The 41,871-nt window shown below is 71.1% G+C and carries 41 protein-coding genes and 1 tRNA gene; 24 read left to right on the top strand and 18 right to left on the bottom strand.

Translation table 11 applies throughout. The features are described from left to right. Positions 1-465, top strand: a 465-nt coding sequence (locus ABD207_RS29945; protein WP_344016403.1) for a hypothetical protein, incomplete at its 5' end; no start/stop codon positions are given. A 103-nt stretch (positions 466-568) separates the two neighbouring features. Here the strand turns inward: ABD207_RS29945 and ABD207_RS29940 are convergent. Beyond that, positions 569-1,000, bottom strand: coding sequence for a MarR family winged helix-turn-helix transcriptional regulator (locus ABD207_RS29940; protein WP_343999237.1), 432 nt, complete (start codon positions 998-1,000; stop codon positions 569-571). Between the two features lie 98 nt (positions 1,001-1,098). On the opposite strand from ABD207_RS29940, the gene ABD207_RS29935 reads away from it, so the two are divergent. Then, positions 1,099-2,121 (top strand): NADP-dependent oxidoreductase, encoded by a 1,023-nt coding sequence (locus ABD207_RS29935; RefSeq protein ID WP_344016402.1) that lies wholly within the window; start codon positions 1,099-1,101, stop codon positions 2,119-2,121. A gap of 93 nt (positions 2,122-2,214) precedes the next feature. Further along, complete coding sequence (locus ABD207_RS29930; protein ID WP_344016401.1) at positions 2,215-2,634, top strand: organic hydroperoxide resistance protein; 420 nt, start codon at positions 2,215-2,217, stop codon at positions 2,632-2,634. A gap of 98 nt (positions 2,635-2,732) precedes the next feature. Here ABD207_RS29930 and ABD207_RS29925 read toward each other — a convergent pair whose 3' ends face one another. Next, a complete protein-coding gene (locus ABD207_RS29925) occupies positions 2,733-3,902 on the bottom strand; it encodes a serine hydrolase domain-containing protein (RefSeq protein ID WP_344016400.1) in 1,170 nt (389 codons plus the stop codon). Positions 3,903-3,973: 71 nt separating this feature from the next. Between ABD207_RS29925 and ABD207_RS29920 the strand changes: the two genes are divergently transcribed. Next, complete coding sequence (locus ABD207_RS29920; protein WP_344016399.1) at positions 3,974-4,771, top strand: EI24 domain-containing protein; 798 nt, start codon at positions 3,974-3,976, stop codon at positions 4,769-4,771. Continuing rightward, a complete protein-coding gene (locus ABD207_RS29915) occupies positions 4,768-5,382 on the top strand; it encodes a LysE family translocator (RefSeq protein ID WP_344016397.1) in 615 nt (204 codons plus the stop codon). The genes ABD207_RS29920 and ABD207_RS29915 overlap by 4 nt, the downstream gene beginning before the upstream one ends. On the opposite strand, the gene ABD207_RS29910 is transcribed toward ABD207_RS29915, so the two are convergent. Further along, entirely contained in the window at positions 5,354-6,613 is a 1,260-nt protein-coding gene (locus tag ABD207_RS29910) for a pyroglutamyl-peptidase I (RefSeq protein WP_344016396.1), read from the bottom strand. The two genes, ABD207_RS29915 and ABD207_RS29910, sit on opposite strands and share 29 nt — an antisense overlap. Before the next feature lie 349 nt (positions 6,614-6,962). Continuing rightward, positions 6,963-7,826 (bottom strand): SGNH/GDSL hydrolase family protein, encoded by an 864-nt coding sequence (locus ABD207_RS29905; protein ID WP_344016395.1) that lies wholly within the window; start codon positions 7,824-7,826, stop codon positions 6,963-6,965. A 305-nt stretch (positions 7,827-8,131) separates the two neighbouring features. Between ABD207_RS29905 and ABD207_RS29900 the strand changes: the two genes are divergently transcribed. Further along, positions 8,132-8,626: a DUF3145 domain-containing protein gene (locus ABD207_RS29900; protein WP_344016394.1), complete on the top strand. Its 495-nt coding sequence runs from the start codon at positions 8,132-8,134 to the stop codon at positions 8,624-8,626. Positions 8,627-8,813: 187 nt separating this feature from the next. Here ABD207_RS29900 and fabF read toward each other — a convergent pair whose 3' ends face one another. From fabF to fasR, 5 genes are all read right to left on the bottom strand, one after another. Then, complete coding sequence (gene fabF / locus ABD207_RS29895) at positions 8,814-10,085, bottom strand: beta-ketoacyl-ACP synthase II (RefSeq protein WP_344016392.1); 1,272 nt, start codon at positions 10,083-10,085, stop codon at positions 8,814-8,816. Positions 10,086-10,219: 134 nt separating this feature from the next. Further along, complete coding sequence (locus tag ABD207_RS29890; protein WP_004988657.1) at positions 10,220-10,468, bottom strand: acyl carrier protein; 249 nt, start codon at positions 10,466-10,468, stop codon at positions 10,220-10,222. 78 nt (positions 10,469-10,546) lie between these two features. Beyond that, a complete protein-coding gene (locus ABD207_RS29885; protein ID WP_344016390.1) occupies positions 10,547-11,548 on the bottom strand; it encodes a ketoacyl-ACP synthase III in 1,002 nt (333 codons plus the stop codon). A 21-nt stretch (positions 11,549-11,569) separates the two neighbouring features. Next, the gene (locus ABD207_RS29880; protein WP_344016388.1) at positions 11,570-12,484 is read right to left on the bottom strand and encodes an ACP S-malonyltransferase; all 915 of its coding nucleotides are present in this window, start codon (positions 12,482-12,484) and stop codon (positions 11,570-11,572) included. A gap of 89 nt (positions 12,485-12,573) precedes the next feature. Beyond that, the gene (fasR, locus tag ABD207_RS29875) at positions 12,574-13,779 is read right to left on the bottom strand and encodes a fatty acid biosynthesis transcriptional regulator FasR (RefSeq protein ID WP_344016387.1); all 1,206 of its coding nucleotides are present in this window, start codon (positions 13,777-13,779) and stop codon (positions 12,574-12,576) included. Positions 13,780-13,965: 186 nt separating this feature from the next. On the opposite strand from fasR, the gene ABD207_RS29870 reads away from it, so the two are divergent. Then, positions 13,966-14,634 (top strand): pirin family protein, encoded by a 669-nt coding sequence (locus ABD207_RS29870; RefSeq protein ID WP_344016414.1) that lies wholly within the window; start codon positions 13,966-13,968, stop codon positions 14,632-14,634. On the opposite strand, the gene ABD207_RS29865 is transcribed toward ABD207_RS29870, so the two are convergent. Then, a complete protein-coding gene (locus ABD207_RS29865; RefSeq protein ID WP_344016386.1) occupies positions 14,635-15,459 on the bottom strand; it encodes a serine hydrolase domain-containing protein in 825 nt (274 codons plus the stop codon). It abuts the gene before it with no gap. 123 nt (positions 15,460-15,582) lie between these two features. On the opposite strand from ABD207_RS29865, the gene ABD207_RS29860 reads away from it, so the two are divergent. Next, the gene (locus ABD207_RS29860) at positions 15,583-16,050 is read left to right on the top strand and encodes a MerR family transcriptional regulator (protein WP_344016385.1); all 468 of its coding nucleotides are present in this window, start codon (positions 15,583-15,585) and stop codon (positions 16,048-16,050) included. Then, positions 16,047-17,063: an aldo/keto reductase gene (locus tag ABD207_RS29855; protein ID WP_344016383.1), complete on the top strand. Its 1,017-nt coding sequence runs from the start codon at positions 16,047-16,049 to the stop codon at positions 17,061-17,063. The genes ABD207_RS29860 and ABD207_RS29855 overlap by 4 nt, the downstream gene beginning before the upstream one ends. A gap of 112 nt (positions 17,064-17,175) precedes the next feature. On the opposite strand, the gene ABD207_RS29850 is transcribed toward ABD207_RS29855, so the two are convergent. The 3 genes from ABD207_RS29850 to ABD207_RS29840 all read right to left on the bottom strand — a co-directional run bounded on the left by ABD207_RS29850 (position 17,176) and on the right by ABD207_RS29840 (position 20,141). Beyond that, positions 17,176-18,024: a DUF4429 domain-containing protein gene (locus ABD207_RS29850; protein ID WP_344016382.1), complete on the bottom strand. Its 849-nt coding sequence runs from the start codon at positions 18,022-18,024 to the stop codon at positions 17,176-17,178. A 66-nt stretch (positions 18,025-18,090) separates the two neighbouring features. Beyond that, positions 18,091-19,308: an alpha/beta hydrolase gene (locus ABD207_RS29845; protein WP_344016381.1), complete on the bottom strand. Its 1,218-nt coding sequence runs from the start codon at positions 19,306-19,308 to the stop codon at positions 18,091-18,093. A gap of 173 nt (positions 19,309-19,481) precedes the next feature. Next, positions 19,482-20,141, bottom strand: a complete 660-nt coding sequence (locus ABD207_RS29840) for a TetR family transcriptional regulator (RefSeq protein WP_344016380.1) — start codon at positions 20,139-20,141, stop codon at positions 19,482-19,484. Positions 20,142-20,253: 112 nt separating this feature from the next. On the opposite strand from ABD207_RS29840, the gene ABD207_RS29835 reads away from it, so the two are divergent. Then, entirely contained in the window at positions 20,254-21,873 is a 1,620-nt protein-coding gene (locus ABD207_RS29835) for an MFS transporter (RefSeq protein ID WP_344016379.1), read from the top strand. Positions 21,874-22,150: 277 nt separating this feature from the next. Continuing rightward, positions 22,151-22,459, top strand: coding sequence for a small hydrophobic protein (locus tag ABD207_RS29830; protein WP_344016378.1), 309 nt, complete (start codon positions 22,151-22,153; stop codon positions 22,457-22,459). Between the two features lie 102 nt (positions 22,460-22,561). Here the strand turns inward: ABD207_RS29830 and aceE are convergent, their stop codons facing one another. Beyond that, entirely contained in the window at positions 22,562-25,309 is a 2,748-nt protein-coding gene (gene aceE / locus ABD207_RS29825) for a pyruvate dehydrogenase (acetyl-transferring), homodimeric type (protein ID WP_344016377.1), read from the bottom strand. Positions 25,310-25,719: 410 nt separating this feature from the next. On the opposite strand from aceE, the gene ABD207_RS29820 reads away from it, so the two are divergent. The 6 genes from ABD207_RS29820 to ABD207_RS29795 all read left to right on the top strand — a co-directional run bounded on the left by ABD207_RS29820 (position 25,720) and on the right by ABD207_RS29795 (position 30,214). Further along, on the top strand, positions 25,720-26,157 hold the full coding sequence (locus ABD207_RS29820) for a DUF3052 domain-containing protein (RefSeq protein ID WP_344016376.1): 438 nt from the start codon (positions 25,720-25,722) through the stop codon (positions 26,155-26,157). A gap of 198 nt (positions 26,158-26,355) precedes the next feature. Continuing rightward, on the top strand, positions 26,356-26,814 hold the full coding sequence (locus ABD207_RS29815; protein ID WP_344016413.1) for a peroxiredoxin: 459 nt from the start codon (positions 26,356-26,358) through the stop codon (positions 26,812-26,814). 114 nt (positions 26,815-26,928) lie between these two features. Next, positions 26,929-27,504: a calcium homeostasis/redox stress adaptation protein gene (locus ABD207_RS29810; protein WP_344016375.1), complete on the top strand. Its 576-nt coding sequence runs from the start codon at positions 26,929-26,931 to the stop codon at positions 27,502-27,504. Between the two features lie 97 nt (positions 27,505-27,601). Next, positions 27,602-28,177 carry a TerD family protein gene (locus ABD207_RS29805; RefSeq protein ID WP_167997164.1) on the top strand — a complete coding sequence of 192 codons (576 nt, stop codon included), beginning with the start codon at positions 27,602-27,604 and terminating at the stop codon, positions 28,175-28,177. 50 nt (positions 28,178-28,227) lie between these two features. Next, positions 28,228-29,367: a DUF475 domain-containing protein gene (locus tag ABD207_RS29800; RefSeq protein WP_344016374.1), complete on the top strand. Its 1,140-nt coding sequence runs from the start codon at positions 28,228-28,230 to the stop codon at positions 29,365-29,367. A 109-nt stretch (positions 29,368-29,476) separates the two neighbouring features. Further along, positions 29,477-30,214: a TerD family protein gene (locus ABD207_RS29795; protein WP_344016373.1), complete on the top strand. Its 738-nt coding sequence runs from the start codon at positions 29,477-29,479 to the stop codon at positions 30,212-30,214. Positions 30,215-30,535: 321 nt separating this feature from the next. Here ABD207_RS29795 and ABD207_RS29790 read toward each other — a convergent pair whose 3' ends face one another. After that, positions 30,536-31,405 (bottom strand): TerD family protein, encoded by an 870-nt coding sequence (locus ABD207_RS29790; RefSeq protein ID WP_344016372.1) that lies wholly within the window; start codon positions 31,403-31,405, stop codon positions 30,536-30,538. A 155-nt stretch (positions 31,406-31,560) separates the two neighbouring features. Between ABD207_RS29790 and ABD207_RS29785 the strand changes: the two genes are divergently transcribed. The 3 genes from ABD207_RS29785 (at position 31,561) to ABD207_RS29775 (ending at position 36,139) form a co-directional block, all read left to right on the top strand. Continuing rightward, the gene (locus tag ABD207_RS29785) at positions 31,561-32,727 is read left to right on the top strand and encodes an HpcH/HpaI aldolase/citrate lyase family protein (protein ID WP_344016370.1); all 1,167 of its coding nucleotides are present in this window, start codon (positions 31,561-31,563) and stop codon (positions 32,725-32,727) included. A gap of 74 nt (positions 32,728-32,801) precedes the next feature. After that, entirely contained in the window at positions 32,802-35,327 is a 2,526-nt protein-coding gene (locus tag ABD207_RS29780; protein WP_344016369.1) for a phosphoribosyltransferase, read from the top strand. After that, positions 35,327-36,139, top strand: coding sequence for an HAD family hydrolase (locus ABD207_RS29775; RefSeq protein ID WP_344016368.1), 813 nt, complete (start codon positions 35,327-35,329; stop codon positions 36,137-36,139). Before ABD207_RS29780 ends, ABD207_RS29775 begins: the two co-directional genes overlap by 1 nt. 791 nt (positions 36,140-36,930) lie before the next feature. On the opposite strand, the gene ABD207_RS29770 is transcribed toward ABD207_RS29775, so the two are convergent. From ABD207_RS29770 to ABD207_RS29760, 3 genes are all read right to left on the bottom strand, one after another. After that, on the bottom strand, positions 36,931-37,152 hold the full coding sequence (locus ABD207_RS29770; protein ID WP_344006569.1) for an FmdB family zinc ribbon protein: 222 nt from the start codon (positions 37,150-37,152) through the stop codon (positions 36,931-36,933). A gap of 18 nt (positions 37,153-37,170) precedes the next feature. Next, positions 37,171-38,568: a hypothetical protein gene (locus ABD207_RS29765; RefSeq protein ID WP_344016367.1), complete on the bottom strand. Its 1,398-nt coding sequence runs from the start codon at positions 38,566-38,568 to the stop codon at positions 37,171-37,173. 74 nt (positions 38,569-38,642) lie between these two features. Next, complete coding sequence (locus ABD207_RS29760; protein WP_344016366.1) at positions 38,643-39,464, bottom strand: DUF4097 family beta strand repeat-containing protein; 822 nt, start codon at positions 39,462-39,464, stop codon at positions 38,643-38,645. Between the two features lie 211 nt (positions 39,465-39,675). On the opposite strand from ABD207_RS29760, the gene ABD207_RS29755 reads away from it, so the two are divergent. From ABD207_RS29755 to ABD207_RS29740, 4 genes are all read left to right on the top strand, one after another. Further along, positions 39,676-39,747, top strand: a tRNA-Val gene (locus tag ABD207_RS29755). 131 nt (positions 39,748-39,878) lie between these two features. Continuing rightward, positions 39,879-40,694, top strand: a complete 816-nt coding sequence (locus ABD207_RS29750; RefSeq protein ID WP_344016365.1) for a tyrosine-type recombinase/integrase — start codon at positions 39,879-39,881, stop codon at positions 40,692-40,694. A gap of 113 nt (positions 40,695-40,807) precedes the next feature. After that, complete coding sequence (locus tag ABD207_RS29745; RefSeq protein ID WP_344016364.1) at positions 40,808-41,209, top strand: hypothetical protein; 402 nt, start codon at positions 40,808-40,810, stop codon at positions 41,207-41,209. A gap of 144 nt (positions 41,210-41,353) precedes the next feature. Then, a complete protein-coding gene (locus tag ABD207_RS29740) occupies positions 41,354-41,791 on the top strand; it encodes a hypothetical protein (RefSeq protein ID WP_344016363.1) in 438 nt (145 codons plus the stop codon). The last annotated feature ends 80 nt before the right edge of the window (positions 41,792-41,871 follow it).

Below are 41,871 nucleotides of genomic sequence, written 5' to 3'. Positions count from 1 at the left end.
CGCCGCCGCCGGCGGACGCTGCTGGTGGCCGCCGGATTCGTGCTGGCCGCGGGCGGACTGAGCCTGGCGGAGCTGGGCATCGACGCGCCCGGGTCCACGCCGACCCCCGCTGCGGCGGGGGACACCTCGGCGGACGGTGGCGCCACCGAGGTGGAGCCGGACGAGTCGCCCAAGGCCTCGCGCCCGGCCGGGGGTGCGGCGACCGCCCCGTCGTCGAGCACCTCGGGGTCGCCCTCGGCGTCGAAGTCGCCGAAGGAGAAGGAGTCCGAGAAGCCGGAGAAGGACCAGCAGTCCGAGGCGCCGGACCCCGGCCCGGAACCCGCTCCCGCGACGACGCCCCCGGCCCAGCCGCAGCCGACCAGGGAGGCCCCGGAGCCCCCGGAGCCGGACCCCACGACGAAGCAGCCGGACCCGGAGCCGACCCCCACCCGCAGCTGCGACCGCTTCCTGTGGTGGTGCGTGTAGGACCGCTGTCCTGAGGGGAGCCCCGCTTTTCCCGACTGTCCTGAGGGGACCCCGCCTTCCTGAGGGCCGCCCCGCTCAGGCGCCTTCCTGAGGGGCGCCCCGCTCAGGACTCCGCCAGCATCCTCCTGAGCGCGTCCCGCAGCGCGATCCGCTCCGGCTCGGACAGTCCCGCCAGCGGCTCACGGGCGAACCGCAGCGAGTCCTGGAGGCTGCGCGCCACCCGGCGCCCCTCCTCCGTGGCCACCGCCAGCTTCACCCGCCGGTCCGCGGGGTCGGGCCGGCGCTCCACCAGGCCCCGCGCCTCCAGGCGGTCCACGATCCCGGTGACGTTCGACGGCTCGCACTTCAGCCGCTGTGCCAGCCTGCGCATGGGCAGCGGCTCCAGCGACAGCAGGCTGAGCAGCCTCGCCTGCGCCCCGGTCAGCGCGTGTCCGGCCGCCGCCGACTCGTACTCCTCGTGATAGCGGGCCACGACCGAGCCGATGAGGTCGACGACCTCCAGGGTCAGCGGATCGGGGGTGCGAGGTGTGGGCATGGTCTTCAGGGTACCCGTTTGCTTGACAGCCTGAAATATTCAGACGCATGGTTGTTTCAGGTAGTGAAGTATTTGAGACATCCCGAGGAAGGCACCCCATGACCGACGCCCCCGCACTCCCCGCCACCGGCCGTGAATGGCATCTGCTGAGCCGGCCCGTCGGCTGGCCGAAGCCCGAGAACTTCGCCTTGGTCGAGGCCGAGGTCCCCGCCCCCGGCGAGGGCCAGGTGCTGGTGCGGAACGAGTACCTCTCGGTCGATCCCTATATGCGCGGCCGCATGAGTGCGGCCAAGTCCTATGTGGCCCCCTTCGAGCTGGGCAAGGTCATGCAGGGCGGGGCCGTCGGCGAGGTCATCGCCTCCAACGCGGAGGGGATAGCGGTCGGCGATCATGTGCTGCACTTCTTCGGCTGGCGCGAGTATGCCGTCCTGGCCGCCGAGAACGCCGTCAAGGTGGACCCGGAGGCCGCGCCCCTGTCCACGTACCTGGGCGTGCTCGGCATGACCGGGCTCACCGCCTACGCGGGCCTGCTGCGCACCGCCGCCTTCAAGGAGGGCGACGCGGTCTTCGTCTCCGGGGCCGCGGGCGCCGTCGGCAGCCAGGTGGGCCAGATCGCGAAGCTCAAGGGTGCCTCCCGGGTGATCGGGTCGGCCGGGTCCGACGAGAAGGTCAAGCTCCTGACCGAGGAGTACGGCTTCGACGCGGCCTTCAACTACAAGAACGGCCCGGTGTCCGAGCAGCTGCGGGCCGCCGCCCCGGACGGCATCGATGTGTACTTCGACAACGTGGGCGGCGAGCACCTGGAGGCCGCCATCGGCGCGCTCAACGAGGGCGGCCGTATCGCGGTGTGCGGAATGATCTCCGTCTACAACGACACCGAGCCCGCGCCCGGCCCGCGCAACCTCGCCCGGCTCATCCAGACCCGCGGCCGCATCGAGGGCTTCCTCGTCGGCGACCACTACGACCTGCAGCCGCAGTTCGTCGAGGAGGTCGGCGCCTGGGTGCGCAGCGGCGAGCTGAAGTACCGGGAGACCGTGGTCGAGGGCATCGAGAACAACCTGGAGGCGTTCCTCGGCGTCCTGCGCGGGGACAACACCGGAAAGATGATCGTCAAGCTCTGAGCGTTCCCGGGGTTTTCGTCATGCGGTAAATTCTTTCCGAAACTGTCGTGATCGTGGGCGCGAGTCACGCCGGACCCAGGAGGAACGCACCGTATGCCCATTCAGCAGTCCGACGTTCTCTACACGGCCGTCGCCACCGCGCACGGTGGCCGGGACGGGCGGGTCGCCACCGACGACGGCAGGCTCGACGTGATCGTCAGTCCGCCGAAGGAGATGGGCGGCAGCGGCACCGGCACCAACCCGGAGCAGCTGTTCGCCGCCGGGTACAGCGCCTGCTTCCAGGGCGCCCTCGGCGTGGTCGCCCGCCAGGAGGGCGCCGACGTCTCCGGCTCGACCGTCACCGCCCGGGTCGGCATCGGCAAGAACGACGAGGGCTTCGGGATCATCGTCGAGATCGAGGCGGACATCCCGAACATGGACGCCGCCGAGGCCCGCGCACTGATCGAGAAGGCGCACCAGGTGTGCCCGTACTCCAAGGCCACACGCGGCAACATCAACGTGACGCTGCGCTGAACGCACGTCCCGTCCGGCCATGAGGGCCGCTCCCGGTGTCCCCGGGTGCGGCCCTCATGCATGAGCCGGGGCTTGCCTTCCCGCGCGTGCTGTGGGGCCTACGCGTGCGCCGCAGACGCCTCCGCCGCCAGGGCGGCCTGGTGGACCGCCCGCACCAGGCGCTCGTTCTCCGGGGCCGGGCCGGACGGGTAGGCGCAGCGGCGCCTGGTGTAGCCGTAGGCCAGACCGGTGCGCGGGTCCGCGAACGCCTGGGAGCCCGCCGTCCCGCTGTGCCCGAACGACCCGGCGCCCAGGCACGGGTACCAGGTCTCGGCGGTCGCCTCGAAGCCGAGCGCGTAGGCGCGGTGCGTGCCGGACACCAGGTCGTGGCCGGCCGCGTGCAGCTGGCCCAGCTCGGCGATGGTGTCCGGCTTCAGCAGCGCCTCGCGCTCACCGGTGTGGCCGATCGCCGCCGCGTACAGCTCGGCCAGCCCGCGCGCCGAGGCGACCCCGCCCACCGACGCCGGGCCGCGGGAGCGGATCAGCGGGTCGTTCGGCAGCATCGCCACGTCGGTGGGTGCGGGCGCGTTGCGGTTGTGGGCGATCGCCTTCAGGCTGCCGGGGCCGTCCAGGGCCGCCTCGAGTTCGATCCGCTGGGTGGGGGTGGGCTCCAGGGGGCGGGTCGGGCGGAAGCGGGGCTCGTGCGCGGCGGGCAGGCCCAGGAACATGTCCAGGGCGTAAGGGGATCGGATGCGGTCCTCGTAGACCAGCTGCAGCGAGTGGCCCGTGGCGCGGCGCACCACCTCGGCGGCGAGGGCGCCGATGACCAGCTCGTGATGGCCGAAGGCGGTGCCGGGGCGCCAGAACGGACGCTGGTCGGCCAGGCGCTCGGCCAGGGCGCGGTCGTCGGCCAGCTCGGCCCGGGTGAAGCCGCCGTCGGTGCCGACCACGCCCGCGCGGTGGGTGAGCAGGTCCCGCAGGGTCAGCCCGCCCTTGCCCTCGGCCGCGAACTCCGGCCAGTAGTAGGTCACTTTGCGGTCCAGCTCGAGGGTGCCGTCCTGCACCAGCACCGCCACCGTGAGGAAGGCGGCACCCTTGGTCGAACCGTGCACGGCGTAGAGGGTGTCGGGGCCGCTGCCGGCCGACCACAGGTCGACCACCCTCCGGCCGCCCACCCAGACGCACAACTGACCCTCGTAGTCGGGGCGTTCCGCCGCCGCGAGCGCCGCGAACTCCTCCCGTACCGCCTCGAAGCCGTCGGCCACGGTGCCATGGATCTCCTGCGTCATCCGCCACCTCCTGGGCTCTGTACACAGCGGTACGCAGGCGACAGGGCGTTCGACTCACATATGGTTTCCCCATGCGCGATCTTGGGGTGGGTCTCCGGTTCCTGCTGAGGGGCCAGCGGTGGGTGGTCCGGCACGCCAAGCAGTTCGGATTCGGGCTGCTGCCGGGGCTCATCACCCTCGTCCTGTACGCGGCGGCGCTGGTCGCGCTCGCCCTGTGGGGCGAGGACCTCGTCACCTGGGCGACGCCCTTCGCCGACGACTGGCCGAGCCCCTGGGCGGGCCTGTTCCGCGGCTTCCTCACCGTGGTGCTGTTCGCCCTGGGCCTGCTGCTGTCGGTGCTCACCTTCACCGCGGTGACACTGCTCATCGGGCAGCCCTTCTACGAGAACCTGTCGGAGAAGGTCGACGAGGACGTCTCGCCCGACGGGCATGCGCCCGAGTCGGGCCTGCCGCTGTGGCGGGAGCTGTGGATCTCCGCCCGGGACAGCCTGCGGATCGTGCTGCGGGCGCTGGTGTGGGCCGTGCTGCTCTTCGCGCTCGGCTTCATCCCCGTCGCGGGCCAGACCGTCGTCCCGGTGATCGGCTTCTTCGTCACCGGCTTCTTCCTCACCGAGGAACTCACCGCCATCGCCCTGCAGCGCCGCCGCGTCGAACTGCGCGACCGGCTGGCCCTGCTGCGGTCCCGCAAGACGCTGGTGTGGGGCTTCGGCACCCCGCTGGGGCTGGCGTTCCTCGTCCCGTTCGTCGCCGTCTTCCTGATGCCGGGCGCGGTCGCCGGGGCCACCCTGATGGCGCGCGAGCTGCTGGGTGAGGAGATCGCCGAGGAGGACGACACGGAGGGGGCGGAGGAGGAAGGGGTCTCCCCGTGACCGAGGTGCTCGCCGTCGCCGTCATCACCGTCCTCGCCGTGGTCGCGCCCGGCGCCGACTTCGCCATGATCGTGCGCAACAGCTACCTCTACGGCCGCCGGACCGGGCTGCTCGGCGCGGCCGGGGTCGCCGCCGGAGTGCTGGTGCACGTCACCTACACGATGCTCGGCGTCGGCCTGCTGATCGCCTCCTCCGCCTTCCTGTTCACGATCATCAAGCTCACCGGCGCCGCCTACCTCGTCTACATCGGCGTCCGCACCTTCCGCACCCGGGGCGAGGTCACCGTGGACCTGGAGCGGAGGGGCGGGCTCACCCCGTTCGCCGCGCTGCGCACCGGCTTCCTGACCAACGTGCTCAATCCCAAGACGACCCTCTTCGTCGTCTCCACGTTCGCCCAGGTCGTCGGCCCGGACACACCGGTCGTGCAGCAGGTGGGCTACGGGCTGTTCATGTCGCTGGCCCACCTGCTGTGGTTCGGCGTCGTCGCGGTGTTCTTCTCCCACGACCGGATGCGCACCTTGATGCTGCGCGGCCAGAAGGTCCTCAACAGGCTCATCGGATCCGCCCTGGCCGGCCTGGGCGTCAGCCTCGCGTTCGCGCCTTCCCACTAGCCGACGCGGCCACGCCCACGATCGCGCGCACCTGGGCGATGATGTCCAGCCGGTTGCGCACGAACTCCGGGTCGGTCACCTCGGTGGTGTTGCCGGCGCCGAACTCCAGCACGGGCGTGTGCACATGGCCGCCGGGCAGCTTCTCGTGCAGGCCGAGACGGTCGCGCAGCAGCGTGGCCCGGTAGGCGATCTCGTTGGACAGGTAGTTCCCGCCCCCGCCGGCGCGGGCCGTGGAGCCGGGCGTGGGCCCGTCGGGGCGGACCACCGGCCCGGTGCCGCCGGCCGGGATCTCCGTCACGCTGGTGTTGTCGTACACCGGGAAACGCCCCGTGTCCGCGGCGACGATGTCCGCGTACGGCAGCGTGGTCGTCGTCCACTGGGGCTGTGTGGCCGGGTCGGCGACCGGGACGGTCTCGGTGCGGGAGACGTTCTCGTTGTCCGGGAAGCCGCCCCGCCAGGCCCCGTTGGTGCGCTCCACGTCGAAGCGGCCCGGCCGGCCCTGGCTGACCGTGGTGAACAGGTCGATCCGCGGCAGATGCGGCTTCAGGGCCCGCTCCACCGTCTGCTCGGTGAAGTCCCGCCAGCGCACCGGGAACACGGCCGTCTCGATGCGCGCCGGACCGTCGGCGGTCTCGATCACGGTGCCGTCCAGGGCGAGCGCGGTGGCCCCCGACGGGTTGGAGATCCGGATGTCGCGGTCCAGGGTGAACGGGTCGAACCCGGTGACCAGAATCCGCCGCAGCTTGCCGCCGTGCGGGTAGCGGATCGTGGTCTGACCGCGGGAGGTGCGCTCCAGCTCCTCCAGAAGCCGCGCACGCTCGGCGTCGGCGAGCCGGAAGGACGGCTCCCAGGTCCGCAGCTCGCGCGTCATGCTCAGCCGCGCCCAGTACAGCGGCCGGTCGTCGTCCCGGCTGAGGTCGCCGCCCGCCGGACCCCGCCCCTGCGCCCGCGCCACCGCCCTCCGCCACAGCGCCGTGCCCTCCTGCCCGACGATCCGCCGGGCCCGCTCGTAGGACGTCGCCCGGTGCAGCCGCCGGGTGAAGTCCGCAGCCACCGCGTCGAATCCCGAGCGGCGCAGAATCTCCTGCGGGGCGGCCCGGTCGAGGCGCTGCTCCTCCACGGTGGGGGAGGGGGCGGCGGCGTCTGCGGCGGCGCTCGCGGTCACCGGCGCGGTGAGCGAGGTGAGCAGGGCCAGACCGAGAGCGCCGGCACCAACGCGTACAGATATCAAGGCGGTTGGACCTTCCGTCGTCGTGGGGTACGTGCCGGAGGCCGCAGTATGTCAGCCGCCCGCACGGCCCGGCAGAGGTCCGCAGGACGACCTCCGGACGACCTCAGGACGACGTCAGGACGACGTCAGGACGACGTCAGGACGACGTCAGGACGACCTCCGGACGCCCGGGCGACGACAAAGGTGCGCTTCTTCGGTCATGCGTGTGAAAACTTCGTACGAATTCCGGCCAGGGACCCGATCGCGGGGCACGGGCCCGGCGGGACGGTTAACGTCGGTGGCCGGGGGCACCCAGGAGCAGCCCCGGTCCGGGACCCTGACCTCGGGCCGGGGCTCAGGCCTTCTTCGCTCAGGGCTTCTTCGCCGTGACCGTCCGGTAGGCGATCTCCGCGAGCCTCGCCTGCCCGTCGATGCTCGGATGGAACCAGTCCCAGCGGCTCAGCTGCGCCGTCCCGAAGCGGTACGCGTGCACCGCGCCGCCGTCGAACCGGCACCGCCGGTCCTCGGCGCACACCTCCGCCAGCGCCTCGTTGTAGTCCTCCACCCGCCGGCTCACCGCCTCCCGCCGCTCGACGGCCGCCGCGTCCAGCGCGTCCGGGTCGCCCAGCATCGACGGGCAGATGCCGAGCTTCCACACCTGCTTGCCCAGCGCGCTGGTCCGCCCCGTCGACCACAGCCGCTTCAGGTCCGGCACGCTCGCCACATACACCTGCGCCTTCGGCAGCGCCGCGCGCAGGGTGCGCATCGCCTCCTCGAAGCCGGCGCGGAACTCCTCCACCGGGGTCATCTTCGAGGTGCTGGACCGGCAGGCGTCATTGGCCCCGGCCATCACCGCCACCAGCTGGGGCTTGCGCCGCACCGCACGGGCCATCTGACCGGGCAGATCCGCCATCCGCGCCCCGGTCACCGCGTAGTTCCAGCTGCGTTCGGCCGCGCCCGCCTTCCCCAGCAGCCGCACGGCCAGACTGTTCACCCGCTCGCTGCTGCCCGTCGCCCAGGACACCTCGGGGCAGTCCGTGAGCACCGCGCAGGCGTCGAAACCCGTGGTGATGGAGTCCCCCACCGCCGCGATCGAGGACGGGCTGGTGTCCCACACCGGAGGCTTCGGCTTCGGCGACGGCCTCCCCAGCTTCGCCTCCGTGCCCGAGGGGGCCGGCGCGTCGCCGCCGGCCGCGTCGCACCCCGCCACGCCCAGCAGACCGGCCGTCAGCACGGCTGCGACAGCACGTGCGCCGCGCCTGCGCCTGCCCTGGTGCACTTCGGTCGCCTCCCCGCGCGTCGTGACAAACACCGTCCCCCACCCATTAACAACGCACGCGGGTTCCCGCTCGACCGGAGGGAACGTCCGGCCCCCGTACAAGCGTCCTGCCGGGTGAATGGTGAAAGTTTCCCGGCACTGGGACCGACGGTACGTCACACTCCTTGCGCCGTCGCAGGGTAGCCTCGCCATCAACGTGGCCCGCCCGGCCACCGCCGCCAGCCCGTTGTCAAGATGTCCCGCTCAGCCCGGAGGTTCCGGTGACGACACGTGGAGTTCTGTACGTGCACTCCGCTCCGCGCGCGCTGTGCCCGCACGTCGAGTGGGCCGTCGCCGGTGTGCTCGGCACGCGCGTCAGCCTGGACTGGATCCGCCAGCCGGCCGCCCCCGGCACCTGGCGCTCGGAGTTCTCCTGGCAGGGCCAGCCCGGCACCGCCTCCAAGCTCGCCTCTGCCCTGCGCGGCTGGCAGCTGCTGCGCTTCGAGGTCACCGCCGAGCCGTCGCCCAGCGCCGAGGGCGAGCGCTACAGCTGCACCCCCGACCTGGGCATCTTCCACGCCGTCACCGGCATCCACGGCGACATCCTCATCCCCGAGGACCGGCTGCGCGCCGCCCTGCAGCGGGCCAGGGCCGAGGAGACCGACCTGGAGGCGGAGATCGCCAAGCTCCTCGGCAAGCCCTGGGACGACGAGCTGGAGCCGTTCCGCTACGCCGGCGAGGGCGCCCCGGTCCGCTGGCTGCACCAGGTCGTCTGACGGCCCGTGCGGCGCAGCCGGGGGCAGCCTGTCACCGGCCCCGCATTCGCGCCCTCGTGGGCCCGCACCCCCCGCCCGCTCCCCGGCCTCCGAACGGCCCGCTCCCCGGCTCCCGAACAGCACATGGCCCGGCCTCCGCACGGAGACCGGGCCATGATCAGTCGGGTGGGCCGTCACACGGCCGTGCTCACACGGTACGGAACGCCAGCACCACGTTGTGGCCGCCGAATCCGAACGAGTCGTTGAGCGCGGCGATCCGCCCGTCGACCGGCAGCTTGCGCGCCTCGCCCCGCACGACGTCCGCGTTCGCCTCGGCCTCGGGGTCGATGTTCTCCACGTTGATGGTCGGCGGGGCCACCCGGTGGTACAGCGCCAGCACGGTGGCGACCGTCTCGACACCGCCGGCGCCACCGAGCAGGTGACCGGTCATCGACTTGGTCGCGGAGACCGCGATGTGGTCGGTGTCGTCGCCGAACACCTTCCGCAGCGCCTTCAGCTCGGCGATGTCACCGGCCGGCGTGGAGGTGGCGTGCGCGTTGACGTGCACGATCTCCGCCGGGTCCAGGTCCGTGCGCTCCAGCAGGTTCTGCAGCGCGTGCGAGATGCCCCGGCCCTCGGGCTCCGGCTGCACGATGTCATGGCTGTCGGCGGAGATGCCCTGCCCGACCGCCTCCGCGTACACCCGGGCGCCGCGCCGGGCGGCGTGCTCGGCGGACTCCAGGACGACCACACCGGCACCCTCGCCGAGGACGAAGCCGTCACGGGCCACGTCGTAGGGGCGGGAGGCGCCCTGCGGGTCGTCGTTGTTCTTGGACATCGCCATCATGTTGCCGAACGCGGCGATCGGCAGCGGGTGGATCGCCGCCTCCGTGCCGCCCGCGACGACGACGTCGGCGCGGCCGGTGCGGATCATCTCGATGGCGTAGCCGATGGCCTCCGCGCCCGACGCGCACGCCGAGACCGGCGTGTGCACGCCCGCGCGGGCGCCCACGAACAGGCCCACGTTGGCGGAGGGGCTGTTCGGCATCAGCATGGGCACGGTGTGCGGGGAGACGCGGCGGACGCCCTTCTCCTTCAGCACGTCGTACTGGTCCAGCAGGGTCGTCACACCGCCGATGCCGGAGGCGATGACCGCGCCCAGCCGGTCGGGGTCGACGTCGGCGCCCTCGCCGGCCTTCGCCTCGAAACCGGCGTCGGCCCACGCCTCCTTCGCCGCGACCAGCGCGAACTGCGCCGAGCGGTCCAGGCGGCGGGCCTGCGGCCGGGGGATGACCTCGGTGGGCTCCACGGCCACGGGGGCCGCGATACGGACCGCCTGCTCGGCGGCCCACTCCTGCGTCAGGGGCTTGACACCGGAACGTCCGGCGACCAGGCCCTCCCAGGTAGAGGCTGCGTCGCCACCCAGCGGTGTGGTTGCGCCGATACCGGTGACGACCACGGTGCGATTGGTCGAGCTCACGGGAATTCTTTCTCCAACGGATACGAGGATTCGTACGGCGCCACCGCCGGGTGGCGGGGCCGGGGCTCCCGGCCGCCTCGGGCCTTGCCGCGCGGATCCGCGCGGACCCGGGCGGACGGAAGGCCCGGCAGGGCTCAGGCCTGGTGCTTGAGGATGTATTCGGTCGCGTCGCCGACGGTCTTGAGGTTCTTGACGTCGTCGTCCGGGATCTTGACGTCGAAGCGCTCTTCGGCAGCGACGACGACCTCGACCATGGACAGCGAGTCGACGTCCAGGTCGTCGGTGAAGGACTTGTCCAGCTGGACGTCCTCAACCGGGATGCCGGCGATCTCGTTCACGATCTCCGCGAGACCGGCGACGATCTCTTCCTGAGTGGCGGCCATGGTGGCGCTCCTTCGTTGTGATTCCAGAGGGTGTGGCGTTGATGTCCGTCCCGGACCGGATGATCCGGCACGGAGTGCCTAGGGGAGGGTAACGACAGTCGCGGCGTAGACGAGACCCGCCCCGAAGCCGATGACGAGCGCGGTGTCGCCGCTCTTCGCCTCGCCGGTCGCCAGGAGCCGCTCCATCGCGAGCGGGATCGAGGCGGCCGAGGTGTTGCCGGTGGTGCGGATGTCACGGGCGACCGTGACATGCTCCGGCAGCTTGAGGGTCTTCACCATCGAGTCGATGATCCGCACATTTGCCTGGTGCGGGATGAAGACGTCCAGGTCGTCCGGGGCGATACCGGCCGCGTCCAGCGCCTGCTGCGCGACCTTCGCCATCTCGAACACGGCCCAGCGGAACACCGCCTGGCCCTCCTGCGTGATCGCAGGGAACTTGTCCACCGTGCCGTCGCGGTAGTCCGTCCACGGCACGGTCTGCTTGATGGTGTCGGACTTGTCGCCCTCGGAGCCCCACACCGTCGGGCCGATCGCCGGCTCCTCGGAGGGGCCGACCACGACCGCGCCCGCACCGTCGCCGAACAGGAAGGCCGTGGCCCGGTCCTCCAGGTCCGTCAGGTCGCTGAGGCGCTCCACGCCGATGACGAGGACGTACTCCGCGGAACCCTCGGCGATCATGCCCTTGGCGAGGGTGAGGCCGTAGCCGAAGCCGGCGCAGCCGGCGGAGATGTCGAAGGCGGCGGCCTTGTCGGTGCCCAGCTTGTCGGCGATCTCGGTGGCGACCGCGGGGGTCTGCCTGAAGTGCGAGACCGTGGAGACGATCACGCCGCCGATCTGCTCGGCGGAGATGCCCGCGTCGGCGAGTGCCTTGCCGGACGCCTCCAGCGACATCGCGGTGACGGTCTCCTCGGGACCGGCCCAGTGCCGGGTCTCGATGCCGGAGCGGGAGCGGATCCACTCGTCGGAGGAGTCGATCCTCTCCAGGATCACCTCGTTCGGCACGACCCGGGTGGGCCGGTAGCCGCCCACGCCGAGGATGCGCGCGTACGGGGCGCCCTTGCTGGGCTTGATCTTCGCCATGCGGGGGCTCCTTAAGGGCGATCAGGCGGTGTGCTCGGCGATGAGCTCGCGGGCCGCGTCGAGGTCGGCGGGGGTCTTCAGGGCCAGCGTCCTGACGCCGGGCAGCGCACGCTTGGCGAGACCGGTCAGGGTGCCACCGGGGCAGACCTCGAGCAGCGCGGTGACGCCGAGCTCCTTGAAGGTCTCCATGCACAGGTCCCAGCGCACCGGGTTCGCCACCTGGCCGACCAGACGCTCGAGCACCTCCGTGCCGGACGCGACGGCCTTGCCGTCCTTGTTCGACACGTAGGTGACCCTCGGGTCGGCCGGGGTGAGGTCCGCGGCGGCCTTCGCCAGGGTGTCGACCGCGGGGGCCATGTGGTGCGTGTGGAACGCGCCGGCGACCTTCAGGGCGACGACCTTGCGCACGCCCTCGGGCTTGTCCGCCTCCAGGGCGGCCAGCTGCTCCTTGGTGCCGGCGGCCACGATCTGGCCCGCGCCGTTGATGTTGGCCGGGGTCAGGCCCAGCTTCTCCAGGTGCGGCACGGTCACCTCGGGGTCGCCGCCGAGCAGCGCCGCCATGCCGGTCTCGGTGATCGCGGCGGCGTCGGCCATCGCCAGACCCCGCTTGCGGACCAGGCCGAGCGCGGCCTTGTCGTCGAGGACACCGGCGAAGGCGGCGGCCGTGATCTCACCGACGCTGTGACCGGCGACCGCGCCCGGGGTGATGTCACCGAGTGCCGCGGCGGACAGCAGTCCGGCGGCGACCAGCAGCGGCTGGGCGACGGCCGTGTCGCGGATCGCGTCCGCGTCGGCCTTCGTGCCGTAGTGGGCGAGGTCGAGGCCGATGGCGTCGGACCAGGCGGCCACACGGTCGGCGGCGCCGGGAAGGTCGAGCCATTCAGTCAGGAAGCCGGGCGTCTGGGCGCCCTGGCCGGGAGCGACGAGTACGAGCACTCTCACACTCTCTCTTGGGGACGGCCGAAGCCGCCCGTGAGGACAAGGACGAAGAACACGAAGGGGTTTTGTGGAGCCCCGACAAAAGACTAGAGCTGGAGATCACTATCGGCCAGACGCCCCAGGATCAGGGCGATTCGCAGCGTGAACGCGGAACGCACGTCGGAGGGCGACCAGCCGGTGACGTCAGTCACACGTCGGAGCCGGTAGCGCACGGTGTTGGGGTGCACGAACAGCATCCGCGCGGCGCCCTCGAGACTGCTCGCCTGCTCCAGGAAGACGCTCAGCGTCTCAAGGAGGGCGGCCCCGGCCTCCTCCAGCGGTCTGTAGATCTCCTCCACCAGTTGCTCGCGGGCGCTCGGGTCTCCGGCGATCGCGCGCTCCGGCAGCAGATCGTCCGCCAGCACCGGACGCGGGGCGTCCTGCCAGGCGGAACACGCCTTCAGACCGGCCGCGGCGGCCTGCGCCGACCTGGTCGCGGCCTGCAGATCCGGCACCACCGGACCCGCCACCACCGGCCCCGGCGCGAACGGGCCGATCAGCGACTTCGCCACGGCCAGCGGGTTGTCGCTGCCGCCCGCGATCACCACCAGACGGTCGCCGAGCACCCCGGTGAGCACCTGGAGCTTGGCGTGCCGGGCGGCCCGCCGGATCGCCTCCACGGTCAGCTCGGAGTCGCCGTCGGGCGCGGTGCCCAGCACCACGCAGACGTGCTCGGGCGAGTTCCAGCCGAGCGCGGCGGCCCGCGAGACGGCACCCTCGTCGGCCTCCCCGCTGAGCACGGCGTTGACGACCAGCGACTCCAGGCGCGCGTCCCAGGCACCCCGTGCCTCGGCGGCCTGCGCGTACACCTGCGCGGTGGCGAAGGCGATCTCCCGCGCGTACACCAGCAGCGCCTCGCGCAGCACGCTCTCGTCGCCGGGCGCCGCCACCTCGTCGATGGCGGACTCCATCACCTCGATGGTGGTCCGCACCATCTCCACGGTCTGCCGCAGCGTGATCGCCCGGGTCAGCTCGCGCGGGGCGGTGCCGAAGACGTCGGTGGAGATCGCCTGCGGTGCGTCCGGGTGCCGGAACCACTCGGTGAACGCGGCGATACCGGCCTGCGCGACCAGTCCGATCCAGGAACGGTTCTCCGGTGGCATCGCCCGGTACCAGGGCAGCGTCTCGTCCATCCGCGCGATCGCCTGCGCGGCGAGCGAGCCGGACGACTTCTCCAGCCGCTTCAGCGTCGCGGCGTGCGGATGAGCGGACCGTGCGGCGGAATGGGGCTTGCTGGTCTCTGGTTCGGGCACGGGACAAGACTGCCTTATCAGGACGGGTGCGTGCTGTGCCGGGGTTGAAGAAGGGCCGGAGGAGGGCCGGAGGAGGGTGGGAGAAGGCGGTGCCGCAGGCCGCCCGCCCGCCCCGGCGGGACCGGCGGGCCCTTGCCGAGGGCCGGTCCGGGCCGGGCGCCGGCGGGGGTTACCGTGGGGCGTGTGATGGACGTACGGCGGGCCGGTGAGCGCTACCGGGGCGGGGACCCCGGGGCCGGGATAGAGAGCCTGCACGCCTTCTCCTTCGGACCCCACTACGACCCGGACAACCTGCGCTTCGGGGCCGTGATCGCCTGCAACGAGGAGCGGCTCGCCCCCGGGGCCGGGTTCGACGAGCACCCGCACAGCCACACCGAGATCGTGACCTGGGTGGTGGAGGGCGAACTGACCCACCGGGACTCCGCGGGCAACGAGAGCGTGGTGCGCCCCGGGGACGTGCAGCGGCTGAGCGCCGCCTCCGGGGTGCGGCACGTGGAGCGCAACGACGGAACCGGGCCGCTGACCTTCCTGCAGATGTGGCTGGCCCCGCTGGAGCCCGGCGGGGAGCCGTTCTACGAGGTCGTCCACGGCATCGCCGACGCCACCCCCTACGCCGTTCCGGAGGCGGGCGCCATGCTGCATGTGCGGCGCCTCGCGGCCGGCGAGCGCACCGCCGTCCCGGACGCCGCCCACGTGTACGCCCACGTGGTGCGCGGCGAGGTGACCCTCGGCGGCGAGAGGCTCGGCGCCGGCGACGCCGCGCGCATCACGGACGCGGACGGCATCGAGGCGGTCGCGGCGGGTGCCCCCGCCGAACTGCTGCTGTGGGAGATGCAGGCCCCTGCGAGTCGCTGACTAGGCCCCTCGCAGCTCCGCCAGCACCGCGTCGGTGAACGGCGGCCAGGCCTCGATCGCCCAGGGCCCGAAGGCCCGGTCGGTGAGCGCCACACAGGCCGCGCCCGCGTCCGGGTCGATCCACAGGAACGTGCCCGACTGCCCGAAGTGGCCGAAGGTGCGGGCGGAGGACGAAGCGCCCGTCCAGTGCGGGGACTTGGCGTCGCGGATCTCGAAGCCCAGACCCCAGTCGTTGGGGTTCTGGTGGCCATAGCCCGGGAGCACGCCCTTGGTGCCCGGGTACTGCACCGTCATCGCCTCGGCGACCGTGCGCGGGTCGAGCAGCCGCGGCGCCTGCACCTCCGCCGCGAACCGCAGCAGATCCCCGACCGTCGACACACCGTCCTTCGCGGGCGAGCCCTCCAGCGACGTCGACGTCATCCCCAGGGGCTCCAGCACCGCCTGCCGCAGATACTCGGCGAACGGGATCTCTGTCGCCTTCGCCACATGGTCGCCCAGCTGCTCGAACCCGGCGTTGGAGTACAGCCGCCGCTCCCCGGGCGCCGAGGTGACCCGGTGCTCGTCGAAGGCCAGACCCGAGGTGTGCGCCAGCAGATGCCGCACCGTCGAGCCCTGCGGACCGGCCGGCTCGTCCAGCTCGATCGCGCCCTCCTCGTACGCCACCAGCACCGCGTACGCCGCCAGCGGCTTGGTGACCGAGGCCAGCGGGAAGGGCCGGTCGGCCGGGCCGTGGGTGCCCAGGACGGTACCGTCCGCCCGTACGACACCCGCCGCAGCGGTGGGAACCGGCCAGTTCTCGATCGACGCGAGGCTCTTCAACGACATGGCGTCGAGCCTAAGCGCTCCCGGCGCGGACTCCGGCAACGGGGCGACCGGACACCTCCCGGGGCCGATTTCCCACCGATCTCGCTTGCTTTGAGTGCACTCCAGGGTTCTAGCGTTGAGCCCATGACGGTGACGGAGACCACGGGCACCACGACCGACATCTGCGCCGGACCACCGGAACACGGTGACCGGCGGCCGGACGGGGCGGACAGGTACACCATCAGCGAGGTCGCCGCCCTCACCGGGCTCTCGGCCCACACCCTGCGCTGGTACGAGCGCATCGGACTGATGCCGCACGTCGACCGCTCCCACACCGGCCAGCGCCGCTACACCAACCGCGACCTGGACTGGCTCGCCCTCGTCGGCAAGCTCCGGCTGACCGGGATGCCGGTGGCCGACATGGTGCGCTACGCCGAACTGGTGCGCGCCGGCGACCACACCTACCGGGAGCGCTTCGAACTGCTCAAGGCGACCCGCGAGGACGTCCTCGCCCGGATCGCCGAACTCCAGGGCACGCTCGCCGTGCTCGACCGGAAGATCAGCTTCTACGCGGACGCCGGACAGTCACCGGCGCCGGAGAGGACCCGATGACCCCCGCACGGATCGGCACGGCACCCCTCGGCACGAACGGCCCGCAGGCGGGCGTCCAGGGTCTCGGCTGCATGGGCATGAGCTTCGCCTACGGCCCCGCCGACGCAAACGCCTCCCGCGCCACCCTGGAACGCGCCCTCGAACTCGGCGTCACCCTCTACGACACCGCCGACATGTACGGCTCGGGGGAGAACGAGCGCTTCCTGGCGCCCTTCTTCAAGGCCCACCGCGACGAACTGCTCGTCGCCACCAAGTTCGCCCTGGCCCTCGACCCCGAGGACCCCACCCGCCGGATCATCCGCAACGACGGGCCCTACATCCGCCAGGCCGTCGAGGCGAGCCTGAAGCGCCTCGGCGTCGACGTCATCGACCTCTCCTACATGCACCGGCGCGATCTGAACGTGCCGATCGAGGAGACCGTCGGCGTGATGGCCGAGCTGGTGCAGGAGGGCAAGGTCAAGCAGCTGGGCCTCAGCGAGGTCACCGCCGACGAGCTGCGCCGCGCCCACGCCGTGCACCCCATCGCGGCGGTGCAGTCGGAGTGGTCGCTGTTCAGCCGCGACATCGAGGCCAGGGTCGTCCCCGCGGCCCGCGAACTGGGCGTCACCCTCGTCCCGTACTCGCCCCTCGGCCGCGGCTTCCTCACCGGCTCCTTCGCCGACGCCGACAAGGACCTGACCCCGGACGACTTCCGCCGTCAACTGCCCCGCTACACCGGCGAGAACGCCGCCGCCAACCGGGCGCTCCTCGCCCCCCTGCGCACCGTCGCCGAGGCCCACGGCGCCACCCCCGCCCAGATCGCCCTCGCCTGGGTCCACCAGCAGTCCCACGTCCACGACGTCCCCGTCATCCCGATCCCCGGCACCCGCAAACCGGAACGCGTCGAGGAGAACACAGCAGCAACCCGCATCCACCTCACCCAGGAAGAGCTGAACCTCCTGGCCCCCATCGCCGACCAGGTCGCAGGCACCCGCTACGCCGACATGTCGTTCACCTCCGCAGGCAGGGAGTAGAACAACGTCCCTGAAGGGGCGCGGGGCTCTGCCGATATGCGGCTCCGCCGCGTGGGCGCGACCAGCCACAACGCACCCGCAGAGCACAACGCACCGCACCCGGCGGACGCCCCTAAAGCTCCGCCAGCAACTCCGCCTTCTTCGAAGCGAACTCCTCGTCCGTCACCAACCCCGCCTGATGAAGCTCCCCCAGGTGACGAATCCGCTCAGCAATATCCGCGGGATCGCGCCGGGCCGCCGGCGCGATCCCCGCCGGCACCGGCTCACACGTCCGCACAGCCGCCAGCACCGCCGCAGCGAACGGCAGTGACTCGTGCACCGGCCCGTACCCGAGCCCGAACACCACCGCCGCCGGGTCCTGGTCCGGCTGCGCCGGACTCGGCCCCGCGTCCCTGCGCAGCAGCCGCAGATGCCCCTCGAACACCTCCGGCGACCGCCACTCCACCCCGCTCAGCTCGCCCACCGGGAAGCGCTGGTCGCCGGCCTTCCACTTCGCCGACGAGGCGCCGGTCCAGAACCACCGGAAGGAGACGGCCGAGCCGTCGAACGAGGCCTTCCCGTCGTACGCCTTGAAGCTCAGCGGCGGCTTGGGCGCGTCCACCAGGTGGCGTTCCGCGGGGCCCGACTCGGTCAGCGCGCAGCGCAACTCGTCGGCGTAGTACTCCGCGAGCGTCTCGCGCTCGGCGGGCAGCACCAGACGGTACGGGTCGCTGCTCTCCTTCAGCTGCCCGGCCGCCGCCTCCATCAGCGGATCCGCGCCGGGCCGTGGCTCCATCCGCAGGACCACCGTGCCGCGCTTGCCCGGAGTGAGAGTCACTCCTTCGACCGCTTCCAGCGGCACCCGCCGCTCCCCGAGCGCCTGGAACAGCTTGGGTGTTCGAATCCCCCGTTCGTAGCGGATGAGCACGGAGTCGGACTCGAACTCCCAGGCGGCATGAAATCCGGCCAGTACGTCACCCATGCGGCTCATCGTATGCGGCACGTGCTTCTTCGTCCCCTCCCCGCGCAGACCGCAGTTTCTCCGTCGCTACGCGCGTCCGGATGCCGTCGTGGTGGACAAATTCGCCCGGCAGCCCCCGCTTTCGTCGGCGCAGTCCACCGAGCGGTACGCGCCAACTCCGATTTCGGCGAAATTGCGCAGACTGTCCGTATTCGGCTCGAAATACCCGCCGTGTCCCTTGGCTTGACGGGCCGACAGCACCCGCGCCCCGAAGGCGGGGGACACCGGATCGGCGCCGTGGCCCAGACCGCCGACCTCCAGGTACGGCACGTCCTGCACCCAGTCGTCGGCGTCCCGCATCGCCCACACCTGGGCGGAGGTGCGCAGCTGGGAGGCGCGCTGCACGCGCATGCCGGGGCTGCCGGCCACCGCGATGTCGGCGACCCGCGAGGGCAGCTCGGGGGCGGCGAGTCCGCACACGACGGAGCCGTAGCTGTGGCAGAACAGCGAGACGGGGGACGCGCCGGGCAGTCCGCGCAGCATCGCGTTCAGGCGCACCGCGCCGTCCTGTGCCCGCATCGCCGTGGCGGCGTCCATGCCCAGGCCGCTGGGCGCGGTGTAGTCGGCCCAGGCGATGACGGCGGTACGGGTGCCCGGGTCGGCGTCGCGCTGGGCGGCGTAGAGGGACCTGGCCATGCCGACGGGGGCCGAGTACTCGCGGTACGTGCGCTGGAAGGTGAGCAGATCGGTGTCGACGCCGGGGACGACCACCGAGACGCGTTCCGCCTTGCGGAGGTTGCCGATGACTTCTGCGACCCGGCCGGAGCCGGAGGGGTCGAAGGCGAGGATGTGGCGGCCGGGGCGCATCAGCGCCTCCAGGCGGCCGAGCCTGCGGGCGGCCTGGCGCTTGCCCTCGGGCGTCAGGCGCTCGTCGTGCATGCGTTCGCGCTCGACCTCGCGGGCCTTGTCCAGGGCGATGCGGTTGGCGCGGTAGCGCAGATCGACGGGGGCGCCGTTCATGTTGCCCACGGCGAGCGGGTAGCGGCGGGCGAGGGCGGCGTGCTGTCCGTCGGTGAGCGAGGCGAAGAAGCGGGCCAGCCGGGACGGCGCCGAGTCCGGGTCCGGCAGCTGCCGCCCCGCTATCCGGCCGCGCTCCCAGGCGTGCAGCGATTTCTCCAGCTCCGTGGCCTCGCGATGGTGGCGCATGACGGTCCAGCCGGTGGTCGTCAGCATCACGAACACGACGGCTAGCGCCAGCAGCGCGCGCCAGAAGTTGAGTTGCGGGGTGGTGTCGAAAGAAGTCACTGGGAGGACACACTAGGAGAACGAGACGGTCTCTCGTCAATCAAGTGACTGGTATCACGTTTCAGTGTGTCGATACGGGGATCAATGCGGGGCTCACCACGGAATCGACCCGTACGCCCGTCCCTGGTCAGCCCGTACGCGCGTCCCCGGTCAGCTCGTACGCGCGTCCCCGGTCAGCTCGTACGCCAGTCCCCCGCGAGGGCAGGGCCCACCTGGTCCAGGTAAGTCGCCATCAGATCGCGCATGGCGGCGAGGCTCAGGTCCGCTCCTGCGGACCACAGCCGTTCAGTGACCCGGATCACGCCGCCGAACGCGGCGACCAGGATGCGCGGCCGGGGGTCGGCGTCCACATCGAGTCCCTCGCGCCCGGCGATGATGCGGGCCAGCTCCTCCTCCAGCTCCGCCGAGCGGCGCAGATGGGCGGCGAACAGCGCCGGCGTCGACTCGATGACCCGGTAGACCCGCAGATGCAGCTCCAGCGGGACGACCTGCTCGACGGCGGCGTTGATCTCGTCCCAGCTGTCCAGCACGGACCGCCGCAGCGCCTCCAGGGGCGGCTCGGCGGGCGGGCGTGCCCGCAGCGCCTCCACGACCCGGGACTCGGCGAGCCGCGGGACGAAGAACGCCACCTCCTCCTTGCTGGCGAAGTAGCGGAAGAAGGTGCGCTGCGAGACGTCCACGGCGGCGACGATGTCGTCGACCGTCGTGCCCTCCCAGCCGCGGGTGGCGAACAGCTCGAGGGCGGCCCGCACCAGGGCGTCCCGGGTGCGCTGCTTCTTGCGCTCCCGCAGACCGGGCCGCGGTACCGCTTCGACGGCCCCGACCGTCTCCATGAGTTCCTCCTCGAACTGTTTTCCCAGTTCAGGCTAATCGGATGTGGCGTGTCAGTTACCGACAGCTGAATTGGTTTGTCAACTGTCAGTCGCTGACATTAGCCTCTTTCGCATGACGAGTCAGACGACCATCGACAAAGCGGGGCCGGGGGACGGAGCACCGGCGGCCCCGTCGGACGCGAAGCCGGACAAGGGGCTGCGCGGCCACCCCTGGTTCACGCTGATAACCGTCGCCGTGGGGGTCATGATGGTGGCCCTCGACGGCACCATCGTGGCCATCGCGAACCCGGCGATCGGCAAGGACCTGGGCGCCAGCCTGGCCCAGCTCCAGTGGATCACCAACGCGTACTTCCTCGCCCTCGCGGTCACCCTGATCACCGCGGGCAAGCTCGGTGACCGGTTCGGTCACCGCCAGACCTTCCTCATCGGCGTCGCCGGCTTCGCCGCCGCCTCGGCCGCGATCGGCCTGTCCGGCAGCATCGCGCTGGTCGTCACCTTCCGTGTCTTCCAGGGACTGTTCGGCGCGCTGCTGATGCCGGCCGCGCTCGGTCTGCTGCGGGCCACGTTCCCGGCCGAGAAGCTCAACATGGCGATCGGCATCTGGGGCATGGTCATCGGCGCCTCCACGGCGGGCGGCCCGATCCTCGGCGGCGTCCTCGTCGAGCACGTGAACTGGCAGTCGGTGTTCTTCATCAATGTGCCGGTCGGCATCCTCGCCGTGCTGCTCGGCGTGTGGATCCTGCTCGACCACCGCGCCGAGAACGCGCCCCGCTCCTTCGACGTGCTCGGCATCGCCCTGCTGTCGGGGGCCATGTTCTGCCTGGTGTGGGCCCTGATCAAGGCTCCCGAGTGGGGCTGGGGCGACGGCGAGACCTGGCTCTACATCGTCGCCTCGGTCGCCGGCTTCCTCCTGTTCGCCCTCTGGGAGACGAGGGTCAAGGAGCCGCTGATCCCGCTGACCCTGTTCCGCTCCGTGCCGCTGTCCGCCGGTGTGGTCCTGATGGTCCTGATGGCCATCGCGTTCATGGGCGGGCTGTTCTTCGTCACCTTCTATCTGCAGAACGTCCACGGCATGGGACCGGTCGACGCCGGTCTGCACCTGCTGCCGCTCACCGGCATGATGATCGTCGCCTCGCCGCTCGCCGGCGCACTGATCACCAAGGTGGGCCCGCGCATCCCGCTGGCCGGCGGCATGGCCTGCACCGCGATCGCCATGTTCGGCATGTCGACGCTGGAGAAGGACACCGGCAGCGGTCCGATGTCGCTCTGGTTCGCCGTGCTCGGCCTCGGCCTCGCCCCGGTCATGGTCGGCGCCACCGAGGTCATCGTGGGCAACGCGCCCATGGAGCTCTCCGGTGTCGCCGGCGGTCTCCAGCAGGCCGCCATGCAGATCGGCGGCAGCCTCGGCACCGCCGTCCTCGGTGCGGTGATGGCCTCCAAGGTCGACTCCGACCTCGAGGGCAACTGGACCAAGGTTGGGCTCCCGCCGCTCACCCCGGAGCAGTCGGGCCAGGCGGCCGAGGCCGTCCAGGTCGGTGTGGCGCCGGTGCCGAAGGGCACACCCGAGGCGATCGCCGCGAAGATCACGGACGTCGCCCACGACACCTTCATCTCCGGCATGCACCTGGCCTCCCTGGTCGCCGCCGGGGTCGCCGTGGTGGCGGTGCTGGTCGCGTTCCTCACCAAGCGGGGGGCGAACGCGGAGGCCGGCGCAGGGGTCGGCCACATCTGACGGGCCCTCGGGACCGAGTTCGCTCATCCGGGTGAACGCACGCGGTGATCCCTCCTCGGGAGGGCCCGCAGGTCACAGTGGGTCAAGTCCTCCGCAAAGCCGGAGGACGACGGCTGCGGCGCGCTGCTGGAGGGGGGCAGCGCGCCAGGCAGCGTCCCGTCCGCCGTCTCCCGTGCTCCCGGCGGGCATTCCCACGGGCATTCACCGCCCGGACCGGGGCACCCGCCATGTCAACACCGCGACATTCCAACTGATCACGGAAATCAGGGAGTTGACGATGGCGAGCTTCGGTGGCGGCACCCGCAGGCATCCCCGCTCACGCGGCCGTACCTGGTCACGGAGGGCTGGGCCGGACCGGGCGGCGCTCGGCATCGCCGGAGTCGTCTGCGCCGTCGCCGGATTCTTCGCCCTCGGCATCGTGCTCGGCCCCGTCGCCATGCTCTGCGGCTGGCTCGCCATGGGCCGCAGCTGGGCGGGCTCCCGCCCGGTGGCCGCGCTGGTCGCCCTCGTCCTGGGCGCCATCGACACCCTGCTGGCGCTCCTCTGGCTCGCCGGCACCGCCCCGCCGGGCGGCGGACTGCTCTGACCGCCGGCGGACAGCAGACATCAGGAGCAGACACCGACAGGGGCGGGCCCCGGCCCACTGCCGGGCCCGCCCCTCGTCCGTTGCTGTCTCCGCCCCGCAGGGTCAGGCGTCGCCGCCCGCCACCCCCGGGTCGGCCGCGGAGACGTCGAGCAGCTGGTAGCGGTCGATGGCCTGCTTGAGCACCGACCGGTCGACCTTGCCCTCACGGGCCAGCTCGGTCAGCACCGCCACCACGATCGACTGCGCGTCGATGTGGAAGAACCGCCGGGCCGCACCCCGCGTGTCGGCGAAGCCGAAGCCGTCCGCCCCCAGCGACTGGTACGTCCCCGGCACCCAGCGCGCGATCTGGTCCGGCACCGACCGCATCCAGTCGGACACCGCGACCACCGGGCCCTGCGCCCCGCTCAGCTTCCGCGTCACATAGGGCACCCGCTGCTCCTCCTCCGGGTGCAGCAGGTTGTGCTCCTCGCAGGCCACCGCCTCGCGCCGCAGCTCGTTCCAGGAGGTCGCCGACCAGACGTCGGCCCTGACGTCCCACTCCTCGGCGAGGATCCTCTGCGCCTCCACCGCCCAGGGGACTGCCACGCCGGAGGCGAGGATCTGCGCCGGCGTCGAGCCCGAGGTGCCCTCGCTGAAGCGGTACAGGCCCTTGAGGATGCCCTCGACGTCCACGTTCTCCGGCTCGGCCGGGTGCTGGATCGGCTCGTTGTAGACGGTCAGGTAGTAGAAGACGTCCTCGCCGTGCGGGTGCTGCTGGTCGCCGCCGTACATCCGGCGCAGACCGTCCTTGACGATGTGGGCGATCTCGTAGGCGAAGGCCGGGTCGTAGGCGACACAGGCCGGGTTGGTGGAGGCCAGCAGATGCGAGTGGCCGTCCGCGTGCTGCAGGCCCTCACCGGTCAGCGTGGTGCGTCCCGCGGTGGCGCCCAGGACGAAGCCGCGCGCCAGCTGGTCGGCCATCTGCCAGAACTGGTCGCCGGTGCGCTGGAAGCCGAACATCGAGTAGAAGACGTACACCGGGATCAGCGGCTCGCCGTGCGTGGCGTACGCCGAGCCCGCGGCGATGAGCGAGGCCGTGCAGCCCGCCTCGGAGATGCCGTCGTGCAGCATCTGCCCGTTCGGCGACTCCTTGTAGGCGAGCAGCAGGTCCCGGTCCACCGACTCGTACTGCTGCCCGAGCGGGTTGTAGATCTTGGCGCTCGGGAAGAACGAGTCCATGCCGAAGGTGCGGTACTCGTCCGGCGCGATCAGCACGAACCGCCTGCCGATCTCCTTGTCCCGCATCAGGTCCTTCAGCAGCCGCACGAACGCCATGGTGGTGGCGATCGACTGCTGGCCGGAGCCCTTCTTGACCGTCGCGTACGTCGCGTCGCCCGGCAGCTTCAGCGGCTTGGAGCGGACCACCCGCGTCGGCACATAACCGCCGAGCGCCTTGCGGCGGTCGTGCATGTACTGGATCTCCTCGCTGTCCCGGCCCGGGTGGTAGTAGGGCGGGAGACCGGACTCGAGGTCCTTGTCGGGGATCGGCAGGTGCAGGCGGTCCCGGAAGCGCTTGAGGTCGTCGACCGTCAGCTTCTTCATCTGGTGGGTGGCGTTGCGGCCCTCGAAGTTCGGGCCCAGCGTCCAGCCCTTGATGGTCTTGGCGAGGATGACCGTCGGCTGGCCCTTGTGCTCCAGGGCCGCCTTGTACGCCGCGTAGATCTTGCGGTGGTCGTGACCGCCGCGGCCCAGGTGCAGGATCTGGTCGTCGGTCATGTTCTCGACCATGGCGCGCAGCCGGTGGTCGTCGCCGAAGAAGTGCTCGCGGATGTAGGCGCCGGTCTCGGTGGCGTACGTCTGGAACTGGCCGTCCGGCGTGATGTTCATCTTGTTGACCAGGATCCCGTCCCGGTCCTGCGCGAGCAGCGGGTCCCAGGAGCGGTCCCAGATCAGCTTGATCACGTTCCAGCCGGCGCCCCGGAAGACCGACTCCAGCTCCTGGATGATCTTGCCGTTGCCGCGCACCGGGCCGTCCAGGCGCTGCAGGTTGCAGTTGACCACGAAGGTCAGGTTGTCCAGGCCCTCCCGGGCGGCGAGGGTGAGCTGGCCCAGCGACTCCGGCTCGTCCATCTCGCCGTCGCCGAGGAACGCCCACACATGCGACCGGGAGGTGTCCGCGATGCCCCGGGCGTGCATGTAGCGGTTCATCCGGGCCTGGTAGATCGCGCTGATCGGGCCGAGGCCCATCGACACGGTGGGGAACTCCCAGAAGTCCGGCATCAGCCGCGGGTGCGGGTACGAGGACAGACCGTAGGGCGCCTTCGACTTCTCCTGGCGGAAGCCGTCCAGGTGCTTCTCGGTCAGCCGGTCCAGCAGGAAGGCGCGGGCGTAGATGCCGGGGGAGGCGTGCCCCTGGAAGAACACCTGGTCGCCGCCGTCGCCCTCGTCCTTGCCGCGGAAGAAGTGGTTGAAGCCCACGTCGTACAGCGAGGCGGAGGAGGCGAAGGTCGCGATGTGGCCGCCGACGCCGATGCCGGGCCGCTGGGCCCTGGACACCATCACGGCCGCGTTCCAGCGGGTGGCGTTGAGGATCTTGCGCTCGATCTCCTCGTTGCCCGGGAAGAACGGCTCCGCGCTGGTGGGGATCGTGTTGACGTAGTCCGTGCTGCGCATCTCGGGCACGGCCACGCGCTTCTCGCGGGCCCGCTCGATCAGCCGCAGCATCAGATAGCGGGCCCGCTCCCTGCCGCGCGCGTCGATCGCGGCGTCCAGGGAGTCGAGCCACTCCTGCGTTTCCTCGGGGTCGTAGTCAGGAACCTGACTCGGAAGGCCGCCAATGATGATCGGGTTGCGATCGGATGCGGAAGCCACGCTGTTCCTTACCTGTCGAAGGGCCGTAAGGACGGCCGCTGCTTCGCTCTTGTCGCCGGACATGCCGGGTCGCGCCGCTCCCATGGTCCACCTCGGCGCGGTGTACGTCATCTCTACTGCGAGGTAACCCGTGGCCGGACCGGTGGGGGAACGTAAGGGGCGAACTCATTCGAGTCTCGTACCCGCAGACGGTTCCCAAACGCGCAAAATGGGCACAAAGGTGTGGTGTATGTCACCGCGAGCCATGATGGTGTGCCTGGAGTTGCGGCGACCCGGCCGCAAACGTCACCGTTTCGGCGGTCCGGACGGCCGGGTACTTGCGCGATCCGTCCCGCCCGTGTGGACTACGGCCAATGCTTCGCGCACGCGCGTGGCTGAGTTATTCCCAAGACATGATCAGGAGGCAACCCGTGAGCGCGACCGCGGACCACGCGGAGGAGCGGACGAACCCTGCCGCCAGGCTGGGGTTCCAGCCCGGGCAGGTGGTCCAGGAGATCGGCTACGACGACGACGTCGACCAGGAGCTCCGCGAGGCCATTGAGGCCGTCATCGAGAGCGACCTCGTCGACGAGGACTACGACGACGTGGCCGACGCCGTTGTGCTGTGGTTCCGCAACGACGACGGCGACCTGACGGATGCGCTGGTGGATGCCACCACGTACATCGAAGAGGGCGGCTCGATCCTGCTCCTCACGCCGAAGACCGGCCGTGCGGGGTATGTGGAGCCGAGCGACATCTCGGAAGCCGCGACCACGGCCGGCCTGACGGCGTCCAAGAGCGTCAGCGTCGGCAAGGACTGGAGCGGCAGCCGCCTCGCCACGCCGAAGGCAGCCAAGTCCAAGCGGTGACCCCGCGTCGCCGCACGGCCGCCCGCCGCGGCGGCCGGCCCCGGGGACGGCGCCTGGGAAGGGCCGCCACGGCCTGAGCGGCCACGACGTACCCGACGGCGGACGGGCTGACGCGATCAGCCCGTCCGCCGGCTTTGTGCCGCGCCTGCGTAAGGTGTCCATCGTCCGAACGGCCCACCGAAGGGGATGAACACGACGATGGCGATCCAGGTCGGCGAAAAGGCTCCCGACTTCGAGCTCAAGGACAACCACGGCGCGAGCGTGAAGCTCTCCGGCTTCCGCGGCCGGAAGAACGTGGTTCTGATCTTCTACCCCTTCGCCTTCACCGGCGTGTGCACCGGGGAGCTGTGCGAGCTGCGGGACAACCTGCCGCAGTTCACCGACCGCGACACCCAGCTGCTGGCGGTCTCCAACGACTCCATCCACACCCTGCGGGTCTTCGCCGAGCAGGAGAACCTCGAGTACCCGCTGCTGTCGGACTTCTGGCCGCACGGCAACGTCTCGCGGGCCTACGGCGTCTTCGACGAGGACAAGGGGTGCGCCGTGCGGGGCACCTTCATCATCGACAAGGAGGGTGTCGTGCGGTGGACGGTCGTCAACGGCCTCCCGGACGCCCGCGACCTCGATGAGTACGTCAAGGCGCTCGACACCCTGTAATTCTTCGGGTTGCGGGCCTGCGGCGGCCGGGAACCCCTCACTAGGATCGACTCGTTGATCCGACATCCACGCACGATGGGGCAATCCCGCCCCAGGACACCATATGGAGGACTCGTGGGAGTCAGCCTCAGCAAGGGCGGCAACGTATCGCTGACCAAGGAGGCGCCGGGCCTGACCGCCGTCATCGTCGGACTGGGGTGGGACGTCCGCACCACGACCGGCACCGACTTCGACCTGGACGCCAGCGCGCTGCTGCTGAACAGCTCCGGAAAGGTCGCGAGCGACCAGCACTTCGTCTTCTTCAACAACCTCAAGAGCCCCGACGGCTCCGTCGAGCACACCGGTGACAACCTCACCGGTGAGGGCGAGGGCGACGACGAGCAGATCAAGGTCAACCTCGCCGCCGTCCCGGCCGACATCGAGAAGATCGTGTTCCCGGTCTCCATCTACGACGCCGAGAACCGTCAGCAGTCCTTCGGCCAGGTGCGCAACGCCTTCATCCGCGTCGTCAACCAGAACGGCGGCACCGAGATCGCCCGCTACGACCTCTCGGAGGACGCCTCCACCGAGACGGCCATGGTCTTCGGCGAGCTCTACCGCCACGGCGCGGAGTGGAAGTTCCGCGCCATCGGCCAGGGCTACGCCTCCGGCCTGCGCGGCATCGCGCAGGACTTCGGCGTGAACGTCTGAGCCGAACCACCCTCGATCCGCCCGGCGCCGCACGGTTTACGTGCGGCGCCGGACGCGCAGGACCACCTGAGAAAAGAACGCACCCGGGGAGGGACTCATGGGCGTCACGCTCGCCAAGGGAGGCAACGTCTCCTTGTCCAAGGCCGCACCCAACCTCACGCAGGTGATGGTCGGGCTCGGCTGGGACGCTCGCTCCACCACCGGAGCCCCCTTCGACCTCGACGCCAGCGCCCTGATGTGCACCGGCGGCCGGGTCATGGGCGACGAGTGGTTCATCTTCTACAACCAGCTCAAGAGCCCCGACGGCTCGGTGGAGCACACCGGTGACAACCTCACCGGCGAGGGCGAGGGCGACGACGAGTCCCTGCTGGTGGACCTGACCAAGGTGCCGCCGCAGTGCGACAAGATCGTCTTCCCGGTCTCCATCCACATGGCCGACGAGCGCGGCCAGACCTTCGGGCAGGTCAGCAACGCCTTCATCCGTGTCGTCAACCAGGCCGACGGCCAGGAGCTCGCCCGCTACGACCTGAGCGAGGACGCCTCCACCGAAACGGCGATGATCTTCGGCGAGCTCTACCGCTACCAGGGCGAGTGGAAGTTCCGTGCAGTCGGTCAGGGGTACGCGTCGGGGCTGCGGGGGATCGCTCTAGACTTCGGAGTCAACGTTTCGTAAAGCCGAGTACGGCAGCGGGGGATACCCGTGATTACACGATGGGGTAGCCAGTGGTTCTGAAAACCTTCGGCTGGTCGTTCGCGGTCACCGCGCTCGGCCTGGTCGCAGCGGTCTTCTACGGGGGGTGGACCGCCTTCGGCATCGTGGCGATCCTCTCCGTCCTGGAGATCTCGCTGTCCTTCGACAACGCGGTGGTCAACGCCGGAATCCTGAAGAAGATGAATGCCTTCTGGCAGAAGATCTTCCTCACCATCGGCATCCTGATCGCCGTATTCGGTATGCGGCTGGTCTTCCCCGTCGTCATCGTCGCCATCAGCGCCCAGCTCGGTCCGCTCGAGGCCGTCGACCTCGCGCTCACCGACAAGGACCGCTACCAGGAGCTCGTCACCGACGCCCACCCGGCGATCGCCGCGTTCGGCGGCATGTTCCTGCTGATGATCTTCCTCGACTTCATCTTCGAGGACCGTGACATCAAGTGGCTGGGCTGGCTGGAGCGCCCGCTGGCCAAGCTCGGCAAGATCGACATGCTGTCGGTCTGCATCTCGCTGATCGTCCTGCTGATCGCCGCGACGACCTTCGGTGCCAACGCCCACCAGCACGGCGGCGCCCATGCCGACAAGGCGCAGACGGTCCTGCTCGCCGGCATCGCCGGTCTGATCACGTACATGATCGTGGGCGGGCTCTCCGGCTACTTCGAGGACCGCCTCGAGGAAGAGGAGGAGCGCGAGCACGAGGAGGAGGAGAAGGCCGCACGCGAGGGCAAGCCCAAGTCGGCGATCGCCCTGGCCGGCAAGGCCGCGTTCTTCATGTTCCTCTACCTCGAGGTGCTGGACGCGTCCTTCTCCTTCGACGGTGTCATCGGCGCCTTCGCCATCACCAACGACATCGTCCTGATGGCGCTCGGCCTCGGCATCGGCGCCATGTACGTCCGTTCCCTCACCGTGTACCTGGTCCGCCAGGGCACCCTGGACGACTACGTCTACCTGGAGCACGGCGCGCACTACGCGATCGGCGCCCTGGCCGTGATCCTGCTGGTCACCATCCAGTACGAGATCAACGAGATCATCACCGGCCTCATCGGCGTGGTTCTCATCGGCTGGTCCTTCTGGTCCTCCGTGCGCCGCAACCGGGCGCTCGCGGCGGCCGAGGGGGAGGCCGGCACCAAGACGGAGGTCACCTCCGGGGTGTGACAGCCCTCCGGGTGAGGAACGCTTCCCAGCGGGGCGGTCGTCGAGGACTCTCCTCACGGCCGCCCCGCCGGTCATGCGGCGGGGTTCGACAAGCGGATCTGGGGCGGGAATGGGCTTGCTGGACGGACTGTGGCGCGGTCGCGGAACGGACTTCGACTCGGGCAACGCGGCCACCAACGCCATCGAGCTGACCAAACGGCACGGGCACGTCTCCCTGACCAAGCAGGGCGCGGCCACCGGGCATCTGCGCATCAACCTCAGCTGGCGGATGCGCACCTCCGACATCGGCGGCTCCCAGCGCGAGAGCCTGCTGCGCCATCCCTTCAGGGCGCTCAAGCCGCCGGAGGTCGTCGGGCACAGCCAGAGCATGGTCAACGTCGACCTGGACCTCGGCTGCCTCTACGAACTGCAGGACGGCACCAAGGGCGTGGTGCAGCCGCTCGGCAACTACCTCGGCGACGTCAACGCGCCGCCCTACGTCAAGCTCAGCGGCGACGACCGCTTCGGCTCGGCGTCCGGGGAGACGATGTACGTCAACCTCGACCACCGCGACGAGATCAAGCGCCTGCTGGTCTTCGCCTACATCTACGACCAGACCCCGGCCTTCGACCGCACCCACGCGGTGGTCACCCTCTACCCCAGCAACGGCCCCCGCATCCAGATCGGCCTCGACGAGCGCGCCCCGCAGGCACGCTCCTGCGCCGTCGTGATGATCGAGAACGTGAAGAACGAGATCATCGTCCGCCGCGAGGTCAAGTTCGTCTACGGCTTCCAGGCCGAGCTCGACCGCCTCTACGGCTGGGGCCTCCAGTGGGGCCGCGGCTACAAGTCCAAGGCGACGCGCTAGGGGTGTCCGCAAAGTCGCGTCGTCCGCCCGGAGGGCGGGCTCCGCGGCGTCCGGTGCGTGCTCTGGGGGTCCCCCCGGCCGAAGGCTGGGGGAGTGCCGGGCGGACACCCGCGTACTGGTGGTACTCGGGTGTTCGCCCGGTGCGGCGAGTGGGGGTACCCCCTCTGGGGGAGCGTGCGGGGCGTCGCGGAGCAGGCGGGACTTTGCGGACACTCCCTAGCCCGCCGGCGGGCACGAGAAGGGCGCCTGGAGCCCAGGCGCCCCTGACCGGTGACCCAGGGCCTGTCGGCGATTCCCGCAGCCTGATCCAGACGAAAGCCCCTAGCGGCCGATGAACTGCGGCCCCTGGGGTGGCAGGCGGAAGTCGGGGTCCGGGGCGGCGGCGGCCGCTGCCGGCGGGTAGCCGTAGGCGGGCGGGCTGGTCGGCTGGGGGTAGCCGTACGCGGGCTGGGTGGCCGGGGGCTGCTGGGGGTAGCCGTAGGCGGGCTGCGCGGGCTGCGGCGGGACCTCCGGGGGCAGCGGGGCGGCGACGGGGGGCTGTGCGGGCGGCACGGACGGCGCAGACGGTGCAGAGGGCGGCTGGGCCGGAGGCTCCGGCGACTGGGCCTCTGGAGTCGCCGAGGGAGCTGAGGGCTCCTGCTCCGGCTCGGACTCGTCGACCGAGATGCCGAAGTCGGTCGCCAGGCCCTTCAGCCCGTTCGAGTAGCCCTCGCCGAGCGCACGGAACTTCCAGCCCTCCCCGCGGCGGTACAGCTCGCCGCAGATCAGCGCGGTCTCCTGCCCCGTCTCCGGCTTGACGTCGAAGTACGCCAGGGGCTCGCCGTCCGGGTCCTGCGCGTCGTGCAGCAGGATCCGCAGGGCCCGCACCTGGTCGAAGGTGACGCCGTCCGCCGAGGCGACCAGAAGTATGCGGCTGACGCCGGACTCGACCCCGGCGAGGTCTGTCTGGATCGTGTCGGTCAGGCCCTCGGCCACCCGCTTCTTGCCGAGCCGCCACACCTTCCCGGAGGGGTGCCGGGGCTGGTTGTAGAAGACGAAGTCGTCGTCGGAGCGCACACGGCCGTCGGGGCCGAGCAGCAGCGCGGAGGCGTCGACGTCCGGGACCCCCTGCCCGGGTGACCAGCGCAGCACGGCGCGTACCGTGGTGGCCTCGAGCGGGATGTTGGACCCCTTCAGCATCGCGTGCGTCATGCGGTCATCCTGCCTTCTCCGTCCTGATCACGACAATGCGGGGTGTGCGCCCGACACCGTGGGATTACGTGAAGTTCATGCCCGGTGGGAACCCGGGACATCGATTGCTACGTACTATTACCGGCCACCTTCCGACACTTCACACGGGGAGTTCCATGCGTCATTTCGGGCACGTCGCCCCAGAGGTGCGGAAACGTCTCTTCTACCGGGAGCCCGCCGATTTCACGCCGGACTCCCCGGCCCGGCTTCTCTCCGCGGCTCTCGGCGCGACCCTCTACAGCCCCGCGACGCGCCCCCGGCTGGCCGACGACATCGTCAAGCAGGCCGGACGCGGCGTGGTGTCGATGGTGCTGTGCCTGGAGGACTCCATCGACGACGCCGACGTCCTCGCCGGCGAGGAGAACCTGGTCCGCCAGTTCACCGACCTCGCCGGGCGGCCCGGCGGGGAACTGCCCCTGCTGTTCATCCGCGTCCGCACCCCCGAGCAGATCCCCGACCTGGTGCGCCGCCTCGGCCCGGCCGTCCGGCTGCTGTCCGGATTCGTACTGCCGAAGTTCACCGAGGAACACGGCATGCCGTTCCTGGAGGCGCTCACCCTCGCCGAGGCGGAGACCGGCCGGCGGCTGTTCGCCATGCCCGTCCTGGAGTCCCCGGAGCTGCTCTACCGCGAGTCCCGCGTGGAGACCCTGGAGGGCATCGCCCGCGCCGTCGGCAAGTACCGCGACCGCGTGCTCGCCCTGCGCCTCGGGGTGACCGACTTCTGCGCCTCCTACGGGCTGCGCCGCGGCCCCGACATGACGGCCTACGACGTCCAGATAGTCGCCTCGGTGATCGCCGACGTGGTGAACATGCTGGCCCGCGCCGACGGCACCGGCTTCACCGTGACCGGCCCGGTGTGGGAGTACTTCCGCGTCCAGGAGCGCATGTTCAAGCCGCAGCTGCGGCAGAGCCCGTTCCTCGAGGTGCAGGCCGTCGAACTGCGCCAGAAGCTCATCGAGCACGCCATGGACGGCCTGCTGCGGGAGATCTCCCTCGACCAGGCCAACGGCCTGCTCGGCAAGACCTGCATCCACCCCTCCCACGTGCTGCCCGTGCACGCGCTGTCCGTGGTCAGCCACGAGGAGTTCAGCGACGCCCAGGACATCCTGCGGCCGGAACGCGACGGCGGGGGAGTGCTGCGGTCCGCGTACACCAACAAGATGAACGAGGTGAAGCCGCACCGCGCCTGGGCGGAGCGGACCCTGCTGCGCGCCGAGGTCTTCGGCGTGGCCAACGAGGACATCGGCTTCGTGGAGCTGCTGGCGGCCGGGCTGGCGCAGTGACCCCGGGCCGTGCCCGGACACCATGCCCGGACAATGATGGAGAGAGCACTGTGAACGAGGGGGTGCACCGCGGGGTGCGTCAGGAAACGCGGGCCGGCGACGTCTGGTCCGGCAGCTGGGTCGCCGAGCGGCTCGGAGTCGAGCTGGCCGGGGACGGACACCTGACCGAGCTGCTGGGGATGGCGCTGCGCCGTAACCCCAAGCGGGCCCATCTGCTCGTCTCCAACGTGCTCGGCAAGCACGTTCCCCAGACCCCGTCCGTGGTGCACGGGCACGGCGTCCGCCTGGGCCGCCGGGTGCGTGAGCTCCTTGGCGAGCAGGCGCACAAGGCCGTGGTCCTCGGCTACGCGGAGACCGCGACCAGCCTCGGGCACTCGGTCGCCGACGGCCTGGCCGTCGCCCCCTACCTGCACTCCACCCGCCGCCCCGTCCCCGGCGTCGCCACCGCGGGCGGCTTCGAGGAGTCCCACTCCCACGCCACCTCCCATCTGCTGCTCCCGGAGGACCCCGCGCTGCTGGCCGGGGACGGGCCGCTGGTCCTGGTCGACGACGAGTTCTCCACCGGCAACACGGTGCTGAACACCGTGCGCGCCCTGCACCGGCGCTATCCGCGGCGCTGGTACGTGGTGGTGGCGCTGGTGGACATGCGGTCGCCCGAGGACGCCCGGCGGCTGGCCGGCTTCGCCGAGGAGATCGGCGCCCGCGTCGACCTGGTGGCCGCCGCCTCCGGGACCGTGCGGCTGCCGGACGGCGTGCTGGAGAAGGGCCAGGAGCTGGTCGCCCGCTACGAGGCGGAAGCCGCCGCGCATCCGCCGGCCGCGGGACCGGCGGAACCCGGCCGCATCACCCGCGTGGACCTGGGCTGGCCCGAGGGCCTGCCCGACGGCGGCCGGCACGGCTTCACCCCCGCGCAGCGCGACCGGCTGGAGCAGGCCCTGCCCGGCATGGCCGCCCGGATCGCCGGGGCCCTGCCCGCCGATGCCCGCCGCGTCCTGGTGCTCGGCTTCGAGGAGCTGATGTACGCCCCGCTCCGCCTCGCCGGCGAGCTGGAGCGCGGCACCGACGCCGACGTCCGCTTCTCCACCACCACCCGATCGCCCGTCCTCGCCGTCGACGACCCCGGCTACGCGATCCGCACCCGTCTGGTCTTCCCGGCCCACGACGACCCCGCCGACGGCCCCGGCGAGCGCTACGCCTACAACGTCGCCGGCGCCGGCTTCGACGCCGTCGTCGCGGTCGTCGACTCCGTCGCCGACACCCCCGCGCTGCACGCCCCCGACGGCCTGCTGGCCCGGCTCGCCGAGCACACCCCGCACGTGCTGCTCGCCGTCGTACCGTCGTACGTCCCGCCCGCCGGGCGCACCGACCGGTCTCCTGCGCACGACCCCCTGGAAAGGCCCGCCTCCGTGCTGCCCGAGCCCCTACGCGGCCCCGCCTTCTCCTCGTACGCGCCCGAGGAGGTCGGATGGCTGCTGCAGGACCTCTCGCACGTGACGCTGGAGGCACCGACCGAGGAGCGCGAGGAGGCCATCCAGAGCGGCGGCGCGCACTACGCCGAGTCGCTGCCGGTGGAGTACCAGCCGACCCCGCAGTACCAGGAGCTGTACCACGCGGCCCTTCAGGCCTCGGCGGCCCGTATCGCGCACGCGGTGGGCGTGGTCACCGAGACCGTCCTCGCCGAGCGCCCCCACTCTCGGCTTCGTTCGAGCGGGGGGACCCCCACGCCCCGCCCGGTCCTGGTCTCCCTGGCCCGCGCCGGCACCCCCATCGGCATCCTGATGCGCCGCTGGGCCCAGCACCGCCACGGTCTCGACCTGCCGCACTACGCGGTCTCCATCGTCCGCGGCCGGGGCATCGACGCCAACGCGCTGCGCTGGCTGGCCGAGCACCACGACCCGCGGGACGTCGTCTTCGTCGACGGCTGGACCGGCAAGGGCGCCATCACCCGCGAACTCGCCCAGGCCGTCGAGGAGTTCGAGAAGAAGTACGGCATCACCGGCTTCGACCCGGAGATCGCGGTGCTGGCCGACCCCGGATCCTGCGTGCGCACCTACGGCACCCGTGAGGACTTCCTCATCCCCTCGGCCTGCCTCAACTCGACCGTCTCCGGCCTGATCTCCCGCACCGTGCTGCGCGCGGACCTGGTCGGCCCGGACGACTTCCACGGCGCCAAGTTCTACCGCGAACTCGCCTCCTCCGACGTCTCGGTGGCCTTCCTGGACGCCGTCTCCGCCCGCTTCGACGAGGTCACCGACGCCGCCTGCGCCCAGGCCAAGGAGCTGCTCGCCGCCGACCGCACCCCCACCTGGGAGGGCTGGGCCGCGGTGGAGCGCATCAGCGAGGAGTACGGCATCCACGACGTCAACCTGGTCAAGCCGGGCGTCGGCGAGACCACCCGGGTGCTGCTGCGCCGGGTGCCGTGGAAGGTGCTGGCCCGCAAGGGGGCCGGCCGGGACCTCGACCACGTCCGGCTGCTGGCCGAGCAGCGGGGCGTCCCGGTCGAGGAGGCCGACGAGCTGCCCTACACCTGCGTCGGCCTGATCCACCCCCGCTACACGCGCGGCGCGACCGGCGCCGACGGCAGGGCGGTGAGCGTCTGATGCCCGCCCTCGTCGCCAGCGACCTCGACCGCACGCTGATCTACTCGGCCGCCGCGCTCGCCCTGACCATGCCGGACGCGCGGGCGCCGCGCCTGCTGTGCGTGGAGGTCCACGAGAGCAAGCCGCTGTCCTACATGACGGAGACCGCCGCCGGGCTCCTCACCGACCTCGGCGACGCCGCCGTCTTCGTCCCGACCACCACCCGCACCCGCAAGCAGTACCAGCGCATCAATCTCCCCGGCCCGCCGCCGAGGTTCGCCATCTGCGCCAACGGCGGGCACCTCCTCGTCGACGGGGAGACCGACCGCGACTGGCACGCCCGCGTCCTGGCCCGCCTGGCCGACGAGTGCGCGCCGCTGCCGGAGGTGCGGGAGCATCTGCTGCGCACCGCCGACCCGGTGTGGGTGCGCAAGCAGCGCGTCGCCGACGACCTCTTCGCCTACCTCGTCGTCGAGCGCGAACTGCTGCCCGAGGAGTGGGTGAAGGAGCTGGCCGCCTGGGCGGAGAACCGGGGCTGGACGGTGTCGCTGCAGGGCCGCAAGATCTACGCCGTGCCCGCGCCGCTGACCAAGAGCGCGGCCATGCACGAGATCGCCCGGCGCACCGGAGCGGACCTCACGCTGGCCGCGGGCGACTCCCTGCTCGACGTGGACCTCCTGCTGGCGGCCGACCGCTCCTGGCGGCCCGGGCACGGCGAACTGGCCGACGTCGACTGGAGCGCACCCGGCGTCCGGGCCCTCCCGGAGCGTGGCGTCCTGGCCGGCGAGCGCATCCTGCGGGAACTGCTGCGGACGGTGCGCGCCCCGCGCTGAGGCGCTCCGCGTCTCGGAAGCCGGCCGCCGACTGCCGCACCGGCAGCTCCCGCTCGGCCGACCGCGCGGGAGCCTCTCCGCGAGGAGGGTCCGCTGGGGGCGGTGCAGGCTCACAGCGCCGGTGGCGGGTGGCCGGTAGCGGACGGGCCGGCGCGGGCGGTGTGCCGTCGGCGACGACGGCGTCGGCCCCGCCGGTGGCCGCGGCCGATTGGCCGGCTCCCCGTGCGGTGGCCGCCGTCGTTCGCGCGTCTTTTTCGAGCGGGCTGGGATGTGTTGTCGGCGGCTGCGGTGTCGGTGCCGTGCGGGAGTCTGCGGGTGGTTGGCCGGCTCCCCGTGCGGTGGCCGCCGTCGTTCGCGCGTCTTTTTCGAGCGGGCCGGGATGTGTTGTCGGCGGCTGCGGTGTCGGTGCCGTGCGGGAGTCTGCGGGTGGTTGGCCGGCTCCCCGTGCGGTGGCCGCCGTCGTTCGCGCGTCTTCTTCGAGCGGGCCGGGATGTGTTGTCGGCGGCTGCGGTGTCGGTGCCGTGCGGGAGTCTGCGGGTGGTTGGCGGGCTCCCCGTGCGGTGGCCGCCGTCGTTCGCGCGTCTTCTTCGAGCGGGCCGGGGTATGCCGTCGGCGGCTGCGGTGTCCGTGCTACGGGAATTCAGGGTGCTTCGGCCGCCTCGGCGGCAGCCGCCGCCGGGCGCGGACCGGGCGTACGGTCACCACAACCGAGGCCGCCGCAGCCGCACCGGCTGTGCCCCCTCTTCGAAGCAGGCCGGCCCGGCCGGCCCGGCCGGCCCGGCCGTGTGCCCTCAGCCGCCGCAGCAGCCGCCGCCGCAGCAGCCCCCGCCGCCGCTCGGCTGCGGGGCCGGGGACGCGGCCGACGAGCTGCCGCCGACGGCGACCGTGGAGAGGAGTTTCACTGTGTCGTCGTGGCCCGCGGGGCAGGTGGCGGGCGCGGAGGACTCGGCCATGGGCCGGCTGAGTTCGAAGGTGTCGCCGCAGGTCCGGCAACGGTATTCGTAGCGAGGCATGGGCAAAGGTTAACCGGCTCAGTGGGCGCCGGCGCCGCGTTCCTCGCGGATCCGGGCGACCACCTCGGCCGCGGTGGCCCGCACCGCCTCCGTCTCCGTCAGGAAGCGCCAGTAGTCGGGGTGGCGGCCCTCGAGGCCGGCGATCGCCTGCTCCAGGCGGGCCACGGCGGCGTCCAGGGGTCCGGCGTGGCGCGGGTCGGGGGTGTTGCGGCCGGCCATGGCCAGGCGCTGGGCGTCGCGGAGGGCGAAACGGGTGCGTTCGATCTCCTGCTGGGGGTCCTTCTGCACGGCGTTCAGCCGGTTCAGCCGGTCACCGGCGGCGGAGACGGCCTCGTCGGTGGTGTTGAGCAGCGCCCGCACGGTCGACAGCAGAGCGGTGGCGTCGGCCCAGCGCTGCTCGTCCCGCGCGGCCCGCGCCTCGGCCAGCTTGGCTTCGGCCCGGCGGACGTTGTCCACGGCGACCTCGGGGACGCGCTGCAGGTCCTGCCAGCAGGCGACCGTGAAGCGGCGGCGCAGTTCGCTGAGGATCGGCTCCACCTGCTCGGAGCGGGTGGTCAGGGCCTGGGCGCGGGTGCGCAGGGAGACCAGCCGGCGGTCGATCTCGGCGGCCCGCTCCGGCAGCCGTTCCGCCTCCACGCGGATCGCCTCGGCCTCGCGGGTGACGCGCCCGGCCCGCTCCAGCGTCTGCGGCACGCCGTGCCGGCCGGCGCCCTCGTTGAGCCTGGTCAGCTCGGGGGAGAGGGCGGCCAGCCGGGCGGCCAGGTCGTCGGCCTTCAGACCGGCGCCGCGCACGGTGTCCAGCGCGGTGGAGGCGGCGAGCAGCGCCTGCCGGGCGCGTTCCACGGCGGGTGCCAGCCGGGCCAGCTGGGTCTCCGCCTTGCCGAGCAGCGGCCCGAGCCCCTCGGCGAAACGGTCCAGCTCCTGCTTGACCCGGGTGAGCTCGTCCTTGGCGGCGGTCAGCTCGCCGCGTGCGCGGGAGGCGGAGGAGGCGTCGAGGTCGTCGCGGTCGAGGTCGTGGGCGTCGACGGCGCTGATGTAGCGGTGGCTGGCCTCGTCGATGCGCCGGCCCAGCGCCTCGAAGTCGGCGATGGCACGCCGGGCGGCGGGCGAGTCGTCGACCGCGTTGATCGTCTCGATGGAGATGCGCAGATCGCGCTGGGCGGTGTCCAGCTCGTAGAAGGCGGCCGCGGCCGCGTCCTTGGCGGCCTGCGCCTCGGCGCGCTGGCTCTCCGCACGCCCGCCGAACCAGCGCCGGGTGCCGCCGCCGGCGAACGCGGCCGGCAGGGCCAGCGCGGCAAGGAGGGGCAGCACCGTCAGCGTGAGGACGTCCTGCGCGGCTCGGAGCGGAATGCGGCCGCGCGCACGGCGCACGCGCGGCTTCGACGGCGAGTACGGCTGCGCTGGTGTCGCCGTCACATCCCTCTCCCGTACTGTCGTTCGCCCTGCCCGGTGTCATTCTCCCACCGGTACAGGACGAACACACGGGTCAGTCAGTTCGCCGTACGGACCACGAGTCCTCCGTCGCGGGTGCGGGCGGTCAACCGGTGCGGGCTGGAGTCGTCGCGCGGCACGGACACGCGCTCGCCTCCTTCGCCGGTCTCGGTGTCCACCCGGTAGGCGGCGCGGGGCAGTTCGACGGTCAGGGAACCGTCGCGGGTGCGGGCGTCCACCCGGTCGGGCACGGTGCCGAGCGTGAGGCGCACCGAGCCGTCGCCGCTGTGCACGCGCACCGTGCGGGAGGAGACGTCGGCACGTACCGAGCCGTCATTGGTGCGCAGCTCCAGGGGCCCGGAGGTGTCCGTGACCCGGACGGAGCCGTCGCCGGCGCGGATGCTGAGCGGGTCCTTGAAACCCTTCGCCCGTACGCTGCCGTCGCCGTCCTCGACCTTGACCGCGAGCCCGCGGGGCACCTCGACGCGGTGGCGTGCGGAGCAGTCGACGACGATGCCGGAGCACTTCAGGCGCAGCGTCAGCCGGTCGTCCTTCATGCTCCACGTCACCTCGGGATCGGAGCCGATGGCGACCTTCCCGCTGAACCAGCGCGTGACCTCGACCTTCCCCTCCTCCTGGTCGTCGGTGGCGACGATCTCGAGCTCGGAGTCGTCGGAGTCGACGGTGAGGGTGCCGCCCCGGACGTCGAAGGTCCGGTGCTCGGGGGTGTCGTCGGACGCGGCCGAGGTCCCGCAGGCGGTCACGCCGGCCAGCAGCGCCACCGAGATGCCGGCGAGCGCCAGCCGGGCGGGGGCGCTGCCGTGGCCCTTCCCGGTGCGGCGGTCTCCGGTGGTGCGGAACGTACGGCTCGTGCGGGTCATGACGGTCTCCCCCTGAACGGTCGAAGGGCGCCTTCCAGCGCACTTCGACCGTATGGAGCCGGGGACCGGCGGACGATCCGGCCGACTCCCGTTTCCGTGGTGGGGATATCCCCCCGCAACAGGCGGGGCCCGCCCGCCGGTACGGGTTTGCGGGACCGCGCCCCGGGCAAGGTAGGCTGTCGGCTCGTCCTGGTGCACAGCGCCCGGGCACGGGTGCGTAGCTCAGGGGTAGAGCGCCTGCCTTACAAGCAGGATGTCGGCGGTTCGAAACCGTCCGCGCCCACCGATACAAGGTCTGACCAGCAGAAACAGACCAGACAACGGACACAGGGCAGTACGCCACACCAACCAGACACGGTTAGGTAAGGCGACTGTCTGACACAACCTTGCCTAGCCACGGCGCTAGGAGATCCTGTGTTCGCCGACGAATACGTCATCCATCTGAGGGCCACGGTCAACAAGCACGGCCGTCCCTACCAAGAGAAGACGATCAGAACTTACGCAGAGGCGGTCAGGACCCTCGGGGCATGGATGAGCCGCCAGGGGCTCACTGACTACCGGCTCGACACGGAGACCCTGAACACCTTCTTCCGGGACTACAACGCCACCCACGACCGAGGCGGCACCAACGCAGTACAGAGGAACCTCCGGGTCTTCTTCCAGTGGCTCGAAGACGAATTCGATCACCCGAACCCCTACCGGGACCGGAGACTGCACCGGTACTCCGCCCCCACCGGGACCAAGCCCAAGACACTGACACCCGAACTTGTCAGGGATCTCCTCAAGGCCACGGGCAACGGTCACCCCAGGGTCCGAGACTTCGAGAAGGTCCGGGACCACGCCATGATCCGGTGCCTGACCGAGGGGCTCAGGGCCGAGGAACTCCTGTCACTGCGCCTCGGGGATCTCCACCTGAGCCAGGGCCTTCTACAGGTGGTGCCACTCAAGGACGCCAGGGCAGCAGGAGAAGGCCGGCTCATCCCCTTGCAGCCCAAGACGGTGATGGCACTCACCCGGTATCTCAGGGCCAGGGAACAGCACAAGCTCTCGGACAGTGAATGGCTCTGGCTTGGCACCCGGAACCGCGGGCGCATGAAGTACTCAGGGCTCTACCGCATGGTGAACCGCAGAGCCAAAGAAGCCGGGTACGGCGCCGTCCGTCCACATCAGTCCGCCACACTTTCGCCCACGATCTTCTGTCCGCGGGAGTGGCAGAAGGGGACGTCATGACCCTGGCCGGATGGAAGTCCCGGAGCATGGTGGACCGGTACGCCTCGGACATGGCCACTGTCAGGGCAGTGAAGGCCGTACAGCGCATGGGTGACCGGTACTGACTCTCAGCAGTGACCGACACCACAGCAGCCAGACGAAACAAACGCAACGTGCTCAGCGATGTACATAGCGGGAGGGGACAAACCATGCTGGACATGATCACGCCGACCGAGGCGGACCACAGCAAGGCACTGGAACTGATCTACTCGGGCAAGATCGAGACCACCCGGACGTGGGTGGAGACCGAGGCAATGCTGATCGCGGAAGTGATCGGGGAACCGTTCGGGCGATACTACCAGTTGGTGATCACGGATCTGGTGGACCAGGACGACGTGGCAGAGCTGAACAGGTTGGAAACGGAACTGGGCAAGCCCCTCGGGGAGTGCATCATCGAGAAGGAGCACCACGACAACCGACACTCGTTCTTTCCGGGGAGCCAGTCATTCGACCTTCTGACCATCTACGCCGGATAGTCGCTACGCACTGCGTACGACACTAACTGAATAGCACCACCCACCAAGGGCCCATGGCAACCGTCATGGGCCTTTGTCATGCCCAGATGACAGCAGGCCCCGGTAACCGCCAGGGCCTTTTTCATGACACATGAGGAGACACCATTGGCATTCCTGGAAGACTACGTTTACTCGATTGACACTCACATCTTGAAGCTGCGCAAGAGGGGCTTTGCCTTGGCAGCAGAACACAAGCCCCCGACCGGACAAGCTGCTCTTTGGTATCAGGAAGTCATCCTGTACGTGCCGCGGAGCGGACAGGCCGTGGCGCGACAGATAGCCCGACTTTGCGGTGACGACTCCGAGGTGACATTGCCTTATCGTTCCCTGGCCGATGCAGTTGGTGTCAGGGACCGTGCCGGTAATCTCCGCCGCTACACCGAGCGGGGAATCAAGGCCCTGGTTGATGCCGGTTGGCTGGAAGTCGAGACTACCGGGGCCAAGAGGGGGGCCAAGACTACGTTTCGCCTCAAGGTTGGCGAGGAATCCACCGAGGCAATGGTTCTCATTGACGATGAGGACTGGTTCACCGAGGCAGCATGAGCCTCGGAGAACTTATGGCCTTAACCTCGCGCTTTCATGAAGCGGGCTGTCCGGCAGGCGGTCAGGAAAGCAGAAAGTGC

The sequence above is a fragment of the Streptomyces thermospinosisporus genome (assembly GCF_039526425.1).
GTDB lineage: Bacteria > Actinomycetota > Actinomycetes > Streptomycetales > Streptomycetaceae > Streptomyces > Streptomyces thermocarboxydovorans.
Note: the sequence above shows the minus strand (reverse complement) of the source record. Positions and strands in the feature narration are given on the sequence as shown.

What these genes read in the sequence shown, in the direction of transcription:
- ABD207_RS29885 (WP_344016390.1), bottom strand. Translation starts at nt 11,548, where the DNA reads ATGGCGAAGATCAAGCCCAGCAAGGGCGCCCCGTACGCGCGCATCCTC.
- ABD207_RS29925 (WP_344016400.1), bottom strand. Translation starts at nt 3,902, where the DNA reads ATGACGCAGGAGATCCATGGCACCGTGGCCGACGGCTTCGAGGCGGTA.
- ABD207_RS29835 (WP_344016379.1), top strand. Translation starts at nt 20,254, where the DNA reads ATGACGAGTCAGACGACCATCGACAAAGCGGGGCCGGGGGACGGAGCA.
- ABD207_RS29770 (WP_344006569.1), bottom strand. Translation starts at nt 37,152, where the DNA reads ATGCCTCGCTACGAATACCGTTGCCGGACCTGCGGCGACACCTTCGAA.
- ABD207_RS29930 (WP_344016401.1), top strand. Translation starts at nt 2,215, where the DNA reads ATGCCCATTCAGCAGTCCGACGTTCTCTACACGGCCGTCGCCACCGCG.
- ABD207_RS29760 (WP_344016366.1), bottom strand. Translation starts at nt 39,464, where the DNA reads ATGACCCGCACGAGCCGTACGTTCCGCACCACCGGAGACCGCCGCACC.
- ABD207_RS29920 (WP_344016399.1), top strand. Translation starts at nt 3,974, where the DNA reads ATGCGCGATCTTGGGGTGGGTCTCCGGTTCCTGCTGAGGGGCCAGCGG.
- ABD207_RS29890 (WP_004988657.1), bottom strand. Translation starts at nt 10,468, where the DNA reads ATGGCCGCCACTCAGGAAGAGATCGTCGCCGGTCTCGCGGAGATCGTG.
- ABD207_RS29940 (WP_343999237.1), bottom strand. Translation starts at nt 1,000, where the DNA reads ATGCCCACACCTCGCACCCCCGATCCGCTGACCCTGGAGGTCGTCGAC.
- ABD207_RS29805 (WP_167997164.1), top strand. Translation starts at nt 27,602, where the DNA reads ATGGGCGTCACGCTCGCCAAGGGAGGCAACGTCTCCTTGTCCAAGGCC.
- ABD207_RS29840 (WP_344016380.1), bottom strand. Translation starts at nt 20,141, where the DNA reads ATGGAGACGGTCGGGGCCGTCGAAGCGGTACCGCGGCCCGGTCTGCGG.
- ABD207_RS29870 (WP_344016414.1), top strand. Translation starts at nt 13,966, where the DNA reads ATGGACGTACGGCGGGCCGGTGAGCGCTACCGGGGCGGGGACCCCGGG.
- ABD207_RS29855 (WP_344016383.1), top strand. Translation starts at nt 16,047, where the DNA reads ATGACCCCCGCACGGATCGGCACGGCACCCCTCGGCACGAACGGCCCG.
- ABD207_RS29830 (WP_344016378.1), top strand. Translation starts at nt 22,151, where the DNA reads ATGGCGAGCTTCGGTGGCGGCACCCGCAGGCATCCCCGCTCACGCGGC.
- ABD207_RS29850 (WP_344016382.1), bottom strand. Translation starts at nt 18,024, where the DNA reads ATGGGTGACGTACTGGCCGGATTTCATGCCGCCTGGGAGTTCGAGTCC.
- ABD207_RS29935 (WP_344016402.1), top strand. Translation starts at nt 1,099, where the DNA reads ATGACCGACGCCCCCGCACTCCCCGCCACCGGCCGTGAATGGCATCTG.
- ABD207_RS29775 (WP_344016368.1), top strand. Translation starts at nt 35,327, where the DNA reads ATGCCCGCCCTCGTCGCCAGCGACCTCGACCGCACGCTGATCTACTCG.
- ABD207_RS29795 (WP_344016373.1), top strand. Translation starts at nt 29,477, where the DNA reads ATGGGCTTGCTGGACGGACTGTGGCGCGGTCGCGGAACGGACTTCGAC.
- ABD207_RS29815 (WP_344016413.1), top strand. Translation starts at nt 26,356, where the DNA reads ATGGCGATCCAGGTCGGCGAAAAGGCTCCCGACTTCGAGCTCAAGGAC.
- ABD207_RS29790 (WP_344016372.1), bottom strand. Translation starts at nt 31,405, where the DNA reads ATGACGCACGCGATGCTGAAGGGGTCCAACATCCCGCTCGAGGCCACC.
- ABD207_RS29865 (WP_344016386.1), bottom strand. Translation starts at nt 15,459, where the DNA reads ATGTCGTTGAAGAGCCTCGCGTCGATCGAGAACTGGCCGGTTCCCACC.
- ABD207_RS29860 (WP_344016385.1), top strand. Translation starts at nt 15,583, where the DNA reads ATGACGGTGACGGAGACCACGGGCACCACGACCGACATCTGCGCCGGA.
- ABD207_RS29785 (WP_344016370.1), top strand. Translation starts at nt 31,561, where the DNA reads ATGCGTCATTTCGGGCACGTCGCCCCAGAGGTGCGGAAACGTCTCTTC.